Here is a 57,671-nt window from a genome sequence, read left to right as displayed (position 1 = left end):
AGATCGGTCTTATTAAGTAAGACATTTCTTGTCACTGAAACTGAAATCACTTCAAGAAGGGGATCTGCAAAGATCCCTTTCTTGCATTTTAAGGGTCACATTTACTATTAAGAACATGTCTATCACGAAGATCCATGCAGGGGGATGCCATGAGATATTTTGTGTTTTTGATGATGGTTTTGGTCAGCTTGTGGTCCGTGCACTCGCAGGCCGTCGACAATCAAATGAGTTTTCGTATTCGTGAGCTGGCTCCGAATCAGTACGAATACTCTTCGCTTTGGAATCCAATCACACAGGAAGCGCTTTTAAGAGTGGGACTTGTGGTTGACCAAATCGATCCGGTCTTAGTCGGCAGGGACATTTCTTTTTCTTCTGCACGCAAGGCTGAATTCGTTGCCAAAGACTGGCCTGAGCTAGGTGAGGACTGCAAAGTCGTTTCCGATTGGCATTTCGATTATTCTCCGGGTTTACCGCACTATTTGATGTACATGACATTACAAGGTCCAGGTTGTGAACGCGTCGCTCATCTTTTTGACTATTTGCACGTTCGCCTGCGCTTTATCGGTGTTTCGCTTCTGAATTTTGAACCCGTTGACGTCGCTGTCGAGATCAGTCGATAGTTAAAGAATGCACAAACGAAATGTCGCCATTCTTATCGTCGCTATCATTATCGGGCTTCTTATTTTCTTTTACTTGAAGCCCGCAAATACTCCCGAAGAACCTTCGGTGAATCCCGAAAGTATGGGAACGATTCCGCCTGAAGCATCCGCTCGCGCAAATAAAGCAACGCCTCCGCCTCCCATGGATGCAGCGGTGCCGACGGGAACTGCCGCGGGATTTTTGCCGACGAAAATGGAAGATCCCCAAAAGTTTCAGGCCTACCAAAAGCACACTCAAGCCATGGCAACGTGTCTGAACATGAAGATTCAGCCTCTAGATCCTCAAGCCGAAATTAATTTTGATAATTTCAATAAAGCTATTTCCGCTGACCTCGGGGACGTCGTCGCGCAAAGTGATGAATGGTTTACGACAGATATTCGCACGCCTTCTGGAGAAGTTCGTCGCATCTATGTTGAAAATACGAACACGGCTAGTGGCGAGCCCACTCGCACTTTGAAATATTCCGTTATGGAATCCAATGGGGCGCAACGAGAAATCCCCTTAGCAGCAGAACAAACCAACAACCCCACGGATACATTAATTGCGACGTTGGAATCGGATGGAAGCATTGTTGGTAAGGCGAATTCACGCCGTATCTTTTATCAAAACGGTGATGACTTGTTGTTAGTGGAAAGAGACGGGAAGATCTATTCTTTTGAACTTCCACATGATGGAAAGATCTTCAGTTGCACCGGAGCTGACTCCGCCGTCACTATGTCATGCACGTGTAAGTAATTTTTGATATTCAAAAAATAAAAAAGACGAGGTCCGTTTCCTGACCTCGCCTTTTTTTGTTTTAGAACTTACAGAGCTATTGGAAACGCGTTAAAGCGTCTTTCAATGATTCTAGTTGGATCTTAGATTGAGCTAGCAATGCTTTATCCGCCGCCACAACATCCTCATCCGCATTGGCGATAAACTTTTCATTTGAAAGTTTACCCGTCAGCATCGTGATGTCTTTTTGAAGCTTTTCGATCGTTTTATTGATGCGTTTTACTTCCTCATCGAAATCCACAAGGCCTTCAAGCGGGATGATTACTTTTACGCTGGCATCTTTAACGACAACTGGAGCTACGGCACACTTCATTAAGTTGCCTTCTTCACCGATGTCTAGATTTTCTAAACGTCCCATCGTCATAATCGCGGTTTTATTATTGCCCAAGATTTTTTGAACTTGGTCATTCATCACACCCAAACGTGCGTTGATTTTAGTCGCCGGGCTGATGCGGTTTTCACCACGAATGTTACGAATCGCTGTGATCACTTCTTTCACGATATCGATTTCTAAAGCCGCTTGAGCAGAACCCAGGCTTAAGAATTCTTTGTCGTTACGAGTGTTCGGGAATTGATCCACGATACAAGCAGCGCCCTTGATCGGAAGCTTTTGGTAAATCTCTTCCGAGATGAACGGCGCAAATGGATGCAACAAACGAGTGATGCGGTTTAGAACCTGAGCAATCACAAGTTGAGTTGCTTTTTTCTCTTCAGCGTTCGTTCCATTCATAATCGGTTTCGTAAACTCGATATACCAGTCACAGAACTGATTCCAGATGAAGTGATAAAGAGCGTTGGCGGCGTCAGAGAATCTTTCCGTCTCCATCGCTTCTTCAACTTCCTTCGTGACTTCAGCAAGTTTCGTGATGATCCATTGGTCAAATACGCTGATGTCAGCTTGTTTCGGAAGAGCTTTGACTCCTTCCGCTGGCACTTGGAAGTCTTGCAAGTTTGAAAGTGCGAAACGAGCCGCATTCCAAATCTTATTCATGAAGTTTCTGTAGCCTTCAAGACGTTGTTCACTGAATTTAAAATCTTTTCCAGAGTACAAGTGAGCCGAGAACGTAAAGCGCAAGGCATCCGCGCCATATTTCTCGATCATTTCTACTGGATCAACAGAGTTCCCCAAAGACTTAGACATCTTACGACCTTGAGAATCGCGAACCAGTCCGTGGATGTAAACCGTGCGGAACGGAACATCACGCTTAAACTCAAGACCTAGCATGATCATACGAGCCACCCAGAAGAAGATGATATCGTGACCAGTAACTAGATAATTCGTTGGATAGAATGTTTTTTGTGTTTCAGTGTCATTCGGCCATCCCATTGTAGAGAACGGCCACAAGCCCGAGCTGAACCACGTATCCAAAACGTCTTCGTCTTGATGAATCTTCGTGTTGCCACATTTTTCACAAGCCGTAACGTCGGTTTCACTGACAGTTTGGTGTTCGCAATTTTCACAGTACCAAACCGGAATACGGTGACCCCACCACAACTGACGAGAAATACACCAGTCTTCAATGTTGTTCATCCAGTGAAGGTAAACTTTTGTCCAAGATTCAGGTTCAAAACGAATCGTTCCGCTTTCAACCACGCGTTTAGCCGGAGTTGCAAGCTGCTCCATTTTTACGAACCATTGTTCTGACAAGAAAGGCTCTACCACCGCGCCCGAGCGAGAGCAGTGACCTACAGAGTGAACATGAGGCTCTTCCTTCACGAGGAAGTTCAAAGCTTTTAGATCTTCAAGAATGCGCTTACGAGCTTCTTGAACTTTAAGGCCTTTGTATTGCCCAGCATTTTCATTCAACTCGGCTTTTTTAGTCAGAATGTTGATGAACTCTAAATTGTGAGCCTTACCGATTTTGTAATCGTTAAAGTCATGCGCTGGAGTGATCTTCACCACACCCGAACCGAAAGATTTATCAACATAAGTGTCCGCGATGACTTTAATCTTTCTGTTGATCAAAGGGATGATCGCGTTTTTGCCGATCAAGTGTTTATAGCGCTCGTCCTCAGGATGAACGCACAAAGCCGTATCACCTAACATAGTTTCTGGACGAGTCGTTGCGACAGTCACCGTCTCTTGCGTGCCTTCGATCGGGTAAGAGATGTGATACAACGATCCTTTGACTTGCTTGTGTTCAACTTCCAAATCAGAAATCGCCGTTTCAAGAGGACCTGACCAGTTCACCAATCTTTGGCCACGATAGATCAAACCTTTTTTGTGCAAAGTAACGAAGACTTTGCGAACCGCTTTTGAAACGCCTTCATCCAAAGTGAAAACCGCGCGATCCCAATCACAAGAATCACCCAAGCGGCGCATTTGCGAATAAATGCGATCGCCGTATTGGTGTTTCCACTCCCACACTTTTTCCACGAATTTTTCGCGGCCTAAATCATGGCGAGTAACACCGTCTTTTTTAAGTTCTCTTTCAACGACAGATTGCGTGGCAATACCCGCATGGTCCGTTCCCGGCAACCACATGGCATTGTAACCGTTCATTCTTTTCCAACGGATCAGAATGTCTTGGATAGTATGATCCAAAGCATGACCCATGTGCAAAAAGCCAGTGACGTTCGGCGGAGGAAGAATGATAGAGAATGGAGGTTTTGTGGATTGATCTTGGGCTTTGAAATAGCCGGAGGATTCCCACCACTGATACGTACGACCTTCAACTTCAGCAGGATTATAACGATCCGATAATTGTTGTGACATTTAAGCGACCTCTAACTGACTTTAAGAATAAGAAATTCTTAGGTTTTTAACCGTTAGAGATTAGCAAATTCGGGGGCTTTGCGATAGTTCTAATGCCTTTCATCGGACCTTCCTTTTCTTGTTGCGTCACGGGCTTGGGCTTTGATCTGGTTTTAAGTGCGTTTATTTCGCTTCGAGCGACGGATTTGGGTGAGGGAGAGGGCTTGGAAGTGAACCGCTTCGTGCGGGCACGCCATCCGGGCTCAGTCGGTGCCGAGGCTTCGCCTCGGTTCGCGCCGTCGTGGCGCCACCGAAGGCCCTTTCTTCGAGTTCACTTCCAAGCCCTCTCCCTCACCCAAATCTGTGCTGATGCTTCTATCGTGCTTCGAACATTCAAGTCTAAGAGGTGATGCGTTTTCTAATAGGCGGTTGGTGGTGGAATTCGAAAATCGATGAAGAATGAATTCGAAGGATTAAAGGTAAAACTTAGGAATCTTTTTATTTACAGGTTTGCGGGCATAAAAAAACCCACAACATTTTTGTTGTGGGTTTTTTCTTTTGAAGTTGATTTGGTTGAAGTGTTTTTTTACTTCAAGAAATCGGCCATAAGGCGGGCACCTACTACGACTTCGTCTCTTTTAACATCGTCGCCTGTTTCTGGCTTTTCTGTGATGTTGTTGTAAGAAAGGTGGTAGCGGAAGTTTGTGTCTACGTAAGGTTTGTATTCAACAACTACGCCGTAGCCCATGAATTTTTGTGTGATGTCGCCGGCGATTTCTTGTTTGTCTTCTGTTGATGTGAACTCAAGACGTGGTGTCCATTGTTCCCAACCTGTGTACGCCAATTTTGCTACCATGGATGTTGTTGTATCTTTTGAATCTGTAAGATCTTGTTTGAATTCAGATACTAGGTAGTCGAATTGGAATGTGATTGGAGAAGAGTTCCACAATACGCCTGCTGCCATGAACTGATGTTTGTCGTCAGCTGTTGGGCCGGTCATCGTGTGGTAGCTTAGGTTGAAGTTCAAAGCTTTTTCTAGGAAGGCGCCACGGTAGATTACGCCGTACATAGAAGAGTTTTGAGATGCCGTTGGGCCAACTGCTGTATCGCCGCCTGCTTCGTTTGTTGCAAGAACGTGAACTGTTTGACCAGAGAATGAGAATGTTCCCTTAACACCCGTTGCGTATAGCAAAGTAGAAGTACCCAAGTTGAAAGCGCCTAGAGTTTGTCCGGCAGCGCCTGTCAAGTTTGCACGAGTGTAGAACTCAGAAGTTAGATACAAGTCAGCGCCGCTTGTTGCGCCCTCGAAACCACCGAATTCTGTGTTGAATTTACCGAAGCTCAAAGAGAACGTGTCGTTCATTTTGTGTGTCAAGTAAGCGTACTCGACCGCTGTTTGTGCCGCGTCTACACCGCGAGTAGCGTCTTTATTGAATGCTAGACGTACACGGAAAGAAAGATCTTCCAAAGCTTTTGCTTGGTAATCAAGACGACCTGTTTTGAAGTAGAACTTCGTTTGGTCTGGCAGAGTTGAATCTGTGTAGGTTGTTGAGTTGTAGTCAGCGCGCAAGTCGAGGTTCAATGAACCTGCTTGAGCTGACAAAGCTGTCGCTGTTGTCACCAATGTTGTGAACAAAAACTTTTTCATAGTACATCCTTGTGTAAAGTTTTTAAGTTGTTTCGATGTACTTAATGCTACAAACAAGAGCGTTGAGTAACAACGCTTTCTTTTGTTTTTTTATTATATGAGTTTTGTCAGATTTGTTGTGTGCGTTCGTTCGCTAAAGCGGTAAATCCACCTTTTACGTAGTACGCGTTAGTGAAACCGGCTTTTTCTAAAGTCTCCACCGTGGAAGCACTTCTAACTCCATCGTTATCTAAAACTAAGACGGCATAGTGCAAAGGTAATTTTCTTTCTTGAATCAAAGGCAGAACTTGTTCTGGTTGAGAGTGGACAACAATGTTCTCTAAATGAAGACGCGTTACTTGGTTGAACCATGGCGCCAGATCAATGTTGTCTAAAAGCACCAACAACATGGGGATGCGACCTTGAATAAGGTTGTTGAATTGGAAGTATCCGATTGTGTTAAACATAATTATCCCACTCTTCCGTGTTCAGGAATGAATCTATAAATATAGAGTACGATTGCAAGACCTGCGAATGCCAAAGCGCCCGAAGCCCAGAATGGGGCTGTTATCGTGACGGCTCCATACAAAAATCCACCGAAGGCGGGGCCGATGATACGTCCCAAAGAGGCCATGCTTTGCGTGACTCCCATAGTAACACCTTGTTCTTTGCTGTCAGTAAGTAGGCTGACACTTCCTAGGATGCTGGGATTGGAAAGACCATTACCCAAAGAGAGCAGAGTCATCGCGACCGCCATCATACCAATACTGTTCGATATGGCGATGGTCGTCAGACCCATTGCAAAAAGTGTCAGACCCAAACGCAGAACTTTTCTTTCGCCCCATTTCGGAAGAAGTCGGCGAACCAGGAAGCCTTGAGTGAAAACAATGATCACTCCGATGTAGGCAAAACCGAAACTGACTTGTTTGATGTCCCACTGAAACTTTTCACCCATATAAAGGATCAAAGTCGCTTCCATTGAAGACATTGCAAAAGAGGCCAATAAGAAAACGGTCATCAATGCGCCCACAGTTTTGACATTTAAGTAATGCCACATCACCGAGAATCTTTTTTTCTTTTCAGCTGATTCGCTCTTATCAGATAAAGATTCTTTCAAGAATTTGATGCCGAAAAGCAAGTTGGCAAAACACAAGGCCGCGACCCAGTATGCGGAAAAAGAAGTGTCGAAGTGTGGTTCTGCAGAAATCGAGTGACCCCATACTGCTAAGCCTCCGCCTAACGCAGGGCCTACAACGAATCCCAATCCAAAGGCGGCACCAATCAAGGCCATGCCTTTAGAGCGCTCATGTTTTGGAGTGATGTCCGAGATGTAAGCTGAAGCCGTCGATAAGCTTGCGCCAAAGAAACCCGCCAAGATACGAGCCACGAAAAGCCATTCTAAGCTGCGAGCCATGGCAAACGCGATGTAGGAAAGTCCTTCACCCAGAAGACAGAACAATAAGATGGGTCGGCGTCCTAAGCGGTCACTCAGTCTTCCCCAAAACGGAGAAAATAAGAACTGCATTAGTGAATAGACGGATAATAACAAACCGGTTTGCAAAGCAGTTGCGCCAAAGTTTCGGCTTAAAATTGGAAGAATAGGGATGACTACACCAAAGCCTACTAAATACAGGAAAACAGTGAAAAAGATGATAGCAAGCTGTGATTTGTTTGATGTCGAAGTCATAGGGTTGTTAATATTAGGAAGTTATGAAAATGGCAAATAATCTTCAGCGTTGGCAACTTCTCATTGCAGTCCTTTCTTTCCTGTCGTTACCGGCAGGGGCCGTGGATAACTACAAGGAATACCGTCGAGACCGATGGGATTTTGAGCTCAGTACACAGTACTTTTATTCTGAAGCCAATTACCCTTCCTCCGGTGGAAGCTCGCAGAACCTTCCTAGCGGGAATCACTATTCTTTATGGGATCTGAATCTTGAATCTCGTTATATGCCGCGTTCGGATTGGTCTTTGTTCGGCTGGGGTAAGTTGAGTAACTCTGAAAGCAAAGATTCGTTGGCAACTCGTAGTAATAGTTCGATCACGGAAATTGCTGCCGGTATGGACTTCATGATGTACAACGGATCTTTTCAACTCGTTCCTGAATTCATCGCGATTATTCCTTTAGAAGATGTCGATCCCAATTCAGACGCCGTTTTGAATTCGGAAGGGGTCTTTGAGTTTCACTCTCGTTTGATCGCGCAAAAAGATTTCGGTTCATTCCGTGGTTATGGATGGGCGGGTTTTAACTATCGTGGAGATGGACGCTCCTTTCTTTTGCCTTATGGATTGGGTGCTCAGTTTAAACTTCAGCGCATGCGTTTAGGCGCAGAGCTTTTCGGCTATCGCAGTATCACGGACGACACCGAAGACACTGTGGTTCGCACGGGTTACATCAATGGAGCCAATGCCGGATCCATGAAATTTTATTCGGTGAATCCTAACTTATTAGACTCGCAAGTTTATTTAAACTGGTTGATATCGCCTAAGTGGACTTTGCAAGTGAACGGCGGAACAACTTTGACCGGATCTAATATGGCCGCCGGTTTTCACGTCGGTGGATTTATTCGTTATTCCTTTGATATGACGGAAGGATATTCCGAAGAGCCTGCTTATGAACCGGTAAACTCTCCGGTGCCGAAATATCGCTCCAATATGTACGAGTCTGAAATGAGTTCTGAAAAGCAAGTGCCAACCTTCCGAGAACAAACGGACGATGGCATTGATCAGAATCTCTTTAAGCCTCGCCCGACGAAGAAACCCCGCAAGAAAAAAGTCGACGACACTTACTTGCAGCAACAGCTTGATGACACGGAATTTAGCGTCGAACTGAAATCAGATAAGAAGAAAAAGAAAAACCGCTAATCAGCGGTTTTCTTTTTTAAAGCTTTAAAAGCTCGCGAGCCGTTTTTTCTTCGACACCCATAAGGTCGACGGTTTTATGGCGGCCGGTATCGCCTTTCACTAAAACAACCTGCCTTTTTGGAATATCAAAATAGTCTGAAAGAAATTCGATCAGCGCTTCGTTGGCTTTGCCATCGACAGGCGGGGCGGTGATTTTAATTTTGAGTTCGCCGTTGTGAGGACCCACAACTTCGTTTTTAGAGGACTTTGGCTGAATAAAAAGGTGGAGCCGAACTCCACCTTTTATAATTTCTAACATGGATAAAACAAATCCCGCTTACTCTGCAGACAGAGGGGATACATTGGGAGAGCGGCCCGGTCCGTTACCATTTCCATTCGTGTTCGCGATGTTATGGTTTGGAAGCTGCATTTGTGGCATGTACTTTTCACCTTGCTCAAGCAAAGAAAGGTGAGCTTGGGCCAAAGCTTTTAAGTTTGCTTCAAACTGCATGCGAGCACGTTTTAAGTCCGTCACTTCTTGATACATCTTTTTCAATGAATCGCGAGAGTCCCGAGTGATGATTTCCGCTTTTTGTTGAGCATCAGCAATGATCAATTTCGCTTCACGGTCTGCATCTTGACGAAGACGCTCGGCCATTTGCGAAGCTGTTGCGATTGTTTCTTTCAACACTTGATCGCGTTCTTTGTATTCCATCAAGGAAAGTTCTTTTTCGCGGATGCCTTCTTTCAAGGCATTGCGTTCTTGAATTAAAGACTCCATTTGCGAAGCCACTTGCTGAAGGAAATCCATAACTTCGTCAGCATCAAGACCCATCATCTTTTTCGTGAAAGACTTATGAGCAATATCTATAGGAGTGATTCTCATTTTGTTCCTCCTTGAACAATATGAATTAAGGATAAAGGGCGAGTCTGTGCCAGGGCAAGGTTATTTGATTTCCCTCGCCATTTCTTTGTTCCTCATAGCCGCTTTTTCAAAGCTAATGCGCAAAGCGCGTTCGATTTCGAGTTCTCTCATGGACTGAAGTCCAGCTGCGGTGACACCTTTTTTAGACGTTACTCGCGCTTGCAGATCTTCAACGCCCTCGCGAGCCTGAGCTGCCAGCAACGAAGCTCCCACAAAGGTTTCAATCGTCATCAAGCGAGCTTCTTCATTTGAAAAGCCATGCTCTTCGATCCAATCTTGCCAGTACATCATCATTTCAAAGACAAAGCCGGTGCCACTAGAACAAGAAATCATCAACGCTTCGAACTGATCTTCGTCGCCCACTTTGATTACGCGACCCAAAGGCGCGAAAAGATCTTCGACGGTGCTTTCAAGAGCGTTATCGTCGTCATCATTTAGAAGATAGCCGATAACACCACGGCCAATTAAAGACGGCGTGTTCGGCATGACTCGAGCCAAGCGAGCACCTTGAATGAAGCGTTCTAACTTTTCCATGCGAATGCCTGCCGCCACGCTGATGACGATTTTGTGTTCATCAAAAGCACGCGTGACAGGCTCAAGAGCATTGAGCAAGTCTTGAGGCTTCACCGCTAGAATAATAATGTCACAACGATCGATCAGTTCGTCGTTGCTGGACACCGGGTTGATTTTAAATTGTTCTTCGAGTTTTTGAAGCTTACCGGGAGTGCGGTTGGAAGCGTAAATGTTCTTTGCTGGAACTCCGCCTTCAACGAGACCCTTAATCATGGCCTGAGCCATGTTCCCTGCACCCAGAAATCCTACTTTTTGCGTTTTCAACAGTGGGTTCATGTTACTCCAGAACGCAGCCTGTATTATCTGCGACTAAAATAATCCTACCTTTTGATGGGGCGTTCGCCAAACAAAATAGTCCCAAGACGCAGGATTGTCGCTCCTTCTTCGACGGCGACGCCGTAATCGTGACTCGTGCCCATTGACAGCTCATTGAGAGGGTGAAGATTCAGATCTGTCTGACTCTTCAGTTCCTCCTTAAGCTTGCGAAGCTCCTGAAAGTAAGGACGTACTTCCTCGGGGTTTTCGGTTAATGGTGGCATGGTCATAAAGCCATTAATTTTTAGGCATGGCAGGTGGGTGAGCTCGTTCCAGTGTTTTTTCAGACTATCTTTGTCAAAACCGCCCTTTGTTTCTTCCTGAGCGACATTGACCTGAATCAAAATGTTTTGCTGAACGTTTTTATTTTCGCACTGACGGCTTAAGACCTGGGCGAGTTCCAGTGAATCTATCGAATGGATCAGCGCAAACTTTCCGGCAACGTATTTCGCTTTATTTTTTTGTAGGTGGCCGATTAAGTGCCATTGAATATCGGAAAGGTCTTGCAAGTGCTCGATTTTATCTAAGGCTTCTTGCACGTAGTTTTCGCCAAACATTCGCTGCCCTTCGCTATAAAGAGCGCGAATTTTTTCTTCGGGCTGTAATTTAGAGACAGCTAAGATGCGGGCAGGGGCTGTTTGCTGGTGAAGCGTTTTTAAGTCCATGCCCTGAACTGTAACAGAAGACTTACTTCAGGTCGACAAATTGAGGTTCTTGCGCACCCAGCTTTTTTGCAGCTTCCAAAATGAATTCTTTGTGTTTTGAAGCGTAAGTGTACTCACCGTAAGTGTGGCAATCAGGAGCTTTGTCATGAGGTCCACGCGTAATGCCGACAACGACAAGTCCGTTATTATTTTCAATATAAGCAGGGCCCCCAGAATCTCCACTGCAAGCGCCGGAACGCAATTGATCGGTGACTAAGATAGTGTCCCACACTTTAGCAAGAGGAACTTGAGTGAAGTTAAGGCCCTCAGCTCGGACACCTTTCACATCGTCGATCAAACCGTAGCCAGCCAGAAGCAAAGATTGGCCGTCTTTTAATACTGTTTCAGGAGCTAGAACCGGGACCACAGTCGTTCCTGCTGGCGCCTTTTTTTGAAGACGAATGACGGCAACGTCATTGATACCAGTCACTGGATAGCCTGTTTCATCAAAGATCATTTCATAGCCAGAATGTCTTTCAAAGTTTTCGACTTGTAGAATGCGAGTGTCGGAAAACTCTTTAGGAAGATCAGCTCCAAAAAAGATCCAAACATCTGAGGGTTTTTCTGTGTATTCCAGGCAGTGGTTCGCAGTCAGAACCAAATCTTCAGAAATTAAAGTGCCTGTACAAAAAGAATAGGGCTTGCCTTCGTACTTAGCGATAAGGGCGACCGTGGAAGCTGTCACCGGATCCTGAGGCAACGCTGCGGACCCATTCACAATCGATGTATTTTTATTATCCAGATTTAAAGAAGAAGTTTTGCTCTGTGTACATGCCGTAAAAAGCAAAGCGGCAGAAGCAAGCAGAAGAGATGATCGAACGTTCATAAAAGCCCCCTCGGGTGATCGAACCGAAGGTATCAGAGTTTTCTCAAAAACACTAAAATTAGAGAGGTGTAAACAAATTGGACAGCACTATTTACAGGACTGTTTGCGAAGCGAACCTTCACAGGCAATCAAGAAGGGATAAAACCGATTTCAGTGAGGAGTGTCCGCACGAGTTTCATGGGAAGGCCCACAACATTATCAAAAGGACCTTCAATCTTTTGGACGAAATTTCCACCGCCCCCTTGAATGCCATAGGCTCCGGCTTTGTCCATGGGCTCGCCGGTATTTATGTAATCCCAGATTTCTTTGTCGGTAAGTTCTTTAAAGTAAATCTGCGTTGTCTCAATTTGAGAAATCTCTTTGCCGGTTTCGCTATTCATCACGCAAACGGCTGTGATGACCTCGTGAAAATGCCCCGACAAAAGTTTTAAAATGCGGTAGGCGTCGTCCTTATCTGAAGGCTTCCCGAGTGGGGCCCCACCGAAAATAACTTCGGTATCAGCCGTTAAAATCACGAAGGGGCCGGTGCGACCGGGCTTCAGAACTTCGTACACCGCTCTGGCTTTACGTCTAGCAATATCCAAAATCTGATCGTTTACATTCAGGTTTTTGTTAGGAATTTCCGATACTTTAGATGGAACCACGTCAAAGTTAAAACCAGCTTCTTTAAGAAGTGCGCGACGACGTGGAGACTCTGATGCCAAGACAAGTTGAAGTGGTGTCATGAGATTTACTTGAACACAAAGAGGCACAAATGGGAAGCGCAGAATTAATGCTGATTCTAGGCTTGCTACTCGCGGGAGTGGCGGTGTTCCTATTTGTAAATTCCATTTTCGCAAGCAACACCGACAAGCAACAACTTTCGTGGGCCAACAATGATGAACCCGTTAAATCTAAAAACGCGATCATCAATTTTTCGCGTCCTTTGGTTCATCAATTCACTTTGCAGCACGCTTTAAGAATTCGCAGTGAAGGTTATCGCAAACGGGTTCGCAAATACATTAAGACCTCAGGTCTTTCCGCAGAAATCAACGAAGATGAGTTCATTGGCTTGCAGCTTTTATGGGGCGTGATGTTCCCGATCTTCCTTTTGATCATGAACTTCTCTTTGCAGTTGGGATTGCCCGTTCCTATGGTGATTGGTGTGGGATTGATGGGTTTCTATCTTCCGCAAATTCACGCCAAAGGTGAAAAGAAACGCCGTGAGCTTTCTGTGCGCGCAGATCTTCCTTTCTTCATTGATCTTTTGGCGTTGTCCGTTGAAGCCGGTCTGGATTTCTTTTCGGCGATTCAAAAAATCGTGGATAAGGCACAAGGTACAGACAGCGTCCTTGCTGATGAACTGGGAACAGTTTTGAAAGATATTAAAATCGGTGCCTCCAAAACCCAAGCCTTAAAAGACATGGCCGAGCGTTTGGATATGAACGAGATTACAAGCTTCGTCGCGGTTCTAGTGGATGCCGAGTCTACGGGTGCCAGTATTTCTCAAGTTTTGAAAGATCAGTCGGTGCAGATGCGTCTAGAAAGATTCGTTCGCGCTGAAAAAGCCGGTGCGAAAGCATCGCAGACTATTTTGATTCCTTTGATGTTATTTATTTTACCAGCGGTCTTCATTATCGTGTTTGGACCGGTGGCCGTGTCCTTTATGTACGGCGGGAAATAAAGATGATGGCAGCTTTGATTAACAAAACGACAAATCAAACTTTAGTTCCGGATCTGAAAGTAGCAAAAACTTTCTGGAGTCGGGGCAAGGGCCTTTTGGGTCGCGCTTCATTACCTCAAGAAGAAGCATTGTGGATTTTAAGATGCAATAGCATTCACACGTTCTTTATGCAGTTTTCTATTGATTGTGTGTTCGTAGATAAAAACTTGAAGGTCAAAGCAATCTACGAAGATGTGCGACCGGGACGTTTGGTTTTTCCTGTATGGGGAGCCAGTTCCGTCATTGAAATGTCAGCAGGTTCGGTCAGCAAAATGAAAGTCAGCGTGGGAGATCAACTTTATGTGGGCGCTTAGGATTTTAACCGGCCCTCAGGCGGGACAAATTATTGAGCTTAAGATGGGGAAAAACCTCATTGGCCGTGCTCCGCAATGTGATATCAAGTTGGTGTCTCCAGGTGTTTCTAAAGAACATACCGAAGTCGCTGTCTTTAAAGAAAAAATTGTCATCACAGATTTGAAATCCAGCAACGGCACTTATTTAAATGGTATCCGTATTCAAAACGGTATTATGAGACTGGGTGATAAGCTGGGCGTACATGATATTTTAGTCGATGTAATTCCAGCTCCTGAAGCTCGCCCGCAGACACCGCGCCCTCAACAGGGACAAGGTGTTCCGGCACCGATGCCTTATTACGGCGGAGGCGCGGCTCCGCAAATGCCGCAGCAAATGGGAATGCCGAATGGAATGCCTCAAGGTATGCCGCAACCGATGGGAGCCATGCCTGGCGCCGCACCGGGTGCTCCGGCGCCAGCGCCTGCGTATCAACAAGGTGGATTTAAAGGTTTGATGGATAAGGTCAACGATTACTTAGATCGTGTGGCTTTGCCTGGAGTTTACAAACTTCCACAATTCCTGGAATTAAAACTAGTTCTTTTGGGCTTTGTCGCATTATTCATTTTTTCGACAACCTTGCTTTCGATGATCCCGATGGTGGCCATCACAAGAGCCAGCATTATCAGTGAAAGTAAACGTCGCGCGGCTTCAATCGCAAGAACTTTGGCGACGATCAATCAGGCGGCTCTTATTCAAAACAGCTATTCGTCATTAAGCACAAACGCCGCGGAAGCCGAAGACGGTGTGAAGCAGGTTCTGATTGTGCAACAATCTGACGGGATGATTCTGGCGCCGGCAACTCGCGCGGGAACGACGCCGGACTTGCCATTTGTACATAGAGCTCGTACCGAAATGCGCCCGCAAGCGGTGGAAGTGGATTCTTCAACTATTGGAGCTAGTTTCCCGATTGGGCTCTTTGATCCCAACACAGGTGAACAAGCAGTGAAAGCGCACGCCATCGTGCTTTATGATATCGGAAGCTTGGCTTTTGATGACGGACGAGCAATTAGTTTGTTCATGCAGACGCTTGTGATCGCTTCTCTTATAGGTCTGTTGATTTATTTCTTCATGTACAAACTTATTGAGTATCCGATTGTCACTTTGAACGCGCAATTAGATACCGCGATGAGAGAAAAGAAAGACAACACAGAAGTGAACTTTCAGTTCCCTGCGCTTCAGGCTTTGATTGGAAATATCAACAGTCTTTTAACTCGCTATATTCATGGTGAGGCAGACAGTGGTGGCGCGGGAGCAGCAGGCTTTGTCAATAAAGATGGCGAAGCGGAAAATCTAGTGCAATTGATCGGCTTCCCGTCAATAGCGATTTCACGTGAAGGTCGTATTATCGCGTGCAGTGCTTCGTTTGCTCAAGTGGCCAGAGCCGAAGTGGCGCAACTGCAAGGTCATATGTTTAATACTATTCCAGATGCAGCCCTTCAGCAGAACCTGGATGGTCTTTTAGCGCGCACGCGAGAAAATCCGCGAGCGATCCACACGGACCAGTTAGAGTTCAGTGGTCACTTGTGTATCTTAAGCTGTCAGGCGATGTGTTCCAGCGGACAAGAAATTGATTATTATATCGTGACGGTTTCACCGACTGAAGGGAGCTCTTGATGAGTGCTGCGCCTCAGGTGAAAGACACAATTAAATTTAATATTGAAGTGACAAAAGGTCCGCATGCGGGCTTGAAGTCTACTTTTGCCAAAGCGTCAGTCACTATCGGCCGTGGCCCTGAAAATGATATCGTTCTTTCAGGGGATCCACGCACCAGTCGTCAACATGCAGAAATCAAGCAGCGTTCCGGTCACGAATTTGTGATCGTCAATCTAAGTCAGAAGAACTATGTTTTGGTGAATGGCCAGAACATTCAATCCGAAATCATTAACAATGATTCGGTGATTCAGATCGGCGATACAGAGATTCGTTTTCAGGCCGAGTTGCCACCGTCGGTATCTCAGTCCGCACCGTTAGCTTCACCCACGGCTTCCATTTTAACGCCGACACCGTCTCCGGTGACGCCGCAAATGCCGAAGCCCCAAGCACCGATGCCTCGACCAACGCCGACACCGAATGCATCGCAAGGCTATGGTGGATTGCCGACAATGCCGCCGCAAGGAATGCCACCAGCTCAGCCCATGGCTTATGGAGGATATCAACCTCCTCCGCCGGGTGCGGGTCCGATGCCGGGTCCAGGACCTAAAGCTGCGGGGAGTGGCCCTTTAGCAAATCCTAAAGTTCGTTTTTATGGAATCATTGCCATTGTAGCGGTCGTAGGCTGGTGGTTCTTTTCTTCGTCGGGTACTAAGGCGAAAAAAGATCCCAATGCGATTCGTACAAGCTCGATCAGTATGCAGGACGTGATGGATGCTGAAAAACGTTCGCAAGAACTTCTGACGATCAAGAAAGAAAAGTACGATTCGATTCAGTATCGTCGTGCGCAGGAAAACTTTATTAAAGGTTTCCGCGACTTTCAGCAAGGTCAGTATGCCCGTGCACGTGAGGCTTTTCAGGTCGTATTAAACCTGGACCCTGACAACGAGCTTGCAAAACGTTATTATCATTTATCGAAGATCAAGTTTGATGAGTTGGTTAAGTTTAATATGATTCAGGGCAATCGTTATAGAGAGAAAAGAAATTGGCGTATGTGCCAATCAAATTATCAGAATGTGCTGACGATGCTTCAGAATCGCAAAGATGATCCGACGTTTAAAGAAGCTAAGCAATTCTATGAAGAGTGTACTTTGAATTTGGAGGGTAGATTCTAATGGCCCGCCTCAAAGTCCGCCTTCGTGGCAAACCCGTTTACGACATTCAACTTACAGAAGACCGCACTTATGTGGCGGGTCGTAAAGAGGATTGTGACATTGTCTTGCAACCCGAAAAAGGAATCTCGCGCGAACACTTTAAGCTGTCGTTCGTGAGTGGCGCTTGGACCGTGGATGTGATTTCACGTTATGGTGATATCACGTACAAAGGTGAACAGGTGCAACAGTTTGCCTTAGAGCATGGAAGTCAATTTTCCATTCCTCCTTATGAATTTGATTTCGTACTGACTGCAGCCACAACTTCAGATGAATCCGTAGCTCCAACGCCGGATTATGGTGGCGGCACCTCTGCAAATCTTCCTGCCGTGCAGGGCGAAGGTTCCGACGGCTTTGGTGGCAGTGAAGAAAAAACTGTGATTGGTGTGGCCCCCCAAGTGGCTTACATCAAAATCATGGACGGGCAAAACAATGAAGCCAAAGAATTAATTCGTCTTGATGCCGGTGAATCCTGGGTGGCGGGACGAGAGTCTTCATGTCACATCCAAATTCGTGATCAACGGGTCAGCCGACGCCAATTTGAAATTCGTCGCGCGGGTTCTCAATATGTGATTATTGATCTCGGTAGCGTGAATGGTACTTTGTTGAATGGAAATCCGATCTCTTCAAGCGATCCGACAACCATACGTTCCGGCGATGCGATCAGTGTTCTGACAAACTATTTGTATTTTGAATTGCACGACGCCGGTTTCCAAAGTCGCTTAGAGTTGGTCAATGTTCCACCACCAAATCCTTTAGTTCAGGTGGGCAATGAAGCTTTACCGATGGAGTACCAGCAGCAACAACAGCATGAGCTGATGGCCTATCAAGGTGGTATGGCGCCAATGCCGTATCAGCCGCAAATGCAATATCCTGGGGCGCCGATGCCTCACCCGACTCCGGTAGCTGACGGGAAATTTGATTTTCAAAAGAATCGTCCGAAGATTATTGCCGGTGCGGTTCTTTTGTTGGCCTTGGCTTATTTCTTTTCCGGTGACGACACCGCAAAACCTCCGGTTCCACAACCAGGTGCTTCGACGGCGCCGGGTTCGCCTTTAGAAATCTTTAATAAACTTCCTCCAGAGCAACAAGCTTTGGTTCGTCAGCGCTATAAAGATGCGAAGAACCTTTACATGCAAGGGAAGTATCAATTAGCTCAAGATGAAATCATCAAAATCCAGGAATTAGTTCCGGACTATGAGGATATCAGAGAGATCGAACGTCTTTCTAAAGAGGCGATCTTCATTCAAGAGCAACAACGTCGCCAAGAACAAATCGAAAAGGCGAAAATTGAAACTGAAGAAAAAATTCAGAAAGCGGCAGTGGAATGTCAGAAAAAGATCAACCCTGATATTACCATTTCAGAAATGGAAGAATGCTTAAGTGACGTCATGCAGTTCAACCCTGAACATCCCAGGATTGTGGATTTAAAAGTTCAGGTGGAAGCGATCACGGCGCAAAGAGATGCCAAAGCCGCTGAAAAGGCAGTTTATCAGTCTCAAGTATCCAAGCTTCGTGCTATCTATAACAGTGCTGAAAAGGTTCATAAAAAAGGCAAACCTTTGGATGCCATTGCGGCTTATGAAAAAGTCATTGCCGCGCCGTTGCCGGATCCTAACGGCTACAAGGGACAAGCCAAACGCAATATCGCCTCGATTCGCCAAATGATGAATTCAAAAACGGCTTCCTTGCAAGGGGAGGCAGAAAAATTCTATCAGGCTCAAAACTTAAAAGGCGCCATCATGTCATTGCGTAAGGCGCGGGTCATGGATCCAACAAATCCGGAGCTTCCAGAAAAGATCGAACGCTACACCGGTGAATTGCGCAAGCAAATGATGACGATCTATCAAGAAGGTATCTTGGAGGAAAGTTTTGGTAACGTCGATGGTGGCGAATCCAAAGCCGGAGCCAAGGACAAGTGGAAGAAAATTCTAGAGCTCGATGTTCCGGATGGTGAGTATTACAAAAAAGCTTATATCAAGTTGAAGAAGTACGGAGCGCTTTAGTGAAGTTGCAGGAAAGATCTTACAGTACGAAAATTCTGCGTCCTAAACCTCTTGTGCATCAAGAAGACGACGGCTCCTTGATTATTGTGGCGACATCTTGGGGACAGCCAGAACACGCTCAAAGAGCTTTGGATGAAGTCGTAAAGTACGTGAGCGCTGCCAAGTCCGATGTGGAAGTGACCTCTCCTTTTGAATTTTTAAGCTGTCTGACCGATGAAGTGAATTACGTTCGCACGGGAATTCTTATTGCGAACGACATTCTGTATCGCGGTGAAAATAAGATGGAGTATTTTTCAGGCGTCGAAATCCTGGCGTTATTTCGTCGCGGGACTCAGCTGGCGTGGGCGCAAGTCGGTTGCCCCAGTTTATTTATTCAAAGAAAAAATAAAAGTCTTCAGCCTTTATCCATCGGGCTGGATCTTTCTAGTGAACGTCTGGACGATGGGGATTCTTTACCACCACTTCCAGCGCAGCTATTGGGACTTGAACCAACATGCTCCATTCAATGCGGGCATACTTCCGTGAACGACGGCGACCGTTTGATTCTTTTAGCCAGTACCACGATTGCGACGTCGTTATGGGTTTCTCAATCGGAACCCGCGGAATTGGGGTCCGTCACCACGAAGATGATTCAGGAAAATCCTGAAGCTCCCTTTTGGTTAGGCCTTATCAAAGTTGAAGAATAAAATTTAGTAGTCTTCCGTTTGTAGAGCTTTATACGCCTGCGAACGAATTTTCGCGTATTCTGGAAGGTTCAGGGCGAACTCTGTGCGTGAGGGAGCGAAGATGTTTTCGCGCGATGTATCCCAAATAAGTCCCGCAGCAATATTCGCACGCTGAATTTGTTGATCTAACATGTAGTTTCTGAACGAGCGTTCAAAACGTTTTCGTTGCGCTTCCTTAGATAGCCCGCGCACGTCGGCACGAATCCAATCGATATATTCGAGAAATAAAGGGTCGCTGCAGTTTTTAAGCTGTTCGGTTTCAATGCTCGGTGCCGTCAATAAAGGGAAGCACGAATCAACAACCTTTGTTGATTTGGCGTTCAGATTTCTTTCAGCGACGTACTGCCATACAGAAATCTTATTTTTAAGGCCGAGATTTTTAAGCGTTTCCCAGTCTTTTTGATTTAAAGCAATCTGAGCTGTCCAATTTAATAGGTCCAAGCTTTGCGGCTGCTGCATTAAAAGACGTCTTAGATCTCGCAACAACTCTGCTTCCTGATCCGCACGCATCCATCGCGCAAAAGGCAGGCTTAATTTCTTCGTCCACTCGGATTGAATCGGCGGGAATACCGGAAATTGATTCTTGCTTAAAAGGCCCTGCAGCTTTTGTGTCGTCGGCAAAATACTTTCTTGTAAAAGGGGCAAGGGATTGACTTCAAAACGGTCCACCAATGTGTTGTAGAGCAAAGGATTTTCATCATTGATGTAAAGAACATGGTGAGAAATGGCGGCTGTGCGAATCGGTCCCGCTTTTCGCCAAAAAGCCCATCCAGATTCAATCAAAAGGGGACGATCTTCCGGCCAAGTGACGTTCGGACTTTTCAAAGCGCCTAAAAGAGAGTGGACCGGAAAGCTAGAGTCCGCATCCAGATTACTTTCACCAAGAAGTTCAAAAAGAGTGCGGCCCACATCCACTAAAGTGACGTTCTGATCCACTTTCCAATGAATGGCTAAATCCCGTTTTCTTTTTTGCGCCGGCTTAATGAACAAAGCCACCTGTGTATTTTCACCGTGCAAGTTGAGCGACGAAAGTTCTTTGTAGCGGTCACTGGTCGTGTGACCGTTCAGGCCCACAAGAACCACGGTTGTATTATCCCAGCGTTTTGCCGCCTTCAGATTTTGAAAAAGTTCATAGAGGCTTTCATCAAGCTCGTCGAGCTGACTTTCAAAACTGAGATTTCTGGTTTCCCCCAGATCCGTCACGGTTTCGGTGGTGGTGAAGATCAAATCAGGAACATAAAGCACGCTAAAAAACGCATCTGTATCGACGTCCTGTTGCAGCCATTGCGTGAAGGCATCCGCGTTCTTTTTAAAAGGGCGAAATAGACTTGAAAAGGTGGGAACGATGTTGTCTTCAAAAAGTTCAAAGCCTTGGTTCAACCCGGAACGACGAAAAACGGGTGCTCCGCCTGAAAAGAAACTCGTACGATAGTCTTGTTGAAGAGCAAGCTCAGAAACCATTTCAATTTCGGGAGCTAGACCAGGGCGACCGTTGTGGCGCACTTTATGTTGATATGGGTAAAGACCCGTAAGCAAGGATGCCAATGCCGGAACTGAAAGAGTCGAAGGTGAAAAAGCGTGAGTGAAACGAACCGATTCATTGCAAAGCAATTGAAAGCCGGATCTTTCTGCTTCTTCCTGACTGCATAGCACGTCGCTAATGGTCAACTCATCCACGGCGATGACTAAAACGGAGTTTTTGTCGTTCGCCTTGCAAGAAAGCTGGACCAAGCTCAGGAGTGTGAGAAGAAGAGTTAAAATGACTTTCTGCATACCTTGACCGGAAGTAATGGTTTTAGAGATAATGGATCAATAATTTTGCGCAGTCAAAGATTTGGAGGAAATCACCGATGCTCACAGAAAAAATATTTACAGTAGCCCACCTGGCAGATCAGGTCGTTTTATGGATCTTACTTGTGCTCAGTGTGCTCAGCATCGGCATGATTTTGGAACGTTATTTTGCACTTAAAAAAATCTCGGCAGAATCACAACGTGTTCGCGCACGCATTAAGCTGGCTTTGCAAAGCAACAGTCTTGATGATGTGGAAGATCTTGCGAAAGATCCAAACTCTGTTGAGGGTCGCGCCGCAGGTTACGCTATGAAACACATGCGTGAATCAGGCAGCAAAGGTCTAGAAGAAATTTTTAATACATTCGCTTTAACAGAACGTCCTGAGCTAGAAAAATTCTTGGGCTTCTTGGCGACTGTAGGTTCCAATGCTCCCTACATCGGTCTATTTGGTACGGTTCTTGGTATCATGAAGGCCTTCAATGATTTGGCGACAACTCCAGAAGCGGGACAACAAACGGTGATGGCCGGTATCTCTATGGCCCTTGTGGCAACGGCAGCGGGCCTTTTCGTGGCGATCCCAGCAGTAGCGTTTTACAACTACTACAGCAAACAAGTGAAAAGCATTTTCCAAAACTTAGAGAGCGTTAAAGAACTTTGCCTTGCTTATGCTAAGAAAAAAGGTGTTTAAACCATGGCATTTAAAGACGGTGGAAATGATAACGAAGCCATAGCGGACATTAACGTCGTCCCGCTCGTGGATATCATCCTGGTGGTTCTGATCATCTTCATGGTGACAGCTCCTATGTTCATGAAGCCCACGATCAACGTGAATTTGCCGAAAGCAGCTAGCGGAGATCAAACGGCTCCAAGTAAATTGAACATTGCCCTTACTGCCGATGGAAGAATCAATTTGAACGGTTCTTTCGTGAGTGAGGCTGATGTGCAAGCAAAAGCTCAGGAAGAAGTGGCTAAGAATGCCGATGTTCAAGCCATTATCTCGGCCGATAAAGATGTGCCCCACGGAAAAGTGGTTGGGGTTCTTGATATCGTCAAGGGTTCCGGAGTCAAAAAATTCGCAATTAGCATCGATAAAAAATAATAAAAAAGGGCTCGGTAAGAGCCCTTTTTTTATTTCTGAATTTAGAAAACTAATTCCCGCCACCGCCGTCGGCATTGTTGTAGTTCGGGTTGTGCACCCACTGACAGGTATTCGTCAGCAATTTCAATTTTTTGTTACGACATTCAAAACTGATGCGACCATGGTAAGTCCAATATCCGTTATCATCGAAGCGTCCATATCCCGAATCATATTGATAAGAGGGATTCGGTTGAGGCGTGTGAATGCGCGGAATTGTTGTGCGGCAAGAAACCGTTGTTTGCTGTAAGTACGACAAATTCGCAGGCACGTTATAATCAGAAAGTTTCGTGAAGTTACGATTGTTATAAAGGAAGTTCAAAGTGTCATAGCTAGAATGAAGAAGGAACTTTCCGCGCGGTCCATCGAAGTATTCAGGGAAATATCCATAAGCCGCATCGTACGCGGCTTCCGTGAATGTGAAGTAGGATCCGGCTGTACAGCCCACGGCAGGTTCCGAGATCGAAACGCGCGCCAATGTACTTTGTATGCTCTTACCAGTCGCATCTTTCACGATGACATAGTAAGTGCCCTCTTTGGAATAGCTGGTCGCATTGTCACTGATAAAACTATAAGTGCCCCAAATACCAGTCATGGCTTTACTGTCTTTATACCATTGAAAACTATAAGGTTGAGTTCCGCCCGTTGCGACGACTTCAAGATTGTACTGAGCGCCTTCTTGCACAGTCACGCCTTGGGGTTGAGTCACGATACGAAATCCAGTCTGACTTGGAGTTCCGCCTCCGCCAGGATTTACGCCGCCACCTGAAGAACCACCCGAGCCTCCGCCGCCGACGCCGATACTTCCGCCGCCAGAACCCGAGTTTCCTCCTGAGGAACCGCTGCCGACACCAACAGTGCCACCACCGCCAGAAGATCCGCCTCCACCAATGGTAACGCCGTTACCTCCGCCACTTGACGGACGTGAATTCCAGATAGATGAAGAATCTTTGCTAGTCGATGAACCAGAAGTTGAACCTTCTGTCTTTTCTTCCATAGGAGCCGGAGCACAGTTTTGAAACGACAAAACTGTGAGGGACATGATCAAAAGCCCAGAGAATACGCGGAATTTGCGGATCTTTTTGAGAATTCGCGTGTTCATTCAACATTCCCCCGAAAGTTTACTAGACTTAAATACGGAAGAAATGTGGAAAAACTTGAGGAAACAGCCGGTAATTCTGTTTAGTTTCTCAAATTGATACGGCTAAAGTCTGGAAGCAAATATCCGATCTAGGATATTATGTTTAAGAGTCAGCCAACAGATACTCATTTCCTTATTATTACGTCTTTTCTTGTAGCGCTTCTAGGCATCCCTACGTTTTTCACGCTGACAAGCAATGATCCTATTGAAGTCGTCACTGCGGATGTGCAAACGTCGCCAACTCTTTCTCAACGTGAGCCTGCAAGCGTGCCTCAAGGTGCGTCCGTACAAGCTCCAGCAGCTTTGTCCCATTTCACTCACTACGATTTGAACTGCGCAAAAAAAGCGGCAGGCAAAGTGACGGTGACGGGTGGCTATGTTCAATTTCAAGGAAAGAACTGTCTAAAAAATCTGAAAGACGGGGAGCTTGAAATCATTAATAAGAGCAATGGTTACACTGCTTCGATCTTCAACAGCGGTGCTGACAAATATCAAACCGACCTCATCCAACTTCAGAATGGCGACAATGAAATCGCGATTCGTTATCGCGAACGCTCTGGAAAAGCCGTGGAAGAGGTTGTTCGTATTCATTCGTCTAAGATTTAACATAAACAAATCAATATCTTAATGCACTCAGCTAGAGTAGGATCAATTAAATTGATCTTCCGTTCCTCACCCTTTAAGGTAGCCGCCGGCGTTGCAAATTTAGCACACTCCAGGCCCCTTTACGGATGCCTAACGTGGGATAAAATTGATGTTACTTGAAGGATTTTTACAGCCAGTGGATTTAAAGAAGCGTTCGGACATTCATTATGCTCGAAAAATATGGCATATGTCGGGAGTCTCCGTGATGTTCCTTGCGTACGTCTATCTTCCGCCGGCTGTGTCTATGACAATTCTTGTGGCCGCTTGGTTGATGTTTGTTCCTTTCGATTTTTTGCGTCAAAAAAATGCAGCTCTCAATGATTGGGCCGTGCACGCTTTCAAACCGATCATGCGCCAAAGCGAAGTAAAAAAGTTGGCGGGGACGACGTTCTTACTTTCGGGCGTTCTTATTGTTGATATTTTGTTTCCTCGTCAGATCGTAGCTTTGACTTTATTGTTCTTGGCTTTCGCAGATCCCATCGCAAGTTACTTTGGAATTTTGTACGGTAAAGATAAAATCTTTGGACATAAATCAATCCAAGGCTTCATGGCAGCGTTCTTTGTTTGCGCCGCACTTACTTTCTTCTACTTGCTATATCACAATTATCTCATGGATCGCATCGTCGTGGTCAGCTTGTTCGCCGGTCTTGTCGGTGCATTTGCAGAGCTTATTCCCATCGGAAAGCTTGATGACAACCTGACTTTGCCTGTGATGAGCGCCGTTGGCCTCACCATCCTGTTTTATTTCTTTGGATTTTTTGCCACTGTAGGATAATGTTTCCCTGCCATGGACCACATGGCGGGAGAAGACAATGGCAGATACTCATCTAGAAAAAATTGATTCCGAAGATGCCAAAGCACAGCGCTTGGCAATGTATATCTATATTCTTCCGAATTTGATGACGACAGGAAACTTGTTCTCTGGTTTCTTTGCAGTGATTCAATCTATCAAAGGAAATTATCTTTATGCCGCTTATGCAATTGTTGTTGCGGCGGTCTTTGACCAATTAGATGGTCGTTTGGCGCGTTTGACTCGTTCAACAAGTAAGTTCGGTGCCGAATACGATTCTTTATGTGACCTTGTCAGCTTTGGTATGGCTCCAGGGACTTTATTGTTCTTGTGGGCGCTTCAGCCGTTTGGTCGCTTGGGTTGGGTGGCGTGCTTCCTTTTCGTAGCTTGCGGTGCTCTTCGTTTGGCGCGTTTCAACGTTCAAGCAAACGTTGTTGAAAAAAACTATTTCCAAGGTTTACCAATTCCGATGGCTGCGGGTATCGTAGCTTCTTCAGTTCTTGCCTTCCAAGATTTGGAATTAGAGCCACTAGGTAACTATGGTCTTTTGATCATGACGATCCTTTTGGCGCTAGTGATGGTAAGTAACTTCCGTTTCCGTAGCTTTAAAGATTTAGATCTGAAAGAGCGCCTTCCATTCCGTTACCTGATTTTGGGTGTCGGTGTTTTGGTTGTCGTTGCACTTCGCCCTGAAGTGATGCTGTTCGTGCTTTTCATGGGTTATGCCGCTTTGGGTGCAGTTTTCGGTGTCTTCAAGCTTGGAAAGAACATTCGTAAAATTAAGCCCAGTGTGTATGCTCCCGCGCAAGTGCACGAGAGTGACTTAGTCCTCGAAGAAGAGGAAGAAGAGGCGAAGAAAGATGAAAAGAAAACTTAAAGTCGGAGTCGTTGGCGCTACCGGCATGGTAGGCCAAACTTTCATGAAACTTCTTGAAGAGCGCAGTTTTCCCATTCAGGAGCTGCGCCCTTTTGCATCTGAGAACTCACTAGGAAAGAAAATCGATTTGCAGGGCACTTCTTGGCCGGTGCAAGTCCTTAAAGAGGGCTGCTTTGACGGCCTTGATCTTGTGTTCTTTTCTTCCGGTGATGATATTTCTAAAGAGTGGGCACCTAAGGCGGTGAAAGCCGGTGCGTTTGCTGTTGATAACTCGGCCGCTTTCCGTATGGATCCAGACACAGTGCTGGTAGTTCCGGAAGTGAATGGCAACTTAGTCACTAAAGATTCCAAGCCGCAAATCATTGCTAATCCAAACTGCTCAACCATTCAGTTGGTTGTGGCACTAAAACCACTTTTGGATAAGTTTGGTTTAGAAGAAGTGCGAGTCAGCACTTATCAAGCGGTGAGTGGCGCTGGACAAGGTGGCTATGATGAGTTGATGGAGCAAACGTCAAATCACAAAGACGATCATCAACCAAAAACATTCCCGCATACGATTCTTTTTAACTGTATCCCGCAAATCGGTTCTTTTAATGACGATGGCTACTGCAGTGAAGAAGTCAAAATCATGAAAGAAACGCGCAAGATCTTGGGTCAGGACAAACTGAAAGTTTCGGCGTTCACAGTTCGTATCCCCGCATTGAATGCGCACAGCGAATCTGTGTGGGTGACTTTGAACAAAGAAGTCAGCCGCGATCAAGTCATGGCGACACTTTCCGAATTCAAAGGCATTGTGCTTCAAGATGAACCTAAGAAAAGTGTTTATCCTTTGGCCCGCGATGTTTCTGGCAAAGACCCTGTGTACGTGGGACGCGTGCATCGCGATCCCGAGAACCCAAAAATGTGGTTGATGTGGGTGGTTTCAGACAATATCCGTAAAGGGGCTGCTCTGAACGGTATCCAAATCGCCGAACAAATCTTCTTCAGTTAATAAAAAGGTGGGTTTTCCCACCTTTTTACATAATCCCCGTCTGATTCGACGAAGGTCTTGAGTTTGAGCTTTTTTTGACATCTCGACCTTCGCATGGTTCGATTAAAAGGATGAAGCTTTCTGTAATCACGGCAGCCAGCATTTTCCTTCTTTCGTTCAGCAGTCATGCCACCATGACTTTGAATTCTATTTCTGGCGACTCAAACCGTGATCTTTCTGATCCAGCGAAACCTATTATTTATGCGGGGTTTACTCCGGCGGTCGCCTGTACTGGTGACGGATCTTTTACTTGTGACAGCTGCACAGGAACTTCTGCGGGCGGAAAACTTTTTTCGTGTAACAGAACCAGCGCTTATCCCAATCTTCGTTTAGTCATTCAAATGACTTCGACGAACACGACGGGGACGGTTTATGCGAAAATTGGCGAAGACGATGTCAGCTCTACTCTGCCTTGGACTTTCGACAGTGGTGTTCTGACGTTTCAAGCGACGTGGGCTGAAATCTGCCAAGCTGCGGGTGTCGGCAATTGCGATAGCAGCATGAATAAGGATTTGGTTGTTGGAATCAACACGACATCCGGTGGATCAGCGGCAACGGATTCAATGACATTTAGGTTGAATACGCGTGTGGCTGCTGCGGATGGTTCTGATTCTCTTTATACAGATTGCAATACAGCTCCAGTTGCTGCGAACCAAGGGTTCTGTCACTTCAATGTCTTTCCGGGTGATGAAAAACTTTACGTAGAAAACATGGTTTACTCGGATGGGTATCCGGCTTCACCAGCTCCCGGTGTAGAATTCCGCTCGGTTGTTTTCTTTTACGAACCTTTTGTTACCGACGACAATACGACGATTGCAAGTATCAGCAACGCTTCGTCGATGTTTGAACTTCCGGTGAATCGTTCCGCAAATCCTCCGATTGTTGATGATCGCGTGGATGGTCTGGTCAATGGTCAGCGCTATTGCATGGTCATGGCGAATATGGATATGACGGGTGTGATTTCTCATTTCACGCCGATTCCGGGAAGCTCGGGATCACCAGTGACTGCGGCTGAGCTTTGCGGTACGCCGGCAGCGGTTGTGGGATTGCTGGATGATAAAAGCTGCTTCATTGCGACCGCGGCTTTCGGCAGTCAGATGGCACCCGAAGTGGAAAGCTTCCGTGAGTTCCGTAACAAGTTCCTTCTTCCTAGCAAATGGGGAAAAGCTTTTGTTAAGTTCTATTACAAACACAGTCCTTACTATGCGAACCTGATTGCCGAAAGCGAAGTTGCGAAAGCGGCAGTCCGCGCGGCTTTATGGCCTTTGCTTTTATTTGCGCGTGCCAGTGTGGCTTTAGGATTTTGGACTGCTTTTGCCCTTCTTTCTTTGGGTGGCGTGACTATTTATGGTCTTTATCGCCGTTTGATTTTAGGCCGTCGATTCCGAGGTGAACTGTGACTTGGTCGAAATATTTTATCGCTCTTTTAGCAGTGGTTTCGTTTCACACAGTTCAAGCGCAAGAGGCCGAGTCGGCTCCGCAAGAACCTCCGTTTGTTCAAGAAGACACCGAATTTGATTCAGAGGCCTTAAGCATTGAAGACGAAATTCAAAGTGCCGCTCCGGAATCAAATCTTCAACCGCCGCAAAAAGAAACGGTGAATCTGAATGAAGACGCCGATCCGAATAAAGACTTAGAAGAAGAGCTGTCAATCGAAGATGAATCTCCTGTTGTCGCCGAAGAACCTGAAGTGGTTCCTGCGCCTCCAGCTCCAGTGGTTGAAGTCAAACCGGCAAGTCCGATTCAGCAAGGTAAAGTGATTCGTCGTTCTGCTCGTGGTGGGACCGAGTACATCGAACATCCTCAAGCGGCGAATGGTTTGATCGCGATCACTAAAGAAGGCGCTTACATCTATCGCACCAAAGAGTCGGGTGAATACAATCACACCGGAAGTTTCCGTCTGGGTTTGATCGATCCACCACGAATTATTTCAGCGGATGGGACGACAAGCTTCGATACAATGTATTCAGGATCTTCTCAGCCACTTTTCATGTTTGATTATGAGTGGCAGCCCTTTAATGGCTACGGAAAATTCGGTATTCAAGCGGGCTTTGGTTTTATGATCGCTAATGGCAAAGGCCGCTTCATCGAAGGGGACTTAGTCGGACAAGAAGCGAAAGAAAGTTACACGTTCTTAGCTGTGCCTTTGAACTTGGGACTTGTCTATCGTTTGGAGTGGATGGATCGTCAGTGGTTCGCGCCTTATGTTTCTGGTGGTGGAACTTATATCGGAGTGGCTGAATTTCGTGACGACGGAGCCACACCATCTGCGGTGGGAACACCGGGTGCTTACGGAGCTGCAGGATTGTTAATTAATATTTCAGCGATGGATCGAGAAACCGCATTCACTTTGAAATCGGAATACGGCATCTCTAATTTGTGGGTGTCTTTAGACTACCGCTATCTCCAGACCTTCAATGAAGATCTGGATTTCACTTCCGGCATAGCGGGTGCCGGTATCACAGTCGATTACTGAGGTTGGCAAGAAGCGAAGTGAATAGTGCGGTTCATACGGTACATAGAACCCGCTGTGCATTTCAAACCTTGCTCAGAACAGTTGTAACGAACTTCAACTTCACCTTTTGAGTTTTGGCCCATTACGTAGTTCTCTTCACACCAGCTAAGAACGTCTACTTGGTAGTCAGATTCACGATGGCTAACGATATCTTCTTGAGCCATTGCAGTTGAAGAAACAACTAACATCAAACCTACGATTAATGATTTCATGATTTTACTCCTTGGATTTGGTTATTAAAAAAAGATGGCATGGAGTACGACTTTCCTTAGGGGTGGTCAATACACCGTGAAAAGAGAACAGAGGTGACTACAGTCTGTACACCGCGAAGTCCACTTTAAATCGTGCTCGCTGTATTCATACTTGTTCCGCGAAATACGCTATAAATTTTTAGGGGTTTTTTCGGTGGCCGTGCTATCAATTCCGCTATGAAAAAACTCATTCTTCTTACCGGATTATTCATTACGTCTTTGTCATTCGCACAAACTCGCTACTGTGATGACATTCAACGTGTCGACAACTTTCCTCGTCTGAATTCAGACCAGTTCAAGCGTTTCGGTTTGGATAAAAAGAACAAGATCGACCGCATTCTTGTGAGTAAAGATCGCAAAGAGCTTTATCTTCTAAGCAAAGATGTAATGGTGAAGTCTTACAAGGTCGCTTTCGGACTTGTCCCTGAAGGTCACAAACAATTTGAGGGAGACTACAAAACGCCGGAAGGTATCTACTACATCGATGGTAAGAATCCGAAGAGTGCTTATTATCTTTCTCTTCATGTCTCTTACCCGAATAAGCAAGATCTTGAGTATGCGAAGTCCAAAGGAAAGTCCGCAGGTGGCGACATCATGATTCACGGATTCCCGAATGCTAAATCTCGCCCGGATTTTAATAAGTTTGTCGGAGCCATCCATCCGAGCAACTGGACAGCAGGTTGTATCGCAGTGACGGATCAAGAGATCTACGAAATCTACAACCTGGTTCAGCAGGGGACGACGATTGAGATCTGTAAGATGACTCCGAAGCCACCAAAGCCTCAGGAACCGCAAGAGCCGACAGAGCCTTCTTTGCCTGAAGAGCCTCAAACTTCTAAATAGACTCCTAAAAGATCGTCGGCGCCGTTGAAAAATTTCCGAGACGGCGCCTACGAAAACATAGCCTTGTCGCAAGGAACCTAAGCTGATACTTTGCCGCCCATGTTGACGAAAGTGAAATTCACCGTGGCCTATGACGGCACCGGGTTCTGCGGGTGGCAGAAGCAAAAACAAGAAGATCAGATTTCTGTAGGCCATGTGATCGAAAGGGCCTTAGAGAAGGTTTTTGCTGAAAAGATCACCTTGTTCGCTTCCGGCCGCACTGATGCCGGGGTTCATGCCCTGAACCAAGTCTGCCACTTTTCTACGCATCGCAAGATTGATCCGGCTAAAAAATGGGACTTCTGCTGGGCTTTGAACTCTCAATTGCCTCCATCGATCGTCGTGAAAAAGGCCTGGATTGCTCCCCAAGAATTTCATGCGACGTTGTCGGCGACCCATAAGACATATAGATATCTGCTTTTAAATCGCCCTCGTCCCAGCGCTCATTTGGCTCGTTACATGGCTTGGGAACGGAAGCCTATCGACATCCATCATCTGATCTCGAGTTCTGAATTTCTTTTGGGAAATCATGACTTTAAGAGCTTTCAGTCGGTCGGAACACCAGTTTTAGATACCGAGCGCGAGATTTATCAGGCGGATTGGGAGTGGCGTCGTCCTGACGTTCTTCAATTTACGGTCACCGGAAACGGCTTTTTAAAGCAGATGGTGCGCAATATTGTGGGAACCTCATTAATGTTAGAGAGAAAGGGCTTAGATCCCCAAGAGATGGAGCGCATTTTAAGCTTCAAAGACCGTCGAAAAGCCGGTCCCCCCGCCCCTGCGGAAGGCCTTTATTTAATGAAGGTTTATTATCCCCAGGACCTTGACAATGGGTGTATAGAACTTTAAAACATCCCTTCCCGCAAAATAGTGTAAGAGCCCGTTGTTAAACTCAAACATTTTTTGCCGAATACGCAGACGGTAAAACTGACGTATTCAAAATGAAACTGGAGACCCTAATGAAAACTTTCAATGCAAAAGCAGATGAAGTTGAAAGAAAATGGTGGATCGTTGATGCCGCTGACCAAAAGGTCGGTCGTGTAGCGACAACTGTTGCAAACATTCTTCGTGGAAAGAACAAACCTATTTTCACTCCTAACGTTGATACTGGCGACTTCGTTGTTGTTATCAACACGGACAAAATGGAGCTTTCTGGAACTAAGTGGGATGACAAAAAATACTACCGTCACTCTCGCTTCTTCGGTTCTTTGAAAGAGATGACTGCAGCTCAAGCGAAAGAGAAAGATTCTACTTTCATCATTCACGAAGCTGTTCGCGGAATGCTTCCTACAAACAAGCTTTCTCGCCAAGTTATCATGAAAATGAAGGCATACACTGGTGCTGAGCATCCTCATGCTGCTCAAAAGCCAGCTCTTTACACACTTCCTTCTAAGAAGTAATTGGAGATAGACAATGGCAGCAGCAGATAAATTCTATTATGCAACTGGAAGAAGAAAAACGAGCTCTGCGCGCGTTTTCTTGAAGCCTGGTAAAGGCAACATCACAATCAACGGAAAAAAATCTGATGATTACTTGAGCCGTATGCAATCACGCATGGTGATCGTACAGCCTCTTGATCTATTGGGCCAACTTGGCAAGTTCGACGCTAAAATCACTGTTTCTGGTGGTGGTGAGTCTGGACAAGCTGGTGCAATCCGTTTGGGTATCACTCGTGCTTTGATCGCTTTCAATGCGGAGTTCAAAGGAACTCTTAAGAAAGCTGGATTCGTTATGCGTGATCCTCGTATGGTTGAGCGTAAAAAATACGGTAAAGCCGGCGCTCGTCGTAGATTCCAATACTCTAAACGTTAATCGTTTCGGGTTATCGGACGGGAAAGGGAGCTGTTTCAGCTCCCTTTTTTTTTGCTTTTTTCTCTGGGTCGGTCGTCGTTCTTGCGGTGGATTTGCGGATGGAAGTGCTGCCTGCCTTAGCTGGCTGGTCGCTTCGGTCGGCACGCCTTCCGGGCTCGTTGCCGCCGCCCTTTGGGCGGTTCGCGCATTCATGCGCCGGCAAAGGCCTCTCTTCGGACCAGTCAGCTAAGGCAGGTAGCACTTACATCCGCAAATCTTTGCTGGATTCGATGTTCGTTTCTTCGAATAATTCTAAAAAACTGGGATGAACTGTCTTCGTGATAACGAGGGATTTGTTTTATTTTGGAATCTATTGGGACGTTCGGTGTTTTTGGGTCTGGGCTTTGCCGTGATTTCGTTTGTGGTGGATTTTTCGAACTCGCTGGATGATTGATAATTCGGGTGCCAATTACTTGATATTCTAGCGCAAATACTTACTGCCACCGTGGCAGTAACTTCCACCGTGAAAGGTACCTGCTTCCGTTTGTGTTGAAAAGGTACCGGGTTCTTTTATTCCGGAATCTGGTCGGGCAAGAGAAGTGGAGTTGGGTCGGTTAGCTCTCCCACAAATATCGAATTAATTTTTCCAATCGAAAGGTAAGATTTCATCCAAATCCGTTGGGCACAGATTGGTGGCGGTTATCACCGAAACATTTCGCTTCCCATTAATTAATCTAATCAAACAGAAGTACGATAATCATGGAACTTCATTTTACTTCCACCGTGGAAGTAAGCGGCTAAGAAGCTCCCATTTTGCGACGGCCCGATCATACTGATTCACGGTTTTGCGTGTGACGCATTTGCTTACTGCCACGGTGGCAGTAACTTAGTCTCTTTTTTGATTAAAATCTGGAGTCGTGAAGTGATTGTTGGATTCGGTTCTGCCGAGGTACGGTGTTCATTCACTGTCCCCGTTGCTGGCTTTACCCTGAGACTCTCTTCCAAAATAAAAAAGGCACCCGAAGGTGCCTTTTCAACTCTCCATTTTTCGTTCTAATTACTTAGAGCAAGAAAGTGGGTAGATGTTGCCGTTAGCTGCTAGGAAGCCGCCGAATGAACCGTCTGCTTCTTTACCAATAGCTAGGAAACCTGTGTTTTTGATAACGCCGTCTTCTTGAGCTGACTTGTCAGTCAAAGCTAGAAGTTGCAAGAAACCGTTGTTCAATTGCTCTGTTACAGCGCCTTTATCCATCTGAGAGAAGAAAATCGATTGTTTTGATTTTTCGCTCAAAGAAACTGTTACGAAGTCTGCTGATTGGTCGTCAGCTAGGTCGATGTTCATTGATACGAATTTGCTCTCTGGAACTGCGCAGTTGAAAATAGTTTCAGCCATTGCAGAAGAACCCATAAGAACCAAAGCTGCTACGATAAGTGATTTCATTAAAACCCTCCTAAGGTTGATTGCGTAAGGGAGGCTATTTCACCCACGGGTAGCAGGCAATGCAAATGCAATGCACTATTTAGGGTGAGCGGGGTTGATTCGTTCCGGCAAAGTGACCGCAGGTTTCTGGCACAAGGTCTGAGCTTCCAGGATTTAATGTCTCTCAGAGTACTAATTAGTTTATTCTTTAACAATCTACAGCAATTCAAAAGAGGGACGTTTCGTGAAATTGGTTATTGCATCATTGATTTGCAGCTGGTGTTTTTCACAGTTTGCTTTTGCACAAGAAGCGCCGAAGACTGAAGCCGCAAAAAAAGAAGAGCCGAAGAAACAGGAAGCGCCAGCGGCAACCGTCGAAAAGAAAATGACAGAGTTTGATAAACCGCTTTTCTTTTCGGTCGTTGATCAAGAACTCAAAATCAAAAATCCTCGCGTCGATTTCGATTTGCAAAAATCAAAAGGCCAAGAGTTAGATATCAACGGCGTCACTTTCAATAACAACTCGTTCACGGCAAAACTTGAAGGCGACACATTGAATTTCACTTGGGACACTGAGCTTGTTCCCGGCGGTGATATTTCGGTCATCAACGAGCAGGGTAAAGAACTTTGGAAAAAAGCGGCGGACGGAAAAGGAACATGGTCCTTCAAGGGTGTGCGTGGATCTGACGGTCCTCAGTGGAAAGATGGTGAAAGATTTCACTTCTGTATCCGCTCTGAAGTAGGTCGTGGTTATTCTGGAATGTGTACTCAAAACTATGCGGTTGAAGTGAAAGAATCCGGCGTGCAACTGGGACTCGCGAAATCTTCGACGACTCCGCGAGTGATTTTTCAAAATGATGAAAAGAAACTCAAAGGCGGCGAGGAAGTGGCCGTGGGAACTCCCGTGCAGTTTCTTGCAACTCTCAGCACGAATGCAACGTATGAATTCGTTTCTGAACCGGTGGCACCGATTGTAAAAGACATGATTGAATCGGAAAAGAAAGATCATGTGACCATCACAGGTGAAATGCCGAAGCCTCTAAAAGCAGAAGCAAAAACGATCTCTGGCAATGACTATGGTAAAATCACGCAGATTTTGGGTTTTCAAAGCACGATCGCCGAAGCTCGTGATTTGTGGGCGGCGGATTTTCCGGTAAAAAAATCTCGCTTGGTAATTCCTGGAAAGTCCGGCGGTATTTTCAGTTATGAGTTGGAAATCCAAAATCCGCCACGCCAACAGGATCGTCGTTTTATTTCCGATCGAGCCATCAAAGGGACTTATAAATCCAAAGATCAAATGCAGGTCCGCGACGCCGCTGACAACATGCAAACGTGGGAGTTCGAAGCTCCGCAAAAGTTTGCGAACAATACCGTTTACCTCGATGTGCAAGGCGAAAAAGCCACGCACAAATCCTATCTTGAAATTTACCGAGCGGGCGCCGGGGAGGCGAGTTTACGTCTGACCGGTGTTGTAACGACTGACGGTGACTTCGTTATGCTAGGTGAAGGTCACGTGTCTTGGTGGTTCAACGATATTTTTGGCGCGCAAAACTACTGGCTTTCAAAGCAAAGATGGGGTGTAAGCGCTCGCTACTTTACGTCTTTAACCCAGTTGCCAGCCACAGATGAGTCAGGCGCTAGTGAGAATGTCGATTTGAAAGTGGCCGAAGCGGATCTTCGCTATAGATTCACTCCGGGACTTTGGGAAAAAGATGAAACAGTGGGAGCGATTGTCGCTTACGAAGCAATGACTTTAGGAGACGCCAATGTTCCGAAGTTAGGCGTGGGCCTTTTCTGGGCGCGTTCGATGCCGAAATCCATTGATACCTGGTTCAGTAAAATTCCGTTCATGAACTATCCAAAGTGGGTGGACATGGAGTTCATCAAGTATGTGTCGTCGACTGACAGTGATATCACCCTGGGCGACGACTACGTTCTGAATTTCCATGGAAAAGTTTTGTGGACCCCTAGCTTCTTCGGAGAGGCCGGATTTGGTTTGAAAAACTATTATTTCGAGAAAAGCTCTGACGGCAGTGGTGCTAAATTGACTACTTTCTACGGAACTGTGGGATTAGGTATTAATTTTTAGCTGTCCGTTTAAAGGTGCATGAAAAAAAAGCTGACCCTTGTCCATATCTTTCTGCTCAACCAGCTTACGACGACACTAGTTCTGCTTCTAGTGCTCGCCGTCTATGGCACTCATTTATTTATTTCTGAGCAGCGCTCGATCCGCGAAAGGATGGATCCCGCGTTAAGTCGCGAGGTCGAAAGAACGAATAACGAAATATCCAGTCTTGAAGCCAATGTACAGCGCCTTAAAAGCATCGTGGATCTTTTTGAGGTGATGCCACCTGCGATGAGAGTCGAACAGTTTCGTAACTTTGCGGCGATGACAATTGCTCCACACTCAACCCAGTTCAACGCTTACTTCGCCTTGGGACCCGAGCTAGCAAAGAAGTACTTCGGTAAAAGTTCCTACGTTTACGTGGTTCTTCGTGACTACTCCTTATTTGCAAACACTCGTTATAACGACCCACAATACTTCATTCATGAAGAATTCCTTGCTCCAGGCTACAACACCGATCCGGATATGCAGTGGTGGCACATGAACGAAAAAAATGTCGGAATCAACTTTTCTGACTTTTATTTCGACAAAGGCTACATGGAAAAAGTCATGTTCAGTACGACGACAGGCGCTTATAAAGATGGAAAGCTTGTCGCCGTCGTAGGGATTGATACTCTTGCCGGAGACATCGCTCATCGTTTGGGGGCATTCCGTTTAGGGGAAACCGGCGGAGTGATCATCGTCGACAATCATGGTCGGCCGGTGTTGCCTTTGATCGCGCGTGATCTGCCTCTTTTAGATTTTAAATATCTAAGAGCTTTTAGCCGAGATGAGTTTAAGAAACTGCCGACACTGTCCCAAAAAGTATTCAATATCCAAGGAGCGAAACTTCAAGATTTCGCGGGGGCTGATGGCAAAACCTACATCACATATGCAAAGCCTATCAAGGGTCGCCCTTGGCACATGGTGATCTATCAAGAAAAATCGGAAGCCTATTCTGGTCTTTATTTCCGTATGTTCTTTTTCGGCTTTGTCGCCATGGGTGCTTACTTCTTGCTAACGCTGATGGTGTGGTTGACGGGAAAATATGTGGTGAATCAGGATAAAGCCGCTCTTAAAGAGTTGCTGGAATCCCGCGATAAGGCCGAAGCAGCAACAAAAATAAAGTCCTTGTTTCTATCGACGATGAGCCATGAAATCCGCACGCCCTTAAACTCTATGTTAGGGTCTTCTGAGCTGTTAGCGGAAACTCCGCTGACTTTAGAACAAAACGAACTTCTGCGGTCCCTGCAGAGCTCTGGCGAAACGCTTTTAAGCATGCTTAATAACATCCTGGATTTTTCTAAATTTGAGTCTGGCCGAATGCAGTTAGAGCGGCGCGAGTTTTTATTGAGTGATCTGGTGCGAGAAGTGGATGCCTTGGTGGCCACATCTATTCTGCGTAAGGGATTGAAGTTTTATTTCCACGGCCCTGAGCAAGATCGTTGGGTTGTCGGGGACTCTTTGCGCTTAAAACAAATTTTGATGAATCTTCTTGGAAACGCCGTGAAGTTCACAGACCGCGGAAGTATCGAGCTGACCGTACAGCCTTATCCCGGGAAGGACTCGCAATCAGAATATTTCCTGTTCGAAGTTAAAGACACCGGTGTTGGAATCGCAAAAGAAAACCTACGAAAAATTTTCGATGAGTTCGGTCAGGAAGACTCTTCGGTCACGCGTCGTTTCGGTGGGACCGGTTTGGGACTAAGTATTTCGAAAAAAATCGTGCAAGAGATGGGTGGGGAGCTTCACTGTGAAAGCGAACAATACATGGGCTCACGCTTTTACTTTTCGGTCCAAATGCAAAGTCGAAAGGCAGAAAACTGGAACGTGCGTTGGACAACGAAGATGAGTGCAGCACTGACGAAGGAAATCAAAAAGGCCGCTACGGAAAATCAGCGTCGTATCCTTATTGTGGATGACATGGAAGAAAACCACACTCTTTTGAAAGCCTATATTCGTAAGCTCGAGAATATCCATGCAGATTCCGCCTTCAACGGCTATGAGTGTTTAGAAAAATGGGAGCGCTACGATTACGACCTTATTTTTATGGATGTTCAAATGCCCGAGATGTCTGGTCTTGATACAATCCGCAAGTTGCGGGATCTCGAACGAATTCAAGAGCGCAAAAGAACTCCAGTGATCGTCGTTTCTGCCAATAGTTTTGCTGAAGATATCGAAAAGAGCTTAGCGGCCGGTGCCGACAATCATGCGGGTAAGCCTGTGCGCAAGCAAACTGTTATCGAATTGGTTCAAAAATACTGCGTTTCTGAAGCCGAAACGACCTCTGTGAACTCTTAAGACAGCGTTAAGTTTCTAACACCTTATCCCGATATTACGAAGGACTGGAGTCGGAATGAATATTGCCTTTATTCATTACGAGACGGGGAAAAAGGGGGAATTTGTGAAAAGAGGTTTGGCACTCATCGGGATACTGTGTCTCGTTTTGGGATTCCAAAACTGCAGTCAAAGCGCACTGCAAGGGCAAGGGGACTTGGCTTCGACCGACGTTTCCATCAATATGCCGCCACAGATTTCTGATGAAGCAGATTCTTCCATGGCAAAGGCAGTCACTTTCATTGAAATTCCCAATATTTCTGACGAGCAAACTTCTGTTTCGGCAAAAGCCACAGAAGTAACACCCTACCGTCTAGTGATCTCTACTGAATCAGGTTCTATTCAACTGGTTGATGATGCGAACAACGTTTTAGAAAAGCGCTGTTTGAATTCAAGCAATCTAAGCGAATTAAAAACCATCTTAAGTGGCTCCAGCATTTGTGAAGCTGAAGCTCAAAGTGATGATCAAGTCTGTTCTATGAAATACAAGCCTTGGTATGCAGCCCTTTATGTGAATGAAGAACGCGTGAAGCTGGGTGAAGAAAGAGACTCTTGTGGCAAGGGCAGAAAAGATCTTTGCGGAGCCCTTACCGATGTATTCCAGGCTTACGTAGCTCATGTGAAGCAGCATTGGAATGAGATGAACTGCGAATAGTGATGAAATTCCCGCAAACTGATGCGATCAAAAAACAGCTTCCCAGTAGGAAGCTGTTTTTATTTGTAGACTATTTTGAACTCATACTTTTATTGATAATATCTTTATAAAACAGAAGACTCTGCACTTCAGAAAAGGTGTTCGGAAATCCCTGAAGGGGATAGCTTGGTGCCAGGCTTTTGCAGTTAGCACCTTTAGAATCACAACTATTATATCTTTCGCATCCTTGAACGGGATCAGCATAGGTGGAAATACCAGGATTTCCGCCAATAAGAACACCCACGATCTCATTTTTTGCATTAAAGACGGGGCTACCGCTATTCCCGGAAAAGGCATCTAAGTCCGTCAAAAAAGATCGACTGCGATATTGCGGTAGAAATACTTTTGCATTGTCAGTGTACTTCAGTGGAAGTCCCATTGGAAAACCCAACATCGTCACGGGTTCGTTCATCTGCACTGATTTGTCTGATATTTTAAAAGGCATTCTGTTGACGGTCGGGCGATCCAAGCGAATTAGGGCAAAGTCATGGTTTTCGCCCTTCTCACTCACCGTTGCATAGATGATTTCTTTGCACTTAAAGATCTTGTCGTTGGCGATCTTTGAGGGATTCATTTTTGAATCGTAGTCAAACATCCAAGTATAGACTTCACAATATTGATCAGTAACGTCGCGGATTTCACCAAAGGTCACGGCACAGTGGCCGGCCGTGATCAGAAGATCTGGAGCAACTAAAAAGCCCGAGCAAGCGTAAGCGATGCTTGTTTGATTAGCGAAGCGTTCATCCCGGCACATGAAATCGCTCATTTTATTAATATCTAAAGAAGAGTGACCATTGCCAAGATCGGTCCATAGGCTGTTTAAGACGCCGACAGCGACAGAACGCGCGAGCGAATTCTTCGCAAGGACTTGCAAGATATCTTTACGATCATCACGACCAAAGATATCGGCACAGACAAATACAGGAACGATAAAAATGAAAGCCAAGGCGACTCGAGAAAGCAGTTTCACGGGAAGTTCCTATCCTAGTGAGAGCATTCGAAAGGCGCACCTTACTAGAAATGGATTCTAAGATCCACTCAGTTGAATTTATTTCCCGTCGTGAATTCATTATGAATTCATTTGGCTAATAGAGAGAGAAATTAGGACCCCGAGTGGGGCCCCAATATTAAGGATTCGTTATACTCCCAACAGGGATTTTACTTTGTCGAAGGCCTGAGGAAGGCTGGCTCTGTTTGGAGCTGCGCCTTGGGCGAAGTCAGGGCGACCGCCGCCTTTTCCACCCATGATGCCCGCGACTTCTTTAAGAAGATCACCCGCTTTGGTTTCGCCGGAAATTTCTTTAGATACGCTGACGATGATGGGGTTCGAGCCTTCACCTTGTCCTACCACGACAACAACGCCGCTTTGAATTTTGTTTTTCAAATGGTCTGTGACTTCAGCAAGGACCTGACGGTCATCCAAAGCTAGATCCGCAAGAACTAGTTTTGCAGAAGCACCCGCTTTAGTTTTGAACGTCAAAGCTTTAGCTGCAAGATCATCGACATTCACTTGTCCGCCTTGCAACTTCTTCATCTCTTTTTCCATCTGCTTGATTTGCTCTTTTAAAGCCTCTACGCGATTGGCAAGAGTTGCCGTTTCGCCAGTGGCTTCAAGATGTTTCAAGTAATGAGGGCTTTTTTGGAAACCCGCCGCAGACAGAGCCTCATCTAAGTGTGAAACCGCATTCATCGCATAGCGAACGGCACCGTCACCAGTGATAGCTTCCACGCGACGGACGCCGGCGCTCACGCCTGCTTCAGAAATGATCTTAAACAAGCGAATTTGTGAAGTGTTCTTCACATGAGTTCCACCACAAAGCTCGCAAGAGAAATCACCCATAGTTAGGACGCGCACTTTGTCGCCGTATTTTTCGCCGAACAAAGCCATCGCACCTTTCGCTTGAGCTTCTTTCGGTGACATCACTTCGACTTTCACTTCGTTACCCATAGCGATCTGCTCATTCACAAGCTCTTCGATTTGACGAATTTCTTCGGAAGACAAAGGCTTATTGTGAGTGAAGTCGAAGCGAGTTTTTTGCGAGTCCACTAAAGAACCCGCTTGAGTCACGTGCGCACCCAAAACTTTACGTAAAGCGGAGTGCAACAAGTGTGTCGCCGAGTGATTGCTCATTGTGTTGCGACGTTCAAATGGATTTACAATCGTGTCTACTTCTTGGCCGACTTTAAATTCACCGTGTTCGACTTCAACGTGGTGAAGAACGATATCGTCCGTCTTTGTTGTGTTCACAACTTTAGCGCGCGATCCGTTCTTATCCATGATGTAACCGATATCACCTACTTGACCGCCGCCTTCACCATAGAATGAAGTTTCGTCGGTGATGATCACACCGTGGTCGCCTTCTTTTAATGAAGTTACGACTTCTTGGCCGTTGGAAAGCGCTGTAATACGACCGCCACCCGCGAAGTCGCCGTAGCCCGTAAACTTCACAGTTTTTCCGGTTGCTACGTAGTCTTTCGCGAATTTGATCAAGTGTTGTTCGTCCGCGCCTAAAGCTTTCCCTTTCCAGGATGCTTTGGATTTTGCGCGGTTGGCTTCCATTTCTTTTTCAAATGCGGCTTCGTTCACTTCGATGCCTTGCTCATTGGCAATCACGCGAGTCAAGTCGGCCGGGAATCCGTAAGTGTCATACATTCTGAAAACAACTTCGCCAGTAAGTTCTTTTGCACCTTTGGCTTTGGCTTTCGCGATTTCATCCATCAAGATGTTTGTGCCGTTGTCCAAAGTGCTGATGAAGCGGTCTTCTTCGTCACGAATCGTATTTAAGATATGATCACGACGCGCATTCAATTCTGGGTAGACAGAGCCCATGCTTTCAATCAAGGCTTCTGCCATCGCTGGTAAGAAAGATTGATCGGCAGAAAGTTTTCGTCCGTAACGAATCGCACGTCTCATGATACGACGAAGAACGTAACCACGTCCTTCGTTGGAAGGAAGAGCGCCATCTGCAATCAAGAAAGACGTCGAGCGACAGTGATCCGCAAGAACGCGCAAAGCAGAAGTGATCTCTGCCGCGTGTTTGTCTTTTGCTAAAACTTCTTTGTCGGTGATGTATTCAATCTTTCCGATTTTGCAAGCGCGCTCAATCATTGGCATGAAAAGATCGGTATCGTAGTTGTTGAATTTACCTTGCATAGCCGCCACGACACGCTCAAGACCCGAACCTGTATCCACAGAAGGTTTTGGCAGCGGAGTCAAAGTGCCTGGAGGATTTTCGAAGTACTGCATGAAAACCAGATTCCAGATTTCAACGAAGCGATCTTCACCAGCCGCGATCCCTTTAAACGGATCAGAGATAGTTCCTGCTTTCGGGCCGTGATCGTAAAAGATCTCTGTACAAGGACCGCAAGGACCCGTGTCGCCCATTTTCCAAAAGTTATCGGCATCAAAACGGAAGATGCGATCCTTCGGAATGCCTTCTTGCGTGTGCCATATCTCAGCCGCTTCATCGTCAGAGATATGAACGGTGACGTAAAGCTTCTCTTTAGGGATGTTCAATTCCTTAGTCAGAAATTCCCAAGCAAAGTGAATCGCGTCTTTTTTGAAGTAATCGCCGAAAGAAAAGTTCCCCAACATTTCAAAGAACGTGTGGTGACGGGCCGTGAAGCCAACGTTTTCTAAGTCATTGTGTTTACCACCGGCGCGCACGCATTTTTGCACAGTGACCGCGCGAGAGTAATCGCGTTTTTCCAAACCCAGGAATGTATTTTTAAATTGGTTCATCCCGGCGTTCGCGAAAAGCAATGTCGGATCATTTTCTGGAATCAAAGAAGAAGAACCTACATGAGTGTGACCCTTCTTTTTGAAGTATTCGACAAAGGCGTTGCGGATCTCAGAGCTTTTCATAAATAACCTTTCTTACGGTCTCGGAATCAAATCCTCGCGATGCCAAGAAGCGACCAACACGGGCCTTTTCTTCGCGCGAGAATTCATAATCTTCATCATACTTAGTTTTTACAATCGAAAGAGCCTTTTCAAGCTCCAAGTCTCGGTCGGTAGAAACAGAAGGCAAACCTTTTTCACGAAGGTAGTTATTGATGTAGTGAATGCCTTTGTTGCGACGATGAAGCATATCGGCCATGCGCTGAGCTAGGTCCGTCGGGTCGCCAATCCAGTTCTGGTCTTTGGCGAAGTCGATTGCTTCATCAATGATTTCCCCCAAAGACTCCTCATCCGAAAATCTTTCGCGCAATTTTGTGCGTAACTCTTTTTCGGAATGGTCTCGGCGGGCGATCAAGTCCATGACTTTCTTTTTCGCTGCCAGACGGGTTTTTTGGGGGTCTTTCTCTCGAGACATGACAGAGATTATTACTCTGTTTTGGGCTCCTTGCGAAGAACAATTTCGGTCAGCTCACAATATGTTCCCAGACGAAGTCGCGGGCCCCAATAACCTGTTCCTTGATTGACATAGAGCTGCATATTTCCAATGCGGTATAAGCCCTTGGCATAGCGTTCGAAAAAGACAATCAACCAGTTCCAAGGAAAGAACTGCCCGCCATGAGTGTGACCAGAAAGCTGCAAGTCGACGCCTAAGGTCTGGACCTTGGCAGCCAGGGACGGCTGATGTGATAACAGCACTTTGAAGCTATTCTCTGTGAACTGCTTTTGCACGCGCGCCAGATCCGGGCCCTCTTCACGAAAATGTAAAGCGGCCGGGTCGGGGATGCCGGCCATTTGCAAGGTCGCGGGGCCGAATGCAATGTTTTGAACCTGATTTATCAGCACATGAAACCCGATATCGCGAAAAGCCTGAAGTCCTTTTTGTGGATTCCAGTAGTACTCGTGATTTCCGGGAACGTAGTAGATGCCGTGCGGGGCTTTTAACTCCGCCAGCATTTTAAATTCTTCTTCGTGCTTTTCCACGAAGCTGTCCAGGATGTCGCCGGTGAATACAATGACGTCAGGTTGCAAACGCAGAGTTTGTGCCACCAGCTTCTTCACAAAAGAAGGGGAAAGACTGGGGCTGATGTGAAGGTCTGTGATGTGTAAGAGGCGCAGACCTTCTAATTCTTTTGGTAGGTTTTTAAAAAAGACCGGGACCTTTTTTAGACGTGGGCCTACTTGAATTACGGCATTACCGAAAATCAAAAACACTAGTGGTAGGCCCAGCATCGCAAATGTCGCTTGGGAGCTGTAGAGATTTCCAAACTGAGAAGGCATCACCCATTTTTCGACGAAGGCAAAAACGTCTCGCAATATGACTAAACTCACAAGGAAGTTAATGTATGCCATGACCGTCAAAGAACCATCCAAAAGACGATCTCGCCAAGGGCGATGGTCTAAGTTTTTTTCTTTCCAAAAGAAAAGAAAAGTCCCGATCACCAAAGCGAACAGGAACGCCAGTAGAATGATGACCGCCGTTGTTCCGATCCATGTGAAATCTGTGAAGCGAGTCAATTGATGGGATACATAGATGAAAATGAGAAGGATAAAAGAGCTGGCAAGCGTGCGAAATAAACCCATATAGCTTCATACCATGCTGCTATGATTTTGCACAGTCTAATGTAAAAACACACGTCGGAGTCCTGTGGAAACAATGATAAATTTGAAGAGTCGCACTGGGAGGTCCTATGAGTTTCCGCAGCGAATTCGAACAGGCGAGGGATTTTTTAATTTTGCACCGTTCTGACTATGACTACGCCTACGCGCATTTTGAGTGGCCGCGCCTTGAAGAATTCAATTGGGCCCTTGATTACTTTGACCCCATGGCCGAAGGCAATGACAAGACGGCTCTTTGGATTGTCAGCGAAAACGGTGAAGAGCATAAATACAGCTTTGGTGAGCTTTCACAACGCTCTAACCAAGTCGCTAATTATTTATGTCACCATGGCGTGCAAAAGGGCGACTCGATCTTTTTGCTAATCGAAAACGACGTGGCTTTATGGGAACTCATGTTGGGAGCCATGAAAGTGGGCGCAGTCCTTGTGCCTAATAATCCGTTGCTCTCTCAACAAGAGCTTTCCGACCGATTGAACCGCGAACAGATTAAAGTGATCGCGACCACAAAAAAACATGTCGATAAGTTTTCTGTCAAAGGCACAAGCATTCTTTCACTCATCGTCGACGGCGAGGCCGAAGGATGGAGACCTTTTGCAGAATATAGAAAAGAAAGCGCGGATTTTGAAGAGGAAAGTCGCACGAAAGTGCATGACCCGCTCTTCAGATATTTCACCTCTTCGAACACCGTAAAACCTCGTATCGTCGAACATAGTTACGGCGGATTTCCGATCGGGCATCTGTCGACAATGTATTGGATTGGTCTGCGTCCCGGGGACGTTCACTTTGGAGTGAACTCGACGGGTTGGGCGATGCATGACTGGAACAACTTTATCGCTCCATGGAATGCCGAAGCCACTATCTTTATTTACAAACAAGAGCGTTTTAACGCCAAGACAGTTTTAGATGCGCTGTCTGAATATCCGATCACGACGTTCTGTGCTCCGCCGACCGTTTGGCGCTTGCTGATGCATGAAGATATGGCCTCGCACAAAGTTCAACTTCGCGAAGCGGTAAGTACCGGCGAAGCGCTCAGTGCGGAAGTGATTTCGAAAGTCTACAAGGCTTGGAAGCTCTTTGTTCGCGATGGTTATGGTCAAACAGAAACGCCGACAATCATCGGCATCCCGCCCGAAGAAAAAGGTGCTTTCGGCACTATGGGAAAACCTTTGCCAGGATTTAAAATCGCTCTATTAGACGACAAGAAAAACGCGGGCGATGCGGGCGAAGTCTGCATCAGTTTAGAAAACCATCCGGTAGGTCTTGCCTCGGGTGCTGGCGGGGACAGTGGTTACTTCCACACAGGCGATTTAGCTTATCATGACGATGCCAACAACTATTCGTTCTCTGAGCGTATTGATGGACTCTTTAAATCTTCTGACTATCGCATCAGCCCTTATGAACTAGAGCATGTTCTTCGAGAGTTCCCAGCGATTCGCGAGGCTGTCGTGATTCCAAGCCCTGATCCAATACGGGATTGCGTTCCTAAGGCTTTAGTGGCGCTTATCAAAGGCGTCGAGCCCACGAAAGATCTTGCCTTGGACATTATGAATTTTGCGCGTACACGATTGTCCCCATTTAAACGCATCCGCCGGGTCGAGTTCACCGAAATCGCGATGAACACCCATGGGGAAATTATGAGGGCCGAATTAGTTACCCGTGAAAGAGATAAAGTCCACTCTGGCGAGAAATCGCCTTATGAGTTTTGGGAAGAAGATGCAAAAATCAGTATTCCCGATGCGTGGGCCCAGGAGCTTCCATAGGGAAAGTGTCTCAAATTTGTTTATTTTTCTAACTGCTTTGTAAGGCGTTTCTTTGTTAACATCCTGCTAAGATGTTAATCGTGAAACACTTAATCTTGATTGCATTTTGCGTAACACTTTGTCAGCTTGCACAGGCTGAAACAAAGATCTGTGAACGCCGCTACAAAGTCACTGTCAACTACCAGGCACCCAATTTCGTGCCGGATGTACAGAAGGGCGGCAAGGGTCTTTCTTTTGATTTGATTAAAGCGATTGAAAACCGCATGGGTTGCACAATGACTTTGAATCCGGTGGAGTTGCCTCGTGCTTTTGAAGATTTAAAAAGCGCACGTACGGACATCTTCGCATTCGGAACCTCGGATGAGCAGTGGTCTAAGTCGGGCCGTTTCATTCCTTTGTACAAAGCGGCCCGTCTTTTGGTTGTCAGCAATTCGATTTATGATCCCAAAAAAAGCATTCAAGATTATTTGAAAGACCCGCGTATCAAGTTTGCTGATCAAACGGGGGGACGATTCTTTTATCACCCTTCTGAATCTGAAAATCTTGAAAAACAACGTCGCGTGATTCGCAGTCCTCGACCGGAACATCTTTATGACTTTTTAAAAGATGGTCGTGCGCAAGCGATGTTTTCGTCGGCGGTGTTCAACAAGTACTTCGTGGATATCAAAGACATGCACAACAAGGTCTCTTTCGTGCGCGATCCTAAAAACAAAATTGAAATTGGAATTTACGTTTCAAAACGTCGTGTAACACCGACAGAGTTTCAAGAGATCCGCAAGATTATCAAAGACATGCAAATAGAGGGTGCCTTCCGAGGTATCGTCGCTCGCTATGTTTATCCGGAAGATCTGACTTATTACGAAGATTTGTAAGAGGGTCGATAAGACTTCTTAAAATATTTCCCATCACAAGCTGCTGAACTTTCCCTTATTCAACGTGGGTCCATCTGATCCGAGTTCGTAGGAGTCTTCCAAAAAAATACGAACGCCGTGCGAGCTGTGATGGGAATTTAAAAATAACTAAACGGCGGCGACCAACGTGTCCGCTATGTAGACTAGAGTGGCTATAATCATCATCCATTTCAACATGGCTTGCCTCCGCTTTAAGAACATGCGGCAGTTCTGAAGCAAAGTCGAATCGCTAATTTTGATCGAAGGTATAAGAGTTTCTTCTGCATTCCCGTGACGCCGTTCATTTTGCTTTGCAATAAAAAATGGGACAGCGTAGTTCTTCAACTTATGCGCACATTCTTAAAACAGCTGGCGATTCTCTTTGGTGTTGGACGTTTTCCGAAAGGACCTGGAACGGTCGCGACTTTAGCGACGATTCCCTTGGTGATTTTGCTCTGGAAAACGGGGCCGCTGGTCTATATGGCGGCAATTGTTTTGCTGCTCCCAGTCGGAATTGCTGCCTGCGAAGTTTATGAGCAGGACAAGGGCGGGCACGATCACAAAGAGATCGTAATTGATGAGGTTTTAGGTTTTTTGATCACCATGGTCTGGCTGCCTTTGACATGGCAGGCCATTTTAATCGGTTTTGCACTGTTTAGATTGCTGGACATTACAAAGCCTTTATTCATAGGATATTTAGATAAGAAGATCCAAGGAGGTCTTGGAGTGATGGTGGACGATGTGGCCGCGGGGATAATTGCGAGTCTCATCATGCAAGTTCTCTACACTCAAACCAACTGGTTGGGCTCTCAGGTTTTGGTGCCATAACAATGTCACTGAATTCTGAAAAGCTTCAAGAACTCATTCGATCCCTTCGCGACCAAAAACTCACAGTGGGTTTTGCGGAAAGTTGTACTGGAGGTGCACTTTCGGCTTTTTTAACAGAGCAGCCTGGCATATCCGACATCTTTTTAGGCTCTGTGGTTTCTTACTCTAACGAGGCGAAGGAGGATCTTCTGGGGGTCCGTCGAGACACTCTCATGCAAGAGGGTGCGGTGAGCGAAGCGGTCGCTCGTCAAATGGCGCACGGAGTGCGTCGACAGCTTAAAACTGATTGGTCTGTGGCGATCACAGGTATTGCTGGTCCGAGTGGTGGAACAACCACGAAGCCAGTAGGAACTGTCTGCATTGCTATTGCTGGACCGGCCTTTGAAGATTCACGAAGACTGTTGTTTTCGGGAGATCGCAAAGCCATCCAGCATGCATCGGTCGACTATTCAGTGAATTGGCTGTGTGAAGCGCTGGACGCTTCTTTGAAATCTCGACAATAAAACGGCCTCGGCCAGAACATTTAACATTAAAGAGTCGTAGCAAGTGCTACGAGAGAGGAACAACAGATGGCAAACGCTTCTGTAGACGGCAAAGTAAACGGCGAAAAATCTAAAGCTTTGGAGCTAGCAGTTTCTGCTATTGAAAAGCAATTCGGTAAAGGTTCGATCATGCGCTTGGGCGCAAACGAAACTCTAGTGAAAGATGTTGAAGCGATCAGCACAGGTGCTTTGAGCTTGGATATCGCTTTGGGTATCGGTGGTCTTCCAAAAGGTCGTATCGTAGAAATCTACGGTCCAGAGTCTTCTGGTAAAACAACTCTTTGCTTGTCTGTGATCGCTCAAGCTCAGAAAAAAGGCGGCGTTGTCGCTTTCGTCGATGCGGAGCACGCGTTGGACGTTAACTACGCTCGTAAATTGGGTGTAAACACAGAAGATCTTTTGATCTCTCAACCAGACACGGGTGAACAAGCTTTGGAAATCACAGAGACTCTAGTTCGCTCTGGCGCGATCGACGTATTGGTTGTCGACTCCGTAGCGGCGTTGGTTCCTCGTGCAGAGATCGAAGGTGAGATGGGTGATTCTCACGTAGGTCTTCAAGCTCGTTTGATGTCTCAAGCTCTTCGTAAGTTGACAGCGGCTATCAATCGTTCCAACACACTGGTTATCTTCATCAACCAAATCCGTATGAAGATCGGTGTTATGTTCGGTAACCCTGAAACAACAACAGGTGGTAACGCATTGAAATTCTATTCTTCAGTTCGTTTGGATGTACGCCGTGTGGGCGCGATCAAAAACGGTGAAGACGTGACTGGAAACCGTACGGCGGTGAAAGTTGTGAAGAACAAAATGGCTCCTCCGTTCACAAAAGTTGAATTCGACTTGATGTACGGTGAAGGTATTTCTGAAGAAGGGGACTTGCTAGATCTAGCGGTAACTGCAAACTTGGTTGAAAAATCAGGTGCCTGGTTCTCTATGAATGGTGAGCGCATGGGTCAAGGCCGTGATGCTGCAAAAACATTCTTGAAAGAACATCCAGAGTACATGACTGAACTTCGCGCGAAAATCTTGGCAGCGAATGGTATTGGTAAATTGTTGGTTGATGCTAATGGCAATAACGGCGAAGACCACGAAGGTACAGAGCCGGTTGAGGCAGAAGAAGCAGCACCTAAAAAATCAAAAAAAGGTAAGCACTAATCTTCTGAATCATTGATTCAAAGTTATGAAGCCTCGTCGAAAGACGGGGCTTTTTTTGTTTGTATACTTATGAGTTTCGATCCGAATTTACCTTTTAATTTTGGTTATCGAAGTCGAGGCTCACTCTTAAAAATATTAAGAGATCTACACACTTGCTTCAAAAGCGATTTAAATCGAAGCTGATCAAGATTCAGTTAAAAAATGCTCTAAATTTCTCCGAACTCTTCCGATAGATCAAATATGAGTTTCTCCGGCACGTATCTTCTCATTTTGGTACTTCTTTGGAATTGCTTTGCGATAGCTGCGCCTAAGTATTTCACTTATCAAGGTCGTATCGTGAAGTCTGATGGAACCGCCTTAGAATACGGGAACGTCAGCTTTCTTTTTGAAATTACTAATCCCAATGGCACTTGTGTGATTTACCGTGAACAAAAAGACGGTATCAACATGCAAAGCTCTAAAGGTGTCTTCGACGTTCCGATTGGAAGCGGCACGAAGTTGTTCCCCACGGATCCTTTGTTTTCTCTTCTAGATGCTTTCAATAATTCAGAAACGCAAAACTGTGCGGGTGGCGCGACATATGCGCCCTTATCAGGCGACGGGCGTCTGCTGAAAGTGCAATTTCATGATGGAACGGGTTGGAAAGTCATCGATCCACCGAATGAAATTCGTACTGTGCCTTTTTCAGCGTTTGCTCATTCGGCAGAAAAATTGGGTGATAAACTTGCCAGCGATTTTCTTTTAAAAAACAGCGTCGCTTCTTGTTCTCCAGGTCAGTATCTGACTTTTGATGGAACAAGCTTTACCTGTCAAAATGATGCGGGTGGAGCTGGTATGGTTTCAGACGTCAACGTCACGGCTCCACTTACAAAATCAGGCACGGCATCGATTCCTGTTATAGGAATCTCTGTAGGAACCACTGCGGGAACTGTTGCCGCAGGGAATGATGCGCGCTTAAACGACGCCAGAATTCCTACGGGTTCAGCGGGTGGAGATTTAAGCGGAATTTATCCGAATCCTTCTGTAGCTAAAATTCAAAATGTTGCTGTTTCTTCAGTGGCTCCTACTTCGGGACATTTCTTAAAATTCGACGGAGCTCAGTGGTTGTCATCCGCGATTGCAATGTCGGACGTTGCCAACCTAAATATGACGTTAGGAAACTATCTGACTACTTCCGCATTTAATACGGCGGTAGGAAGCGCGAATTGTGCCGCTCACCAAACTCCTTATTGGAATTCAGTTTCAGGATCTTTCCAGTGTCAGTCGATCAACGTCTCTGTCGCTGGAGACGTCAGTGGGACTATCGGAGCCGTGGTCGTTAATAAAATCAAAGGTGTCACTGTCGATACGACGGGACTGACTTCAGGACAAGTTCTAAAATATGACGGCACAAAATGGGCGCCAGCGTCTGATAGCAATGCCGGCGGTACTGTCACGAATATCGCAACCGGAACGGGCCTCAGTGGAGGGCCGATTACTTCGACCGGAACGATTTCTTTGGCGAACACATCTGTTACGGCGGGGGCTTATGGTTCGACGACTCAAGTGCCTACGTTCACCGTGGATGCTCAAGGTCGTTTAACAGCAGCTTCAAATTCTGCCATCGCTTTTCCAGTGACGAGTGTCGCGACTAAAACGGGAGCAGTCACTTTAGATTATGGCGATATCAATAGTGCCGCTTCTAAATATTTAACTTATCGCCCGAACAATGTGGCTTGTTCTGACGGACAGACTTTAAAATGGGTTAACGCGAACTTGCGTTGGGAATGTGCGAATGATGTCGACACATCTTCAGGTGGAACCGTCACCAATATTGCTACGGGAACCGGACTTAGCGGTGGACCGATTACATCTACGGGCACAATCTCTCTTGCGAACACGGCGGTAACCGCAGGTTCTTACACTCGCGCGAATATCACAGTCGATGCTCAAGGTCGTCTAACGGCGGCGAGCAATGGTGCCGCTGTAAATCTTGGAACTGAAGTGACGGGAACTCTTCCGATCGCTAACGGTGGTACGGGACAAACGACAGCGACGGCAGCATTTAATGCTTTATCGCCCACGACGACGAAAGGTGATTTGATCGTCAACGATGGAACAAATGATGTTCGTCTGCCTGTAGGAACAAATGGCCAAGTACTTTCCGCTAATTCTGCTCAAGCTTCTGGCTTGCAGTGGATTACACCTACAAATGGAACTGTGACGAATGTGACGGGAACAGCGCCGATTGTTGTTTCATCAGGTTCAACAACTCCGGCAATTTCAATCAGTGATGCAACAACGACGACCAAAGGGGCCGTGCAAGTGGGTGCCGGACTTTCTGTCACTTCGGGTACGATCAGTGCGGATCCCGTGAACTTCCCATCAACGGTTCCTGTTTCTAAAGGTGGTACGGGATCGACTTCATTAACGGCGAATAGACTTCTAGCTTCTAATGGCACCGGCACAGCTGTGATTGCATTTAACTGCGCCAACGGTCAGATGGTGACCTTTGATGCAACGGGATTGATGACATGTACTTCGTTCGTAAATAGCAGTGTGATTTTAAATGGTGGAAATTCCTTCGGCGCCGCGGCCACTATCGGAACCAACGATGCCTACGCGCTGGGTTTTGAGACAAGTGGTTCGACTCGTATGACAATTCTTTCCGGAGGTAACGTCGGTATCGGCACGGCTTCACCTGGAGCAAAACTTCACGTCAGCGGTGGTACAGCGACAATCGAGAACTCGGGTGGCGAAGCCCTGATGATTCATAGACCGAACGGAACCTTTGGATATTTAAACTTCACAACATCAGGCGCGCGTCGCTGGCACATGGGTATTAGCAGTGCCTCTGAGGGCGGCAGTAACTTAGGTTCCGACTTCTATATCAATCGCGCGAACGATGCCGGAGCTTATATCGATACTCCATTCCAGATTTCCCGTATGACGGGTGATGTAACTCTCTCAAGTCTTTTAAGTACGGGCGCGCGAATTCAAATGGCCCGTGATGGTGTTAATAACTCTTTCCTTTCTGCTCAAGGAACCGGAACAGATATGGAAAGAGCAGCCATGGGATTTAGATCCAACGTGGGAACCGGTCTTATCAATGCTCTCATTTTCCGCGTGAACAATATGGTGGGTGGAGAATGGGTGGCGTTGAACTCAGGCACTTCTCCCTTTTTAAAGTTGCATCCGATCAATTTAACTTCTCCACCAACAGGATGGGGCGGCGGTCTTTGGACGTGGGATGCGTACGTCGAAGCCACGCTGGCTTTGGGTACCAACGGTGTCCAAAACACTTACTTTACTTCAAGCGGTAATGGCGTGATGGCGGGAACACTAACGCAAAACTCAGATATCCGTTTAAAAGAAAACATCGAAAGAATCCCGGCAAGTCTAGCAAAGATCAATCAGCTTAATGGAGTGACTTACTACTGGAAAGACCGCGCTCGTGATTCAGAAAAGCAAATGGGTCTTATCGCGCAAGACGTAGAAAAAGTATTTCCAGAAGCCGTGCGCACGACGAAATCAGGATACCTGAGTGTGGCCTATCAAAACTTAGTAGCACCCTTGGTAGAAGCGGTGAAGGAACTGCATAAACTTTATCTTGATCAAAGCGCACAGATTGAGACTTTGAAGAAAGAGAACGAAGCTTTAAAAGATCGCTTAGAAAAGATCGAACAGCGCCTTGATAAGATGGACACTCAGAAATAGGAACTCATACATCATCTGCACTGTTCCAGAGCTATGATGGGTATTCGAATTACTCCTGACTTCCCTTGATAAAACCCGACGTGTTCTTGGAGAAGCGTCTCAGGATGAGACCGTACGGAACACATATCTTTATTAACTTTTAACAACAATCTCTCGGCGAGCGCTTAAAACGCCGATAAGTGATATATGAGAAACATAGTCTCCGGCACGTTACTGTTGATCATGAATTTTCTTGCGCTCGCTGCGCAGGCTTCACCGCCTCAATTAACTTATCAAGGTCGTATTCTAAAGGCCGACGGATCGCCGCTCGAATTTAATAACGTCAGTTTTCAATTTGAAATCACAAGTCCTAATGGTCAATGCATTATCTATCGTGAACAAATCGATCACATCGACATGACCAATTCAGGTGGGGTGTTTGATGTGCCCATTGGTGGGGGAACTCAAAGCCACCCTGTCTCTGCGACTTTTAAACTTTTAGATTCTTTCAATAACTCGGCTTCATTCGCTTGCGATGGTGGGTCGACTTACAATGCCGCTTCGGGAGATCAAAGAAGATTGCGCGTGCGTTTTCACGATGGCTCGGGCTGGAAAACAATTTCACCAGACAATACCATTCGTACTGTTCCCTATGCGGCTTACTCTGCCGCAGCGGAAAAGTTAGGAACTTACCAAGCCAATGATTTCGTATTAAAAAATACGGTCACCAGTTGTCCGGCGAATAACTTTCTTACTTTCGATGGAACTTCTTTTTCATGTGCGCCGGTGACCGGTGCTAGCGGTGGCACAGTCACGAACGTCACATCAGGAAACGCCTACGCGACCGTAACGAACGGAAACTCCACCCCACAAATCACGGTGAATGTGGGAACCGCTGCAAATACCGTGGCGGCAGGAAATGATTCACGTTTTACGGATGCTCGCACCCCCACAGGAAATGCCGGTGGAGATTTGGGCGGTACATATCCCGATCCGACAGTGAGCAAGTTACAAGGTGTCGTGGTGGCAACGACAGTTCCTACATCGGGGCAGTTTTTTAAATATTCTGGAACCAATTGGGCTCCGGCAAGTATCGCGATTTCCGATGTCACAAATCTTTCTTCGACTTTAAGCAACTATCAAACGACGTCAGCGTTTAACTCAGCTGTGGGCAGTGCTAATTGTGGAGCCCATCAAACTCCTTACTGGAATTCCGTTGCGGGCGCATTTCAATGTCAAGCCATCAATGTTTCCGTTGCGGGTGATGTCAGCGGAACTATCGGTGCTGTCGTCGTGAATAAAATTAAAGGTGTCGATGTCGATACTACGGGTCTTACTTCAGGGCAGGTTCTTAAATACGACGGAACCAAGTGGGCTCCGGCCAATGATTCTAATGCTGGCGGGACTGTCACTAACATCGCAACGGGAACGGGTTTAAGCGGTGGTCCCATTACTTCAACCGGAACAATTTCCTTAGCCAACACCGCGGTGACTGCGGGAGCTTACGGTTCAACAACCCAGGTAGGCACTTTCACTGTCGATGCTCAAGGAAGATTGACCACGGCAGGCAATGCGAACATCGCTTTTCCAGTAACTTCAGTTGCGACCAAAACGGGAGCAGTGACACTGGATTTCGGTGATATTCAAAGTGTTGCTACAAAATACTTAACTTATAAACCCAATAATGTGGCTTGTAGTGATGGCCAAGTTTTAAAGTGGATCGCAGCCAACTCTCGCTGGGAATGTGCGAATGATACCGATACTTCTTCCAGCGGTACTGTTACGAACATTGCAACGGGCACCGGTCTTAGTGGTGGTCCTATCACTTCTACAGGGACAATTTCACTGGCAAACACGGCGGTGACTCCGGGATCTTATACGAAAGCAAATATCTCAGTCGACGCGCAAGGAAGAATCACGGCAGCTACAAATGGATCGAGCACTGTGGATCTTACGACGGATGTAACGGGAGTTCTGCCAATTGCAAATGGCGGTACAGGTATTTCTACTGGCGGCAGTGCCAATCAAGTTTTGAAATGGGACGGTGGCACTGGCAAATGGGCGCCTTCCTTCGTTAAGTTAAGTGAACTGACAAATTCAACTGGTGGCAGTGCTTTCAATATTGCGGGCTGTACGGCTTCTCAAACTTTGAATTGGAGTTCCATCACTGACAAGTTTGAGTGTCAGAGTATTTCTATTGCGAATACGCAAGTCACCGGACTTGGTAGTGCGGCGACAAAAGCGGCGGGTACGGCGGCGAACGAAGTTTTATTACTTGATGGCTCTGGTCGACTTCCTGCAAGTGCTTTACCTTCAACTTTAGGTCAATGGCAGGCCTCTGGAACAAAACTCTTCTATGATGACGGTATCATCGTCGCTGGCGGCTCCGGCACGGCTTATACAGGGACGAATCATTCGTTCGTCGTAAAAGGGGATACAGGACAGTTTTCTCAATTCATTATGGATCGCGGGGGCACCTTAACCAGTTTTTATACCAACGGTACAAGCATGAATATGGGAAAGTGTGTGTCGGTCGCTTGCGGTGGCTACACTAATTTCTTGTCGGTAGACTATTCCACAAGTCGTATGGATTTGGGGATGGGTGGGACTTACCAGAAACTCTACCTGACATCTTCAGGCTATTTAGGTGTCGGAGCTTCATCTCCTTCTTATAGTGTCGATGTTCAATCAACAGATGCTTTCCAACAGCGCTTATTCCACTCTTCTGATTCAGACTATAATGGGGCGGCTTTGATGATGACACGGACTCGAGGCACGTTGGCATCGAACACCGGTGTCCTTTCAGGAAACACCATTGGTGGATTTTATTTCCGCGCACATGACGGTTCGGGAACAGGTACGACGACATCAGCGATTGAAGTCAGTGCCACGGAAAACCAATCTACGACAAATCGTGGATCTAGAATGACTTTTGAAACCACAAGCACCGGAGCTGCGACTCGCACGGAAAGAATGCGCATTGATGGAAATGGATACGTTGGAATTGGAAATACATCTCCGACAGTTCCTTTGGATGTTTTAAAATCCTTTGATGGTTTTACGGCGATTCGTGCGCAGAACTCCAATACTTCTGTCGGAGCCTACGCGGGATTCGCCGCCGAGTCCGATAGTGCAGCGATGGAAGTCGTGGCTTATTCGTCAGCGCACTCTGGTTCTTTTGGAAGCGTTTCCGCAGCTGATGCCGTGGCTGTTCGTAGTTGGAATGGCAAACCGTCTTCATCAATGCTTGTTGGTACCGGAAGTGCGGTGCCTTTACACTTGATCACGGGTAACGCGCCAAGATTGACTATCAACGGTGGTGGGTATGTCGGTATAGGAACTACGTCGCCTTCTTCCGATTTAGACATCATGAATTCTGTGAATGGCGGTTACATTCGCGCGTCTTCTCAAGATGGAGGCTTTGAAATCGCCAGTGGAAATGATGACACGTCCTTCATCGACTTTCGAGGAAGTTCCAATTTGGCGGTCGATTACCACGGGCGATTGCGGTATACCGATAGCGTTGGATTCTCATTTGAAACAAACGCATCTGCTGTAAGTCGATTGTTTATTCGCAGTACTGATGGCTTTGTCGGCGTTGGTACGGCAGCTCCTTCACAGCTATTCACGGTGAACGGAACGGCCTACGCCACCGCTTGGAATACTCCTTCGGATCGTCGCTTTAAGAAGGACATCCGACCTATCGAGAGCGCTTTAGAGCACGTCCTAAAATTAAATGGTGTGCGTTTTAATTGGATCCCCGAAAGCACGCCCGTGGCGATTGAAAAGGTCGCGGATATTGGTGTGATCGCTCAGGAAACAGAGAAAGTATTCCCCGAGGCCGTATCAACGGATGCGAATGGGTATAAATCGGTGAACTACGCAAAGCTGGTGTCTCCCTTGATCGAATCTACCAAAGAGCTGTATGGGATTTGTAAGGCCTCTGAACAACAACTGCAGCGCTTGTCGGCAAAAATAGAAGCCCACGACCGCCGAATTGCCTCGTTAGAAGAAGAAAACGAAAAAAAGAACAACGCCATCAAAGAACTTAAAGACGAAAATGCCGATCTAAAAAAGCGACTTGAACGTTTGGAACAGAAGCTGGGCCTTTCAAAATAAAAATGACTGATATCTGAAATAAAAAATATTCTGCGAGGAAATTTCTTATTTTATTGGAATTCAAAATAAAACTTCATAGACTTCCCCCAAGGCTTTGAGGGGGGCTTATGTTCAAGCGTATTTTATCTGTAGTTTTATTTTTCTTTTTACCGGTCTCTGCCTTCGCAATTTCCGAAAAAATAGAGTGCACGGCGCAGGTCTTTGAATCTTTTCCGGACGGAACCGCTCGCAGAGAGAGCGCACCACTGA

The 57,671-nt window shown here is 46.2% G+C and carries 51 protein-coding genes (1 of these 51 running past the window's edge); 33 read left to right on the top strand and 18 right to left on the bottom strand.

Annotated elements, in window-relative coordinates:
* The 3 genes from AZI85_RS06190 to AZI85_RS06180 all read left to right on the top strand — a co-directional run.
* Positions 1-20 carry the final stretch of an isopenicillin N synthase family dioxygenase gene (locus AZI85_RS06190; protein WP_253720879.1) on the top strand. It extends 955 nt beyond the left edge of the window, so only the last 20 of its 975 coding nucleotides appear in the window; the start codon falls outside the window, past its left edge; it ends in the stop codon at positions 18-20.
* A 129-nt stretch (positions 21-149) separates the two neighbouring features.
* Positions 150-620: a hypothetical protein gene (locus AZI85_RS06185; RefSeq protein ID WP_063243275.1), complete on the top strand. Its 471-nt coding sequence runs from the start codon at positions 150-152 to the stop codon at positions 618-620.
* Positions 621-627: 7 nt separating this feature from the next.
* Positions 628-1,395, top strand: a complete 768-nt coding sequence (locus AZI85_RS06180) for a hypothetical protein (RefSeq protein ID WP_063243274.1) — start codon at positions 628-630, stop codon at positions 1,393-1,395.
* A 76-nt stretch (positions 1,396-1,471) separates the two neighbouring features.
* On the opposite strand, the gene AZI85_RS06175 is transcribed toward AZI85_RS06180, so the two are convergent.
* From AZI85_RS06175 to AZI85_RS06160, 4 genes are all read right to left on the bottom strand, one after another.
* Entirely contained in the window at positions 1,472-4,150 is a 2,679-nt protein-coding gene (locus tag AZI85_RS06175; RefSeq protein WP_063243273.1) for a valine--tRNA ligase, read from the bottom strand.
* Between the two features lie 565 nt (positions 4,151-4,715).
* Positions 4,716-5,777 (bottom strand): porin, encoded by a 1,062-nt coding sequence (locus AZI85_RS06170; protein ID WP_063243272.1) that lies wholly within the window; start codon positions 5,775-5,777, stop codon positions 4,716-4,718.
* A gap of 107 nt (positions 5,778-5,884) precedes the next feature.
* The gene (locus AZI85_RS06165; protein ID WP_253720874.1) at positions 5,885-6,223 is read right to left on the bottom strand and encodes a rhodanese-like domain-containing protein; all 339 of its coding nucleotides are present in this window, start codon (positions 6,221-6,223) and stop codon (positions 5,885-5,887) included.
* Positions 6,224-6,225: 2 nt separating this feature from the next.
* Complete coding sequence (locus AZI85_RS06160) at positions 6,226-7,443, bottom strand: MFS transporter (RefSeq protein ID WP_063243270.1); 1,218 nt, start codon at positions 7,441-7,443, stop codon at positions 6,226-6,228.
* A 29-nt stretch (positions 7,444-7,472) separates the two neighbouring features.
* Here AZI85_RS06160 and AZI85_RS06155 point away from each other — a divergent pair, with 29 nt between their 5' ends.
* Positions 7,473-8,621 (top strand): hypothetical protein, encoded by a 1,149-nt coding sequence (locus AZI85_RS06155; protein ID WP_253720873.1) that lies wholly within the window; start codon positions 7,473-7,475, stop codon positions 8,619-8,621.
* 16 nt (positions 8,622-8,637) lie between these two features.
* On the opposite strand, the gene AZI85_RS06150 is transcribed toward AZI85_RS06155, so the two are convergent.
* From AZI85_RS06150 to AZI85_RS06125, 6 genes are all read right to left on the bottom strand, one after another.
* Positions 8,638-8,919, bottom strand: coding sequence for a DUF167 domain-containing protein (locus AZI85_RS06150; protein WP_063243268.1), 282 nt, complete (start codon positions 8,917-8,919; stop codon positions 8,638-8,640).
* 18 nt (positions 8,920-8,937) lie between these two features.
* Positions 8,938-9,486, bottom strand: a complete 549-nt coding sequence (locus AZI85_RS06145; RefSeq protein ID WP_063243267.1) for a DivIVA domain-containing protein — start codon at positions 9,484-9,486, stop codon at positions 8,938-8,940.
* A 60-nt stretch (positions 9,487-9,546) separates the two neighbouring features.
* Positions 9,547-10,374 (bottom strand): pyrroline-5-carboxylate reductase family protein, encoded by an 828-nt coding sequence (locus AZI85_RS06140; RefSeq protein WP_063243266.1) that lies wholly within the window; start codon positions 10,372-10,374, stop codon positions 9,547-9,549.
* A gap of 44 nt (positions 10,375-10,418) precedes the next feature.
* Positions 10,419-11,078, bottom strand: a complete 660-nt coding sequence (locus AZI85_RS06135) for a YggS family pyridoxal phosphate-dependent enzyme (RefSeq protein ID WP_063243265.1) — start codon at positions 11,076-11,078, stop codon at positions 10,419-10,421.
* A 22-nt stretch (positions 11,079-11,100) separates the two neighbouring features.
* Complete coding sequence (locus AZI85_RS06130; protein WP_063243264.1) at positions 11,101-11,943, bottom strand: S1 family peptidase; 843 nt, start codon at positions 11,941-11,943, stop codon at positions 11,101-11,103.
* Between the two features lie 128 nt (positions 11,944-12,071).
* Positions 12,072-12,668 carry a Maf family protein gene (locus tag AZI85_RS06125; protein ID WP_063243263.1) on the bottom strand — a complete coding sequence of 199 codons (597 nt, stop codon included), beginning with the start codon at positions 12,666-12,668 and terminating at the stop codon, positions 12,072-12,074.
* Between the two features lie 29 nt (positions 12,669-12,697).
* Between AZI85_RS06125 and AZI85_RS06120 the strand changes: the two genes are divergently transcribed.
* Genes AZI85_RS06120 through AZI85_RS06095 form a run of 6 tightly spaced genes read left to right on the top strand, consistent with a single transcriptional unit; the run spans position 12,698 to position 19,492 of the window.
* On the top strand, positions 12,698-13,606 hold the full coding sequence (locus tag AZI85_RS06120) for a type II secretion system F family protein (protein ID WP_253720872.1): 909 nt from the start codon (positions 12,698-12,700) through the stop codon (positions 13,604-13,606).
* A 2-nt stretch (positions 13,607-13,608) separates the two neighbouring features.
* Positions 13,609-13,959 carry a DUF192 domain-containing protein gene (locus AZI85_RS06115; RefSeq protein ID WP_253720871.1) on the top strand — a complete coding sequence of 117 codons (351 nt, stop codon included), beginning with the start codon at positions 13,609-13,611 and terminating at the stop codon, positions 13,957-13,959.
* Positions 13,946-15,613 (top strand): FHA domain-containing protein, encoded by a 1,668-nt coding sequence (locus AZI85_RS06110; protein ID WP_063243262.1) that lies wholly within the window; start codon positions 13,946-13,948, stop codon positions 15,611-15,613. Before AZI85_RS06115 ends, AZI85_RS06110 begins: the two co-directional genes overlap by 14 nt.
* The gene (locus tag AZI85_RS06105) at positions 15,613-16,764 is read left to right on the top strand and encodes an FHA domain-containing protein (RefSeq protein ID WP_063243261.1); all 1,152 of its coding nucleotides are present in this window, start codon (positions 15,613-15,615) and stop codon (positions 16,762-16,764) included. Before AZI85_RS06110 ends, AZI85_RS06105 begins: the two co-directional genes overlap by 1 nt.
* The gene (locus tag AZI85_RS06100; RefSeq protein ID WP_063243260.1) at positions 16,764-18,806 is read left to right on the top strand and encodes an FHA domain-containing protein; all 2,043 of its coding nucleotides are present in this window, start codon (positions 16,764-16,766) and stop codon (positions 18,804-18,806) included. The genes AZI85_RS06105 and AZI85_RS06100 overlap by 1 nt, the downstream gene beginning before the upstream one ends.
* The gene (locus AZI85_RS06095) at positions 18,806-19,492 is read left to right on the top strand and encodes a hypothetical protein (RefSeq protein ID WP_063243259.1); all 687 of its coding nucleotides are present in this window, start codon (positions 18,806-18,808) and stop codon (positions 19,490-19,492) included. Before AZI85_RS06100 ends, AZI85_RS06095 begins: the two co-directional genes overlap by 1 nt.
* Before the next feature lie 3 nt (positions 19,493-19,495).
* On the opposite strand, the gene AZI85_RS06090 is transcribed toward AZI85_RS06095, so the two are convergent.
* Entirely contained in the window at positions 19,496-21,304 is a 1,809-nt protein-coding gene (locus tag AZI85_RS06090; protein ID WP_063243258.1) for a sulfatase-like hydrolase/transferase, read from the bottom strand.
* Between the two features lie 77 nt (positions 21,305-21,381).
* On the opposite strand from AZI85_RS06090, the gene AZI85_RS06085 reads away from it, so the two are divergent.
* Together AZI85_RS06085 and AZI85_RS06080 are read left to right on the top strand one after the other, a co-directional pair.
* On the top strand, positions 21,382-22,011 hold the full coding sequence (locus AZI85_RS06085) for a MotA/TolQ/ExbB proton channel family protein (RefSeq protein WP_063243257.1): 630 nt from the start codon (positions 21,382-21,384) through the stop codon (positions 22,009-22,011).
* A 3-nt stretch (positions 22,012-22,014) separates the two neighbouring features.
* Complete coding sequence (locus AZI85_RS06080) at positions 22,015-22,422, top strand: ExbD/TolR family protein (protein ID WP_063243256.1); 408 nt, start codon at positions 22,015-22,017, stop codon at positions 22,420-22,422.
* 49 nt (positions 22,423-22,471) lie between these two features.
* Here AZI85_RS06080 and AZI85_RS06075 read toward each other — a convergent pair whose 3' ends face one another.
* Positions 22,472-23,560 (bottom strand): hypothetical protein, encoded by a 1,089-nt coding sequence (locus AZI85_RS06075; protein WP_063243255.1) that lies wholly within the window; start codon positions 23,558-23,560, stop codon positions 22,472-22,474.
* 138 nt (positions 23,561-23,698) lie between these two features.
* On the opposite strand from AZI85_RS06075, the gene AZI85_RS06070 reads away from it, so the two are divergent.
* From AZI85_RS06070 to AZI85_RS06045, 6 genes are all read left to right on the top strand, one after another.
* Positions 23,699-24,205 carry a hypothetical protein gene (locus AZI85_RS06070; protein WP_063243254.1) on the top strand — a complete coding sequence of 169 codons (507 nt, stop codon included), beginning with the start codon at positions 23,699-23,701 and terminating at the stop codon, positions 24,203-24,205.
* A gap of 148 nt (positions 24,206-24,353) precedes the next feature.
* Positions 24,354-25,019, top strand: a complete 666-nt coding sequence (locus tag AZI85_RS06065) for a diacylglycerol/polyprenol kinase family protein (RefSeq protein ID WP_063243253.1) — start codon at positions 24,354-24,356, stop codon at positions 25,017-25,019.
* Positions 25,020-25,056: 37 nt separating this feature from the next.
* Complete coding sequence (gene pssA, locus AZI85_RS06060; RefSeq protein WP_063206234.1) at positions 25,057-25,911, top strand: CDP-diacylglycerol--serine O-phosphatidyltransferase; 855 nt, start codon at positions 25,057-25,059, stop codon at positions 25,909-25,911.
* The gene (locus tag AZI85_RS06055; RefSeq protein ID WP_063243252.1) at positions 25,895-26,902 is read left to right on the top strand and encodes an aspartate-semialdehyde dehydrogenase; all 1,008 of its coding nucleotides are present in this window, start codon (positions 25,895-25,897) and stop codon (positions 26,900-26,902) included. Before pssA ends, AZI85_RS06055 begins: the two co-directional genes overlap by 17 nt.
* 110 nt (positions 26,903-27,012) lie before the next feature.
* Positions 27,013-28,341, top strand: coding sequence for a CFI-box-CTERM domain-containing protein (locus AZI85_RS06050; protein WP_063243251.1), 1,329 nt, complete (start codon positions 27,013-27,015; stop codon positions 28,339-28,341).
* Positions 28,338-29,417: a hypothetical protein gene (locus tag AZI85_RS06045; protein ID WP_063243250.1), complete on the top strand. Its 1,080-nt coding sequence runs from the start codon at positions 28,338-28,340 to the stop codon at positions 29,415-29,417. The genes AZI85_RS06050 and AZI85_RS06045 overlap by 4 nt, the downstream gene beginning before the upstream one ends.
* Here the strand turns inward: AZI85_RS06045 and AZI85_RS06040 are convergent.
* Positions 29,411-29,668: a hypothetical protein gene (locus AZI85_RS06040; RefSeq protein ID WP_063243249.1), complete on the bottom strand. Its 258-nt coding sequence runs from the start codon at positions 29,666-29,668 to the stop codon at positions 29,411-29,413. The genes AZI85_RS06045 and AZI85_RS06040 overlap by 7 nt on opposite strands.
* 216 nt (positions 29,669-29,884) lie before the next feature.
* Between AZI85_RS06040 and AZI85_RS06035 the strand changes: the two genes are divergently transcribed.
* The 5 genes from AZI85_RS06035 to AZI85_RS17945 all read left to right on the top strand — a co-directional run bounded on the left by AZI85_RS06035 (position 29,885) and on the right by AZI85_RS17945 (position 32,834).
* Positions 29,885-30,550, top strand: a complete 666-nt coding sequence (locus tag AZI85_RS06035; protein ID WP_081110931.1) for a L,D-transpeptidase family protein — start codon at positions 29,885-29,887, stop codon at positions 30,548-30,550.
* A 99-nt stretch (positions 30,551-30,649) separates the two neighbouring features.
* A complete protein-coding gene (gene truA, locus AZI85_RS06030; protein ID WP_063243248.1) occupies positions 30,650-31,438 on the top strand; it encodes a tRNA pseudouridine(38-40) synthase TruA in 789 nt (262 codons plus the stop codon).
* Between the two features lie 110 nt (positions 31,439-31,548).
* Positions 31,549-31,989 (top strand): 50S ribosomal protein L13, encoded by a 441-nt coding sequence (gene rplM / locus AZI85_RS06025; protein WP_041871184.1) that lies wholly within the window; start codon positions 31,549-31,551, stop codon positions 31,987-31,989.
* A 13-nt stretch (positions 31,990-32,002) separates the two neighbouring features.
* A complete protein-coding gene (gene rpsI, locus AZI85_RS06020) occupies positions 32,003-32,401 on the top strand; it encodes a 30S ribosomal protein S9 (protein ID WP_041871182.1) in 399 nt (132 codons plus the stop codon).
* A 304-nt stretch (positions 32,402-32,705) separates the two neighbouring features.
* Positions 32,706-32,834, top strand: coding sequence for a hypothetical protein (locus AZI85_RS17945; RefSeq protein WP_301335686.1), 129 nt, complete (start codon positions 32,706-32,708; stop codon positions 32,832-32,834).
* A 603-nt stretch (positions 32,835-33,437) separates the two neighbouring features.
* On the opposite strand, the gene AZI85_RS06010 is transcribed toward AZI85_RS17945, so the two are convergent.
* Positions 33,438-33,821 (bottom strand): hypothetical protein, encoded by a 384-nt coding sequence (locus tag AZI85_RS06010; RefSeq protein ID WP_063243246.1) that lies wholly within the window; start codon positions 33,819-33,821, stop codon positions 33,438-33,440.
* Between the two features lie 223 nt (positions 33,822-34,044).
* Here AZI85_RS06010 and AZI85_RS06005 point away from each other — a divergent pair, with 223 nt between their 5' ends.
* The 3 genes from AZI85_RS06005 to AZI85_RS05995 all read left to right on the top strand — a co-directional run bounded on the left by AZI85_RS06005 (position 34,045) and on the right by AZI85_RS05995 (position 38,896).
* Entirely contained in the window at positions 34,045-35,889 is a 1,845-nt protein-coding gene (locus AZI85_RS06005) for a hypothetical protein (RefSeq protein WP_063243245.1), read from the top strand.
* Between the two features lie 18 nt (positions 35,890-35,907).
* Positions 35,908-38,205 carry a hybrid sensor histidine kinase/response regulator gene (locus AZI85_RS06000; RefSeq protein WP_063243244.1) on the top strand — a complete coding sequence of 766 codons (2,298 nt, stop codon included), beginning with the start codon at positions 35,908-35,910 and terminating at the stop codon, positions 38,203-38,205.
* Between the two features lie 103 nt (positions 38,206-38,308).
* A complete protein-coding gene (locus tag AZI85_RS05995) occupies positions 38,309-38,896 on the top strand; it encodes a hypothetical protein (RefSeq protein WP_155723945.1) in 588 nt (195 codons plus the stop codon).
* Between the two features lie 70 nt (positions 38,897-38,966).
* Here AZI85_RS05995 and AZI85_RS05990 read toward each other — a convergent pair whose 3' ends face one another.
* The 4 genes from AZI85_RS05990 to AZI85_RS05975 form a co-directional block, all read right to left on the bottom strand.
* Positions 38,967-39,905 carry a trypsin-like serine peptidase gene (locus AZI85_RS05990; RefSeq protein WP_063243242.1) on the bottom strand — a complete coding sequence of 313 codons (939 nt, stop codon included), beginning with the start codon at positions 39,903-39,905 and terminating at the stop codon, positions 38,967-38,969.
* 168 nt (positions 39,906-40,073) lie between these two features.
* The gene (gene alaS / locus AZI85_RS05985; RefSeq protein WP_063243241.1) at positions 40,074-42,800 is read right to left on the bottom strand and encodes an alanine--tRNA ligase; all 2,727 of its coding nucleotides are present in this window, start codon (positions 42,798-42,800) and stop codon (positions 40,074-40,076) included.
* On the bottom strand, positions 42,787-43,251 hold the full coding sequence (locus tag AZI85_RS05980) for a regulatory protein RecX (protein WP_063243240.1): 465 nt from the start codon (positions 43,249-43,251) through the stop codon (positions 42,787-42,789). The genes alaS and AZI85_RS05980 overlap by 14 nt, the downstream gene beginning before the upstream one ends.
* An 11-nt stretch (positions 43,252-43,262) precedes the next feature.
* Positions 43,263-44,417, bottom strand: a complete 1,155-nt coding sequence (locus AZI85_RS05975; protein WP_063243239.1) for a metallophosphoesterase — start codon at positions 44,415-44,417, stop codon at positions 43,263-43,265.
* 107 nt (positions 44,418-44,524) lie between these two features.
* Between AZI85_RS05975 and AZI85_RS05970 the strand changes: the two genes are divergently transcribed.
* The 7 genes from AZI85_RS05970 (at position 44,525) to AZI85_RS05940 (ending at position 57,422) form a co-directional block, all read left to right on the top strand.
* Positions 44,525-46,213, top strand: coding sequence for an AMP-binding protein (locus AZI85_RS05970; protein ID WP_063243238.1), 1,689 nt, complete (start codon positions 44,525-44,527; stop codon positions 46,211-46,213).
* Between the two features lie 80 nt (positions 46,214-46,293).
* Entirely contained in the window at positions 46,294-47,085 is a 792-nt protein-coding gene (locus tag AZI85_RS05965; RefSeq protein WP_172795308.1) for a substrate-binding periplasmic protein, read from the top strand.
* 309 nt (positions 47,086-47,394) lie between these two features.
* Positions 47,395-47,931, top strand: coding sequence for a phosphatidylglycerophosphatase A family protein (locus tag AZI85_RS05960; RefSeq protein ID WP_253720869.1), 537 nt, complete (start codon positions 47,395-47,397; stop codon positions 47,929-47,931).
* A 2-nt stretch (positions 47,932-47,933) separates the two neighbouring features.
* Positions 47,934-48,434, top strand: coding sequence for a CinA family protein (locus AZI85_RS05955; RefSeq protein WP_063243236.1), 501 nt, complete (start codon positions 47,934-47,936; stop codon positions 48,432-48,434).
* Between the two features lie 66 nt (positions 48,435-48,500).
* Positions 48,501-49,628: a recombinase RecA gene (gene recA, locus AZI85_RS05950; protein WP_063206251.1), complete on the top strand. Its 1,128-nt coding sequence runs from the start codon at positions 48,501-48,503 to the stop codon at positions 49,626-49,628.
* Positions 49,629-49,868: 240 nt separating this feature from the next.
* A complete protein-coding gene (locus AZI85_RS05945) occupies positions 49,869-53,324 on the top strand; it encodes a tail fiber domain-containing protein (protein WP_063243235.1) in 3,456 nt (1,151 codons plus the stop codon).
* A gap of 186 nt (positions 53,325-53,510) precedes the next feature.
* A complete protein-coding gene (locus tag AZI85_RS05940; protein WP_063243234.1) occupies positions 53,511-57,422 on the top strand; it encodes a tail fiber domain-containing protein in 3,912 nt (1,303 codons plus the stop codon).
* Positions 57,423-57,671: the final 249 nt, after the last annotated feature.

The sequence above is a fragment of the Bdellovibrio bacteriovorus genome (assembly GCF_001592755.1).
GTDB classification, from domain to species: Bacteria; Bdellovibrionota; Bdellovibrionia; order Bdellovibrionales; family Bdellovibrionaceae; genus Bdellovibrio; species Bdellovibrio bacteriovorus_E.
The sequence above is the reverse complement of the archived record's forward strand: the minus strand, read 5'-3'. Positions and strand labels throughout refer to the sequence as shown.

What these genes read in the sequence shown, in the direction of transcription:
- AZI85_RS06185 (WP_063243275.1), top strand. Translation starts at nt 150, where the DNA reads ATGAGATATTTTGTGTTTTTGATGATGGTTTTGGTCAGCTTGTGGTCC.
- AZI85_RS06180 (WP_063243274.1), top strand. Translation starts at nt 628, where the DNA reads ATGCACAAACGAAATGTCGCCATTCTTATCGTCGCTATCATTATCGGG.
- AZI85_RS06175 (WP_063243273.1), bottom strand. Translation starts at nt 4,150, where the DNA reads ATGTCACAACAATTATCGGATCGTTATAATCCTGCTGAAGTTGAAGGT.
- AZI85_RS06170 (WP_063243272.1), bottom strand. Translation starts at nt 5,777, where the DNA reads ATGAAAAAGTTTTTGTTCACAACATTGGTGACAACAGCGACAGCTTTG.
- AZI85_RS06165 (WP_253720874.1), bottom strand. Translation starts at nt 6,223, where the DNA reads ATGTTTAACACAATCGGATACTTCCAATTCAACAACCTTATTCAAGGT.
- AZI85_RS06160 (WP_063243270.1), bottom strand. Translation starts at nt 7,443, where the DNA reads ATGACTTCGACATCAAACAAATCACAGCTTGCTATCATCTTTTTCACT.
- AZI85_RS06155 (WP_253720873.1), top strand. Translation starts at nt 7,473, where the DNA reads ATGGCAAATAATCTTCAGCGTTGGCAACTTCTCATTGCAGTCCTTTCT.
- AZI85_RS06150 (WP_063243268.1), bottom strand. Translation starts at nt 8,919, where the DNA reads ATGTTAGAAATTATAAAAGGTGGAGTTCGGCTCCACCTTTTTATTCAG.
- AZI85_RS06145 (WP_063243267.1), bottom strand. Translation starts at nt 9,486, where the DNA reads ATGAGAATCACTCCTATAGATATTGCTCATAAGTCTTTCACGAAAAAG.
- AZI85_RS06140 (WP_063243266.1), bottom strand. Translation starts at nt 10,374, where the DNA reads ATGAACCCACTGTTGAAAACGCAAAAAGTAGGATTTCTGGGTGCAGGG.
- AZI85_RS06135 (WP_063243265.1), bottom strand. Translation starts at nt 11,078, where the DNA reads ATGGACTTAAAAACGCTTCACCAGCAAACAGCCCCTGCCCGCATCTTA.
- AZI85_RS06130 (WP_063243264.1), bottom strand. Translation starts at nt 11,943, where the DNA reads ATGAACGTTCGATCATCTCTTCTGCTTGCTTCTGCCGCTTTGCTTTTT.
- AZI85_RS06125 (WP_063243263.1), bottom strand. Translation starts at nt 12,668, where the DNA reads ATGACACCACTTCAACTTGTCTTGGCATCAGAGTCTCCACGTCGTCGC.
- AZI85_RS06120 (WP_253720872.1), top strand. Translation starts at nt 12,698, where the DNA reads ATGGGAAGCGCAGAATTAATGCTGATTCTAGGCTTGCTACTCGCGGGA.
- AZI85_RS06115 (WP_253720871.1), top strand. Translation starts at nt 13,609, where the DNA reads ATGATGGCAGCTTTGATTAACAAAACGACAAATCAAACTTTAGTTCCG.
- AZI85_RS06110 (WP_063243262.1), top strand. Translation starts at nt 13,946, where the DNA reads ATGTGGGCGCTTAGGATTTTAACCGGCCCTCAGGCGGGACAAATTATT.
- AZI85_RS06105 (WP_063243261.1), top strand. Translation starts at nt 15,613, where the DNA reads ATGAGTGCTGCGCCTCAGGTGAAAGACACAATTAAATTTAATATTGAA.
- AZI85_RS06100 (WP_063243260.1), top strand. Translation starts at nt 16,764, where the DNA reads ATGGCCCGCCTCAAAGTCCGCCTTCGTGGCAAACCCGTTTACGACATT.
- AZI85_RS06090 (WP_063243258.1), bottom strand. Translation starts at nt 21,304, where the DNA reads ATGCAGAAAGTCATTTTAACTCTTCTTCTCACACTCCTGAGCTTGGTC.
- AZI85_RS06085 (WP_063243257.1), top strand. Translation starts at nt 21,382, where the DNA reads ATGCTCACAGAAAAAATATTTACAGTAGCCCACCTGGCAGATCAGGTC.
- AZI85_RS06080 (WP_063243256.1), top strand. Translation starts at nt 22,015, where the DNA reads ATGGCATTTAAAGACGGTGGAAATGATAACGAAGCCATAGCGGACATT.
- AZI85_RS06075 (WP_063243255.1), bottom strand. Translation starts at nt 23,560, where the DNA reads ATGAACACGCGAATTCTCAAAAAGATCCGCAAATTCCGCGTATTCTCT.
- AZI85_RS06070 (WP_063243254.1), top strand. Translation starts at nt 23,699, where the DNA reads ATGTTTAAGAGTCAGCCAACAGATACTCATTTCCTTATTATTACGTCT.
- AZI85_RS06065 (WP_063243253.1), top strand. Translation starts at nt 24,354, where the DNA reads ATGTTACTTGAAGGATTTTTACAGCCAGTGGATTTAAAGAAGCGTTCG.
- pssA (WP_063206234.1), top strand. Translation starts at nt 25,057, where the DNA reads ATGGCAGATACTCATCTAGAAAAAATTGATTCCGAAGATGCCAAAGCA.
- AZI85_RS06055 (WP_063243252.1), top strand. Translation starts at nt 25,895, where the DNA reads ATGAAAAGAAAACTTAAAGTCGGAGTCGTTGGCGCTACCGGCATGGTA.
- AZI85_RS06050 (WP_063243251.1), top strand. Translation starts at nt 27,013, where the DNA reads ATGAAGCTTTCTGTAATCACGGCAGCCAGCATTTTCCTTCTTTCGTTC.
- AZI85_RS06040 (WP_063243249.1), bottom strand. Translation starts at nt 29,668, where the DNA reads ATGAAATCATTAATCGTAGGTTTGATGTTAGTTGTTTCTTCAACTGCA.
- AZI85_RS06035 (WP_081110931.1), top strand. Translation starts at nt 29,885, where the DNA reads ATGAAAAAACTCATTCTTCTTACCGGATTATTCATTACGTCTTTGTCA.
- truA (WP_063243248.1), top strand. Translation starts at nt 30,650, where the DNA reads ATGTTGACGAAAGTGAAATTCACCGTGGCCTATGACGGCACCGGGTTC.
- rplM (WP_041871184.1), top strand. Translation starts at nt 31,549, where the DNA reads ATGAAAACTTTCAATGCAAAAGCAGATGAAGTTGAAAGAAAATGGTGG.
- rpsI (WP_041871182.1), top strand. Translation starts at nt 32,003, where the DNA reads ATGGCAGCAGCAGATAAATTCTATTATGCAACTGGAAGAAGAAAAACG.
- AZI85_RS17945 (WP_301335686.1), top strand. Translation starts at nt 32,706, where the DNA reads ATGAACTGTCTTCGTGATAACGAGGGATTTGTTTTATTTTGGAATCTA.
- AZI85_RS06010 (WP_063243246.1), bottom strand. Translation starts at nt 33,821, where the DNA reads ATGAAATCACTTATCGTAGCAGCTTTGGTTCTTATGGGTTCTTCTGCA.
- AZI85_RS06000 (WP_063243244.1), top strand. Translation starts at nt 35,908, where the DNA reads ATGAAAAAAAAGCTGACCCTTGTCCATATCTTTCTGCTCAACCAGCTT.
- alaS (WP_063243241.1), bottom strand. Translation starts at nt 42,800, where the DNA reads ATGAAAAGCTCTGAGATCCGCAACGCCTTTGTCGAATACTTCAAAAAG.
- AZI85_RS05980 (WP_063243240.1), bottom strand. Translation starts at nt 43,251, where the DNA reads ATGTCTCGAGAGAAAGACCCCCAAAAAACCCGTCTGGCAGCGAAAAAG.
- AZI85_RS05975 (WP_063243239.1), bottom strand. Translation starts at nt 44,417, where the DNA reads ATGGGTTTATTTCGCACGCTTGCCAGCTCTTTTATCCTTCTCATTTTC.
- AZI85_RS05970 (WP_063243238.1), top strand. Translation starts at nt 44,525, where the DNA reads ATGAGTTTCCGCAGCGAATTCGAACAGGCGAGGGATTTTTTAATTTTG.
- AZI85_RS05955 (WP_063243236.1), top strand. Translation starts at nt 47,934, where the DNA reads ATGTCACTGAATTCTGAAAAGCTTCAAGAACTCATTCGATCCCTTCGC.
- recA (WP_063206251.1), top strand. Translation starts at nt 48,501, where the DNA reads ATGGCAAACGCTTCTGTAGACGGCAAAGTAAACGGCGAAAAATCTAAA.
- AZI85_RS05945 (WP_063243235.1), top strand. Translation starts at nt 49,869, where the DNA reads ATGAGTTTCTCCGGCACGTATCTTCTCATTTTGGTACTTCTTTGGAAT.
- AZI85_RS05940 (WP_063243234.1), top strand. Translation starts at nt 53,511, where the DNA reads ATGAGAAACATAGTCTCCGGCACGTTACTGTTGATCATGAATTTTCTT.